Origin of the sequence: Advenella incenata, assembly GCF_004217095.1 — a bacterium.
In the GTDB taxonomy this organism is placed as follows: Bacteria; Pseudomonadota; Gammaproteobacteria; order Burkholderiales; family Burkholderiaceae_B; genus Advenella; species Advenella incenata.
The window spans coordinates 1,380,196-1,436,536 of the sequence record NZ_SHKO01000001.1 but is presented as its reverse complement, the minus strand read 5'-3'; the positions used below and the strand labels follow the sequence as shown (position 1 = coordinate 1,436,536).

At 56.1% G+C, this 56,341-nt stretch carries 56 protein-coding genes, 2 tRNA genes and 1 pseudogene; 28 read left to right on the top strand and 31 right to left on the bottom strand.

Going from position 1 to position 56,341, the window contains the following annotated elements; all coding sequences use genetic code 11:
- The 6 genes from EV681_RS06540 to kdgD form a co-directional block, all read right to left on the bottom strand.
- A tRNA-Glu gene (locus tag EV681_RS06540) sits at positions 1 to 76 on the bottom strand.
- A 139-nt stretch (positions 77 to 215) separates the two neighbouring features.
- Positions 216 to 291: transfer RNA gene (locus EV681_RS06535), tRNA-Ala, on the bottom strand.
- 143 nt (positions 292 to 434) lie between these two features.
- Entirely contained in the window at positions 435 to 1,283 is an 849-nt protein-coding gene (locus EV681_RS06530) for an NAD(P)H-hydrate dehydratase (protein WP_130303557.1), read from the bottom strand.
- Positions 1,284 to 1,501: 218 nt separating this feature from the next.
- The gene (locus EV681_RS06525) at positions 1,502 to 2,230 is read right to left on the bottom strand and encodes a FadR/GntR family transcriptional regulator (RefSeq protein WP_128395268.1); all 729 of its coding nucleotides are present in this window, start codon (positions 2,228 to 2,230) and stop codon (positions 1,502 to 1,504) included.
- Positions 2,231 to 2,388: 158 nt separating this feature from the next.
- Entirely contained in the window at positions 2,389 to 3,939 is a 1,551-nt protein-coding gene (gene garD, locus EV681_RS06520) for a galactarate dehydratase (protein ID WP_130303556.1), read from the bottom strand.
- Between the two features lie 126 nt (positions 3,940 to 4,065).
- Entirely contained in the window at positions 4,066 to 4,977 is a 912-nt protein-coding gene (gene kdgD, locus EV681_RS06515) for a 5-dehydro-4-deoxyglucarate dehydratase (RefSeq protein WP_130303555.1), read from the bottom strand.
- A 367-nt stretch (positions 4,978 to 5,344) separates the two neighbouring features.
- On the opposite strand from kdgD, the gene EV681_RS06510 reads away from it, so the two are divergent.
- From EV681_RS06510 to EV681_RS06500, 3 genes are all read left to right on the top strand, one after another.
- Positions 5,345 to 5,992, top strand: a complete 648-nt coding sequence (locus EV681_RS06510) for a methylated-DNA--[protein]-cysteine S-methyltransferase (RefSeq protein ID WP_130303554.1) — start codon at positions 5,345 to 5,347, stop codon at positions 5,990 to 5,992.
- Between the two features lie 145 nt (positions 5,993 to 6,137).
- A complete protein-coding gene (locus tag EV681_RS06505) occupies positions 6,138 to 7,670 on the top strand; it encodes a phospholipase D-like domain-containing protein (RefSeq protein ID WP_128395264.1) in 1,533 nt (510 codons plus the stop codon).
- Between the two features lie 159 nt (positions 7,671 to 7,829).
- Entirely contained in the window at positions 7,830 to 8,414 is a 585-nt protein-coding gene (locus EV681_RS06500; RefSeq protein ID WP_130303553.1) for an NUDIX hydrolase, read from the top strand.
- Positions 8,415 to 8,485: 71 nt separating this feature from the next.
- On the opposite strand, the gene EV681_RS06495 is transcribed toward EV681_RS06500, so the two are convergent.
- From EV681_RS06495 to EV681_RS22500, 4 genes are read right to left on the bottom strand one after another with little or no spacing between them, the layout of a single operon-like run.
- Complete coding sequence (locus tag EV681_RS06495; protein WP_128395262.1) at positions 8,486 to 9,619, bottom strand: succinylglutamate desuccinylase/aspartoacylase family protein; 1,134 nt, start codon at positions 9,617 to 9,619, stop codon at positions 8,486 to 8,488.
- Positions 9,619 to 10,335, bottom strand: coding sequence for an ABC transporter permease (locus EV681_RS06490; protein ID WP_128395261.1), 717 nt, complete (start codon positions 10,333 to 10,335; stop codon positions 9,619 to 9,621). Before EV681_RS06490 ends, EV681_RS06495 begins: the two co-directional genes overlap by 1 nt.
- Entirely contained in the window at positions 10,328 to 11,035 is a 708-nt protein-coding gene (locus tag EV681_RS06485) for an ABC transporter permease (protein ID WP_128395260.1), read from the bottom strand. Before EV681_RS06485 ends, EV681_RS06490 begins: the two co-directional genes overlap by 8 nt.
- Positions 11,036 to 11,073: 38 nt before the next feature.
- Positions 11,074 to 11,211, bottom strand: a complete 138-nt coding sequence (locus tag EV681_RS22500; protein ID WP_165392963.1) for a hypothetical protein — start codon at positions 11,209 to 11,211, stop codon at positions 11,074 to 11,076.
- A gap of 272 nt (positions 11,212 to 11,483) precedes the next feature.
- On the opposite strand from EV681_RS22500, the gene EV681_RS06480 reads away from it, so the two are divergent.
- From EV681_RS06480 to EV681_RS06470, 3 genes are all read left to right on the top strand, one after another.
- Positions 11,484 to 12,272 carry a lysine/arginine/ornithine ABC transporter substrate-binding protein gene (locus EV681_RS06480; RefSeq protein WP_128395259.1) on the top strand — a complete coding sequence of 263 codons (789 nt, stop codon included), beginning with the start codon at positions 11,484 to 11,486 and terminating at the stop codon, positions 12,270 to 12,272.
- A 314-nt stretch (positions 12,273 to 12,586) separates the two neighbouring features.
- Entirely contained in the window at positions 12,587 to 13,645 is a 1,059-nt protein-coding gene (gene bioB / locus EV681_RS06475) for a biotin synthase BioB (protein ID WP_128395258.1), read from the top strand.
- Between the two features lie 60 nt (positions 13,646 to 13,705).
- The gene (locus tag EV681_RS06470) at positions 13,706 to 14,569 is read left to right on the top strand and encodes an EamA/RhaT family transporter (protein ID WP_130303552.1); all 864 of its coding nucleotides are present in this window, start codon (positions 13,706 to 13,708) and stop codon (positions 14,567 to 14,569) included.
- A gap of 257 nt (positions 14,570 to 14,826) precedes the next feature.
- On the opposite strand, the gene EV681_RS06465 is transcribed toward EV681_RS06470, so the two are convergent.
- The 4 genes from EV681_RS06465 to EV681_RS06450 all read right to left on the bottom strand — a co-directional run bounded on the left by EV681_RS06465 (position 14,827) and on the right by EV681_RS06450 (position 19,728).
- Positions 14,827 to 16,233 carry an FAD-binding oxidoreductase gene (locus tag EV681_RS06465; protein ID WP_130303551.1) on the bottom strand — a complete coding sequence of 469 codons (1,407 nt, stop codon included), beginning with the start codon at positions 16,231 to 16,233 and terminating at the stop codon, positions 14,827 to 14,829.
- 92 nt (positions 16,234 to 16,325) lie between these two features.
- A complete protein-coding gene (locus EV681_RS06460) occupies positions 16,326 to 17,096 on the bottom strand; it encodes a FadR/GntR family transcriptional regulator (protein WP_128395255.1) in 771 nt (256 codons plus the stop codon).
- Positions 17,097 to 17,547: 451 nt separating this feature from the next.
- Positions 17,548 to 19,059 carry an MFS transporter gene (locus tag EV681_RS06455; RefSeq protein WP_130303550.1) on the bottom strand — a complete coding sequence of 504 codons (1,512 nt, stop codon included), beginning with the start codon at positions 19,057 to 19,059 and terminating at the stop codon, positions 17,548 to 17,550.
- A 168-nt stretch (positions 19,060 to 19,227) separates the two neighbouring features.
- Positions 19,228 to 19,728, bottom strand: a complete 501-nt coding sequence (locus tag EV681_RS06450) for a peroxiredoxin (protein WP_128395253.1) — start codon at positions 19,726 to 19,728, stop codon at positions 19,228 to 19,230.
- Positions 19,729 to 19,997: 269 nt separating this feature from the next.
- Between EV681_RS06450 and moaC the strand changes: the two genes are divergently transcribed.
- From moaC to EV681_RS06425, 5 genes are all read left to right on the top strand, one after another.
- Entirely contained in the window at positions 19,998 to 20,525 is a 528-nt protein-coding gene (moaC, locus tag EV681_RS06445) for a cyclic pyranopterin monophosphate synthase MoaC (RefSeq protein WP_128395252.1), read from the top strand.
- A complete protein-coding gene (gene moaD, locus EV681_RS06440) occupies positions 20,518 to 20,757 on the top strand; it encodes a molybdopterin converting factor subunit 1 (RefSeq protein ID WP_128395251.1) in 240 nt (79 codons plus the stop codon). The genes moaC and moaD overlap by 8 nt, the downstream gene beginning before the upstream one ends.
- Before the next feature lies 1 nt (position 20,758).
- Positions 20,759 to 21,265, top strand: a complete 507-nt coding sequence (locus EV681_RS06435; RefSeq protein ID WP_128395250.1) for a molybdenum cofactor biosynthesis protein MoaE — start codon at positions 20,759 to 20,761, stop codon at positions 21,263 to 21,265.
- Positions 21,262 to 21,786, top strand: a complete 525-nt coding sequence (locus tag EV681_RS06430; RefSeq protein ID WP_128395249.1) for a molybdenum cofactor synthesis domain-containing protein — start codon at positions 21,262 to 21,264, stop codon at positions 21,784 to 21,786. Before EV681_RS06435 ends, EV681_RS06430 begins: the two co-directional genes overlap by 4 nt.
- A 278-nt stretch (positions 21,787 to 22,064) precedes the next feature.
- Complete coding sequence (locus tag EV681_RS06425) at positions 22,065 to 23,273, top strand: molybdopterin molybdotransferase MoeA (protein WP_130303549.1); 1,209 nt, start codon at positions 22,065 to 22,067, stop codon at positions 23,271 to 23,273.
- Positions 23,274 to 23,320: 47 nt separating this feature from the next.
- Here the strand turns inward: EV681_RS06425 and mobA are convergent, their stop codons facing one another.
- Genes mobA through EV681_RS06410 form a run of 3 tightly spaced genes read right to left on the bottom strand, consistent with a single transcriptional unit; the run spans position 23,321 to position 26,116 of the window.
- On the bottom strand, positions 23,321 to 23,947 hold the full coding sequence (gene mobA / locus EV681_RS06420) for a molybdenum cofactor guanylyltransferase MobA (protein WP_130303548.1): 627 nt from the start codon (positions 23,945 to 23,947) through the stop codon (positions 23,321 to 23,323).
- 2 nt (positions 23,948 to 23,949) lie between these two features.
- A complete protein-coding gene (gene moaA, locus EV681_RS06415) occupies positions 23,950 to 25,047 on the bottom strand; it encodes a GTP 3',8-cyclase MoaA (protein ID WP_130303547.1) in 1,098 nt (365 codons plus the stop codon).
- A complete protein-coding gene (locus tag EV681_RS06410) occupies positions 25,040 to 26,116 on the bottom strand; it encodes a substrate-binding domain-containing protein (RefSeq protein ID WP_128395245.1) in 1,077 nt (358 codons plus the stop codon). The genes moaA and EV681_RS06410 overlap by 8 nt, the downstream gene beginning before the upstream one ends.
- 203 nt (positions 26,117 to 26,319) lie before the next feature.
- Between EV681_RS06410 and EV681_RS06405 the strand changes: the two genes are divergently transcribed.
- The 9 genes from EV681_RS06405 (at position 26,320) to EV681_RS06365 (ending at position 36,393) form a co-directional block, all read left to right on the top strand.
- Positions 26,320 to 26,871, top strand: a complete 552-nt coding sequence (locus EV681_RS06405) for a formate dehydrogenase subunit gamma (protein ID WP_130303546.1) — start codon at positions 26,320 to 26,322, stop codon at positions 26,869 to 26,871.
- The gene (locus EV681_RS06400) at positions 26,868 to 28,427 is read left to right on the top strand and encodes a formate dehydrogenase beta subunit (RefSeq protein ID WP_130303545.1); all 1,560 of its coding nucleotides are present in this window, start codon (positions 26,868 to 26,870) and stop codon (positions 28,425 to 28,427) included. Before EV681_RS06405 ends, EV681_RS06400 begins: the two co-directional genes overlap by 4 nt.
- 43 nt (positions 28,428 to 28,470) lie before the next feature.
- Positions 28,471 to 31,344 (top strand): formate dehydrogenase subunit alpha, encoded by a 2,874-nt coding sequence (fdhF, locus tag EV681_RS06395; RefSeq protein ID WP_130303544.1) that lies wholly within the window; start codon positions 28,471 to 28,473, stop codon positions 31,342 to 31,344.
- 146 nt (positions 31,345 to 31,490) lie between these two features.
- The gene (locus EV681_RS06390; protein WP_242612219.1) at positions 31,491 to 32,339 is read left to right on the top strand and encodes a formate dehydrogenase accessory sulfurtransferase FdhD; all 849 of its coding nucleotides are present in this window, start codon (positions 31,491 to 31,493) and stop codon (positions 32,337 to 32,339) included.
- Positions 32,336 to 32,629, top strand: a complete 294-nt coding sequence (locus tag EV681_RS06385; RefSeq protein ID WP_128395241.1) for a formate dehydrogenase subunit delta — start codon at positions 32,336 to 32,338, stop codon at positions 32,627 to 32,629. The genes EV681_RS06390 and EV681_RS06385 overlap by 4 nt, the downstream gene beginning before the upstream one ends.
- Before the next feature lie 42 nt (positions 32,630 to 32,671).
- Entirely contained in the window at positions 32,672 to 34,072 is a 1,401-nt protein-coding gene (locus EV681_RS06380; RefSeq protein WP_130303543.1) for an L-lactate MFS transporter, read from the top strand.
- Positions 34,073 to 34,086: 14 nt separating this feature from the next.
- Complete coding sequence (locus EV681_RS06375; RefSeq protein ID WP_128395239.1) at positions 34,087 to 34,212, top strand: MFS transporter small subunit; 126 nt, start codon at positions 34,087 to 34,089, stop codon at positions 34,210 to 34,212.
- Between the two features lie 166 nt (positions 34,213 to 34,378).
- A complete protein-coding gene (locus tag EV681_RS06370; RefSeq protein WP_130303542.1) occupies positions 34,379 to 35,074 on the top strand; it encodes a response regulator transcription factor in 696 nt (231 codons plus the stop codon).
- Positions 35,071 to 36,393, top strand: coding sequence for a HAMP domain-containing sensor histidine kinase (locus EV681_RS06365; RefSeq protein WP_130303541.1), 1,323 nt, complete (start codon positions 35,071 to 35,073; stop codon positions 36,391 to 36,393). The genes EV681_RS06370 and EV681_RS06365 overlap by 4 nt, the downstream gene beginning before the upstream one ends.
- Positions 36,394 to 36,489: 96 nt before the next feature.
- Here EV681_RS06365 and EV681_RS06360 read toward each other — a convergent pair whose 3' ends face one another.
- Positions 36,490 to 36,957, bottom strand: a complete 468-nt coding sequence (locus EV681_RS06360; protein ID WP_128395236.1) for a universal stress protein — start codon at positions 36,955 to 36,957, stop codon at positions 36,490 to 36,492.
- Positions 36,958 to 36,968: 11 nt separating this feature from the next.
- Positions 36,969 to 37,322 carry a protein tyrosine phosphatase family protein gene (locus EV681_RS06355; protein ID WP_128395235.1) on the bottom strand — a complete coding sequence of 118 codons (354 nt, stop codon included), beginning with the start codon at positions 37,320 to 37,322 and terminating at the stop codon, positions 36,969 to 36,971.
- Positions 37,323 to 37,596: 274 nt separating this feature from the next.
- Between EV681_RS06355 and EV681_RS06350 the strand changes: the two genes are divergently transcribed.
- On the top strand, positions 37,597 to 38,160 hold the full coding sequence (locus tag EV681_RS06350) for a GNAT family N-acetyltransferase (RefSeq protein WP_128395234.1): 564 nt from the start codon (positions 37,597 to 37,599) through the stop codon (positions 38,158 to 38,160).
- Positions 38,161 to 38,341: 181 nt separating this feature from the next.
- Here EV681_RS06350 and EV681_RS06345 read toward each other — a convergent pair whose 3' ends face one another.
- The 6 genes from EV681_RS06345 to gloB all read right to left on the bottom strand — a co-directional run bounded on the left by EV681_RS06345 (position 38,342) and on the right by gloB (position 44,777).
- Positions 38,342 to 39,154, bottom strand: coding sequence for a ChbG/HpnK family deacetylase (locus EV681_RS06345; RefSeq protein ID WP_128395233.1), 813 nt, complete (start codon positions 39,152 to 39,154; stop codon positions 38,342 to 38,344).
- Positions 39,155 to 39,227: 73 nt separating this feature from the next.
- On the bottom strand, positions 39,228 to 40,364 hold the full coding sequence (locus tag EV681_RS06340) for a glycosyltransferase family 2 protein (protein WP_242612156.1): 1,137 nt from the start codon (positions 40,362 to 40,364) through the stop codon (positions 39,228 to 39,230).
- A 254-nt stretch (positions 40,365 to 40,618) separates the two neighbouring features.
- Positions 40,619 to 41,341, bottom strand: a complete 723-nt coding sequence (dnaQ, locus tag EV681_RS06335; protein ID WP_128395232.1) for a DNA polymerase III subunit epsilon — start codon at positions 41,339 to 41,341, stop codon at positions 40,619 to 40,621.
- A gap of 11 nt (positions 41,342 to 41,352) precedes the next feature.
- Complete coding sequence (gene fabI, locus EV681_RS06330) at positions 41,353 to 42,135, bottom strand: enoyl-ACP reductase FabI (protein WP_128395231.1); 783 nt, start codon at positions 42,133 to 42,135, stop codon at positions 41,353 to 41,355.
- Between the two features lie 106 nt (positions 42,136 to 42,241).
- The gene (locus tag EV681_RS06325; RefSeq protein WP_242612155.1) at positions 42,242 to 43,990 is read right to left on the bottom strand and encodes a lytic transglycosylase; all 1,749 of its coding nucleotides are present in this window, start codon (positions 43,988 to 43,990) and stop codon (positions 42,242 to 42,244) included.
- 10 nt (positions 43,991 to 44,000) lie between these two features.
- Positions 44,001 to 44,777, bottom strand: coding sequence for a hydroxyacylglutathione hydrolase (gene gloB, locus EV681_RS06320; RefSeq protein WP_130303540.1), 777 nt, complete (start codon positions 44,775 to 44,777; stop codon positions 44,001 to 44,003).
- A gap of 46 nt (positions 44,778 to 44,823) precedes the next feature.
- Here gloB and EV681_RS06315 point away from each other — a divergent pair, with 46 nt between their 5' ends.
- Both EV681_RS06315 and rnhA read left to right on the top strand, forming a co-directional pair.
- Positions 44,824 to 45,612, top strand: a complete 789-nt coding sequence (locus EV681_RS06315; RefSeq protein ID WP_130303539.1) for a class I SAM-dependent methyltransferase — start codon at positions 44,824 to 44,826, stop codon at positions 45,610 to 45,612.
- Positions 45,605 to 46,069 carry a ribonuclease HI gene (rnhA, locus tag EV681_RS06310; RefSeq protein ID WP_014749877.1) on the top strand — a complete coding sequence of 155 codons (465 nt, stop codon included), beginning with the start codon at positions 45,605 to 45,607 and terminating at the stop codon, positions 46,067 to 46,069. The genes EV681_RS06315 and rnhA overlap by 8 nt, the downstream gene beginning before the upstream one ends.
- Here rnhA and EV681_RS06305 read toward each other — a convergent pair.
- The 4 genes from EV681_RS06305 to EV681_RS06290 form a co-directional block, all read right to left on the bottom strand.
- Entirely contained in the window at positions 46,066 to 46,425 is a 360-nt protein-coding gene (locus EV681_RS06305) for a VOC family protein (protein ID WP_128395228.1), read from the bottom strand. The genes rnhA and EV681_RS06305 overlap by 4 nt on opposite strands.
- Positions 46,426 to 46,517: 92 nt before the next feature.
- On the bottom strand, positions 46,518 to 46,745 hold the full coding sequence (locus tag EV681_RS06300; protein WP_128395227.1) for a hypothetical protein: 228 nt from the start codon (positions 46,743 to 46,745) through the stop codon (positions 46,518 to 46,520).
- A gap of 14 nt (positions 46,746 to 46,759) precedes the next feature.
- Positions 46,760 to 47,044, bottom strand: a complete 285-nt coding sequence (locus EV681_RS06295; RefSeq protein WP_128395226.1) for a hypothetical protein — start codon at positions 47,042 to 47,044, stop codon at positions 46,760 to 46,762.
- A 273-nt stretch (positions 47,045 to 47,317) separates the two neighbouring features.
- Positions 47,318 to 47,671 carry a DUF1428 domain-containing protein gene (locus tag EV681_RS06290; RefSeq protein WP_128395225.1) on the bottom strand — a complete coding sequence of 118 codons (354 nt, stop codon included), beginning with the start codon at positions 47,669 to 47,671 and terminating at the stop codon, positions 47,318 to 47,320.
- A 332-nt stretch (positions 47,672 to 48,003) separates the two neighbouring features.
- Here EV681_RS06290 and EV681_RS06285 point away from each other — a divergent pair, with 332 nt between their 5' ends.
- From EV681_RS06285 to EV681_RS22685, 5 genes and pseudogenes are all read left to right on the top strand, one after another.
- A complete protein-coding gene (locus EV681_RS06285; protein WP_130303538.1) occupies positions 48,004 to 48,561 on the top strand; it encodes a hypothetical protein in 558 nt (185 codons plus the stop codon).
- Positions 48,562 to 48,640: 79 nt separating this feature from the next.
- Entirely contained in the window at positions 48,641 to 49,291 is a 651-nt protein-coding gene (locus tag EV681_RS06280; RefSeq protein WP_128395223.1) for a DUF3540 domain-containing protein, read from the top strand.
- 29 nt (positions 49,292 to 49,320) lie between these two features.
- A complete protein-coding gene (locus EV681_RS06275) occupies positions 49,321 to 52,080 on the top strand; it encodes a DUF2169 family type VI secretion system accessory protein (protein ID WP_130303537.1) in 2,760 nt (919 codons plus the stop codon).
- A pseudogene (locus tag EV681_RS22815) lies at positions 52,077 to 52,643 on the top strand (pentapeptide repeat-containing protein); the annotation flags it as partial. The gene EV681_RS06275 and the pseudogene EV681_RS22815, both read left to right, overlap by 4 nt.
- A gap of 45 nt (positions 52,644 to 52,688) precedes the next feature.
- Positions 52,689 to 53,147, top strand: a complete 459-nt coding sequence (locus tag EV681_RS22685) for a pentapeptide repeat-containing protein (protein ID WP_242612153.1) — start codon at positions 52,689 to 52,691, stop codon at positions 53,145 to 53,147.
- Positions 53,148 to 53,231: 84 nt separating this feature from the next.
- Here EV681_RS22685 and EV681_RS06265 read toward each other — a convergent pair whose 3' ends face one another.
- Complete coding sequence (locus tag EV681_RS06265; RefSeq protein WP_128395220.1) at positions 53,232 to 53,606, bottom strand: hypothetical protein; 375 nt, start codon at positions 53,604 to 53,606, stop codon at positions 53,232 to 53,234.
- Between the two features lie 14 nt (positions 53,607 to 53,620).
- A complete protein-coding gene (locus tag EV681_RS06260) occupies positions 53,621 to 56,041 on the bottom strand; it encodes a type VI secretion system Vgr family protein (protein ID WP_207227015.1) in 2,421 nt (806 codons plus the stop codon).
- Positions 56,042 to 56,341: the final 300 nt, after the last annotated feature.

Genomic DNA, 56,341 nt, shown 5'->3' with positions numbered 1-56,341 from the left:
TGGCGTCCCCTAGGGGATTCGAACCCCTGTACCCACCGTGAAAGGGTGGTGTCCTAGGCCTCTAGACGAAGGGGACAGGACTGTACTAACTTTTTCTCAAACCTGCATTTACGTTGGCATGTAAACGCTGCCTGAAACTACTTACCAGCCAATTTAAGAATCCGAGATTCTATCACACTTTCTGGTTTCCTGCCAACAACTTTGTTGAAATTTTTTGGTGGAGATAAGCGGGATCGAACCGCTGACCTCTTGCATGCCATGCAAGCGCTCTCCCAGCTGAGCTATACCCCCACACGTCTCAACTAATGTTGTTTAGCGAAGAAGCGGAATTATGACTTCTTTTGCGCTCTTGTGCAAGCTTTTTTGCCAATGCAATAAAAATACAACAATCAACCTGCCAATTGAAGCTTGGTCCAAACGCAATTGATCTGACATCACGCGTCTGTTATCACCATGGCATTGCGTACGCGACGCGCTGCCAGCAAGACATCTGTGGCCGTCAGGCCGATGGGACCTGTGCCCTCTTTGACCAATAGATCTGCCGCAGCGCCATGCATCCACACTGCTCCGGATATGGCCTGGGCCACTTCAATGCCTTGCGCCAGACATGCTCCCAGCATCCCTGCCAGAACGTCGCCGGTGCCGCCCGAGGCAAGCCCGGGATTGCCGGTATTGTTCACATGGGTGTCGCCCTGTGGCGAGCAGATAACCGTTTTATGGCCTTTGAGCACTGTCCATGCTTCATATTTCTTGCTGATTGCCACGGCAGCACGTGCTCGCCCCTGTTGCACTTCTGCCGCATCGCAATCGAGCAACCGTGCCGCTTCCTGAGGATGCGGCGTCAGCACCAGTACACGATTGCGCGCGCCAGCGCCAATTTTTCCCTGCGCCAGCAAAGTCAGGCCGTCAGCATCCAGCACCAACGGCACATCAAGGGTGGCCCGAAATACCTGGTACAGCAGGCCCAGTGATTTTTCATCCAGCCCCATGCCTACACCGGCCACACACACCGTCATCTGGCCAGAACGCAGCAACTGGTCGGCACGCCCCAGCATGAGTTCGGGATGCGAGGGATCAACAACAAAAGGCAAATCATCAACAAACCCGACCTTCACTTTACCTGCCCCCTGCATCAAGGCTGCCCGGGCTGCCAGCAAGGCTGCTCCCGTCATGCCAGGCGCCCCGCCAATGACACCCACGGTACCGAAGCTGCCCTTGTGACTGTCAGCGAGACGGGGGCGACACAGCGCGGGAAAATGTTGTCTTGCGTATTCGACTGTCATAGTGCTCCTTTGTCATTGCAGGGACCAGGCCAACCGCCCTTGCGGCAAAACGACAGACTTCTCGCTGATGCCATTGCGGCTTTGGCTTTTTATCTTTCAGCTCAATGACAGCACAGTCGCACGGGTCCGTCAAGGACTGCGACGCGTTCGGCCGGCACAAAGACCGGCACAGGCAATTGCGCCCAGAAGAACTCACGCCCAAGGGCGTGGCAACACTTTTATTTGCTCGCCGATCTCATGCGCTGACGGCTATTGATAATGTGCATGCGCATGGCGGCACGCGCAGCATCGGCATCCTGCGCCGCGATGGCGCTGAATATTGCCTCGTGTTCCATATTCAGGCGCTGCTGATACATGGCTTTTTCCTGATCGAAAATCGCCAGCCGGCTACGCGGTATGGCGTGCTTGCCCAACTGGCGCAGCAGATCCAGAAAATGCGAGTTGTGCGTGCACTTGGCGATCTGTTCGTGGAACTGGAAATCCACATCCACCGAAATATCGCGGGAAATGTCTTCCTTGACCAGGGCACGCAGAATACGGTCAAGTTCTGCCAGTTGTTCGTCGGTGCGTCGCTGGGCCGCCAGGCCTGCCGCCTCGGACTCCAGACATGCCCGCACCTCCAGCACGGCAGCCAGCTCTTGGGCCGTGCCCGGTGACATGGTGCTGCGATCGAAAATCACATCTTTGACAGAAGGTTCGCGCACGAAAGTGCCGACCCCGTGACGCGTTTCGACCAGGCCACGCGCCTGCAATTGTGAAATGGCTTCGCGGATTACACTTCTGCTCACGCCAAAGGCTTCGACAAATTCGGATTCTGTCGGGAGCTTTTTCCCCACTTCCAGACTGCCCGACTGGATTTTTTCGGTCAGTTGCTCGACCACTTCATCCGAGAGCGTTCTGCCTCTTTTTTTAATTGGGCCAGCGTTAATCAATAGGCGGGTTGGCATAGGTACTGTGGTCACCGTAAGAATAGTTTGGTTACAGGTAGGAAAAGTATGATTTTAAAACGTTTTTTCCTAAAAACGGCCAGAACGCCTCCGGCTCCGGGATTGTTCTGCGACATTTGAAAATGACAGGCCGGTTAGCACCGATCAGAACACCATCATCAGGTTACCGGCGCCGGGTTAAACAGTACCAGTGAATTGTGCAATTTTAGCTTTTCGGCACAGGATTGCTGTCGGCCACTGGCAATGGATATCATCAGATCAAACAGTTCCTGACCTACCTGCTCAATGGTGGCCTGGCCTGTGGCAATCTGCCCAGCATTCAGATCCATCAGATCAAACCAGCGTCGCGCCAGGCTGTCTCTGGTCGCCACCTTGATCACAGGCACCGCCGCCAGGCCATAGGGCGTCCCTCTGCCCGTGGTAAAGACATGCAGGTTCATGCCAGCAGCCAATTGCAAGGTGCCACAAATAAAATCGCTGGCAGGTGTGGCCAGAAAATTGAGTCCCTTGCTGGCCACTCTTTCACCGGGCGCAACCACACCCTTGATCGCCGTCGTACCCGATTTGACAATCGAGCCCATCGCTTTTTCCACAATATTGGACAAGCCGCCGCGTTTGTTGCCCGGGCTGGTATTGGCGCTGCGATCCGCTCCGCCATGCTTCAGATAATTGTCATACCACTGCATTTCACGCAGCAGCGCCTGGCCGACTTCCGGGGTTGCGGCGCGGGCGGTCAACTGGGCAATGCCATCACGAACCTCGGTGACCTCGGAGAACATGACCGTCGCACCGGCCCGCACCAGCAGATCGGTCGCATACCCAACAGCTGGATTGGCGGTAACGCCTGAAAAGGCATCACTGCCGCCACACTGCACCCCCACCACCAGCCCCGACAACGGACAGGGTTCACGCTTGCGGGCGTTTAACTGGACAAGTCGTCTTTCGGCTTTTGTCATGATTGCGTCGATCATGCTCGCGAAGCCGACATTCTCTTCGTCCTGAAGCGTAATCAGGTATGGATCATCCTGCGCTATTGGAATGCTGCCGGCGGGAAACATCCTTGTCGCCTGCAGTTTTTCGCAGCCCAGACTCACCAGCAGAATCTGACCGCCAAAATTGGGGTTCAGGCTCAGGTTGCGCAAGGTGCGGATCGGGATTTCGGCATTGGGTGCATCTATCGCCACACCGCAACCATAACCATGCTCCAGGTAGACCACATCGTCTACATTCGGATAACGCGGCAATAATTCTTCGCGAATTTTGCGCACGGCAAATTCCACCACACCTGTCACGCACTGCACGGTCGCACTGATGGCAAGGATATTGCGGGTGCCGACCGTACCATCGGCATTGCGATACCCGTCAAAGGTCAGGCCGGTCAACGGCGCTACCTCGTCTGGCTGGTGCGTCGCCATCGGCAGCGCATCCAGCGACGGCGCCTGCGGCATGCGCAACATGGCTTCATTGACCCAGGCGCCCGCGGCAACGTCACACAGCGCATAGCCGATGACCACGCCATAACGGATGACCGGCGCGTCACTGGCAATCTCCTGCAGCGCGACCTTGTGACCCTGCGGCACCGCAGTCTGCAATGTCAGGCCACAGGCAAAGACGGTGCCCGCCGGCAACCCGCCATCATTGACAACAATAGCGACATTGTCCTGGTCACTGATTCGAATATATAAAGGCTTAAGTGTCTCTTGCAACATGTAATCTCACCGTAAACGGGCAAGCCCCGCCTGCCATAATACCTGCGTTGACCAACGGCGCTGCACGATAGTCAACATAGCCGCAAGGTGTCCTGGTTTCAGGGCCACGGGCTTGCTCAAGACCTATTATTGAGCGCCCAGCTTATGAATCAGGGCAGCCAGCGCCTCACTCTCTTGACCGGTCAGATTGGTCAGGGGTGCCCGCACACCGCCGGCATCATGTCCGACAATTCTGGCGCCTTCCTTGACGATGCTAACCGCATAGCCCTTGCAACGATTGCGGATGGCTGAATAGGGAATGAAAAAATCCGTTATCAGCCGGTCAACCGTTGCCTGGTCTCCTGCTACGATAGCACGATAAAAATCCATGGCTGTTTTCGGAATGAAATTGAATACTGCCGACGAATACACCGGCACCCCCAGCGCCCGATAGGCAGCAGCGTAGAACTCAGCTGTGGGCAGCCCGCCCAGATAGGACAGACGCTCACCCAGACGACGGCGGATCGTAACCATCAGCTCGATATCGCCTATGCCGTCCTTGTAGCCCACCAGGTTCGGACAACGTTCGGCCAGCCGCTCAAGCTGATCGGCATTGAGCCGGCAAAGCGATCGGTTATAAACAATAACGCCCAGACCCACTGATTTGCATACCTGCTCCACATGCAGCGCAACACCGTCCTGGTCTGCTTCAGTCAGGTAATGAGGCATCAATAGCAACCCCTGAGCACCGGCCTTTTCTGCTTGCTGCGCATAGCGGATCGCCAGCCGCGTGCCGCCACCGGCTCCAGCAATAATCGGTACTTTGCCTGCGCAGGTTTGCACCGCAGTGCGTATCACATTTGAATACTCTTCCGGCTCAAGCGAAAAGAACTCACCTGTTCCCCCAGCGGCAAACAATGCACTGGCGCCATAGGGTGCCAGCCACTCAAGTCGGCGCGCATAGCTCTCGGCATTGAAATTGCCCTGCTCATCAAAATCGGTAACGGGGAAGGACAGCAGTCCCTCACTGACGGTCTGTTTCAATTCCTGTGGATTCATGAATACCCTGTCGTTGAAAAAATAGAAACGCAGCGCAAGTGCCGCAAGATATGACAATCTTGTTATCATCTTTATGTTGTATGACATCTTATTTCATTTGCCCATGTCAGACAAGTGGTTTGGCGCGGAATTCTGAAAAATGACCGACCCCGCCCTGCTCCTTGCGGCGCTATCACTACTTGTAGCGCCGCCCAGGCTGGCCCCTGAGGTCACGTGCCCGCACACGCTATCCTTGCCCGCAACAAGCACTGTTGTGAATATGAAATGATCACGTAAAATTGCACCATTGACTTCTGTTCACAGTAAGATAGGTGTGTGTCGGCTCCCCTACCCATCGCGACCGTTACCGTATCTCCTTGTCAAGGCCATGCTCAATAACGAATTATTCCCGCACCCCGCTTTCACTCTGGCCCCAGAAACACTGGCGCGCCTGCAAAACGGTGTTCACGCGCTTTGCGATAATCCGGCGTCGCGCGGCGGTGGCAAGCCGTTGTATTACCGGTTTCTGGACTCGCCTGTCGGCCCCATGATTGCCATGGCGTCAGATAATGGTGTGGTACTGCTGGAGTTTTTGGATACGATCGAGACGATCACCAAGGAAATCAACGATCTGCGTACCCGTTACGGGTTTGCCTTGAGCCGGCAGGACCACCCCTGCCTGGATACGGTACAACAACAGATGGATGCCTATTTCGCCGGCCAGAGGCAAACATTCGAGCTTGCGCTGGATGCGCCCGGGACCGCTTTTGACGAAACCGTATGGGCGCATTTGCAGCGCATTCCCTATGGCAGAACCTGCAGTTACGGCGACCTGGCCAAGGACATCGGCAATGGCGCACATGCCCGCATTGTCGGCACTGCCAATCATCGCAACCGCATCAGCATTGTGATTCCCTGCCACCGGGTGATTGGCGCCGATGGCTCGCTCACCGGTTACGGTGGCGGACTGCCGCGCAAGCGCTGGCTGCTGGAGTTCGAAAGCGTGCACGCGTGCAGCACCCCTTTGGCAGGATGACATTCATGAAGCGCGACCAAGGCCTGCCATACCCAACCTGGATGCCGGCCCGTGTTTCGGTCGTCATCATCGCCCTGGGGCATCGTTGCTGCCGACAGCGCAGCAACGATGCCCCGACACAACATAACAGGCGGGCGGTTCACTGATGAGCACGGCGTGGCTGACCAGCGACTGGCTCTGGAATGTGCTCTGGGCTCTTTATATCATCGTGATCGGACTCTGGGTGGTGCTGCAAAAGCGCCCGCCCGTCTCCACGCTTACATGGATTCTGTTTCTAAGCTTTGTACCGGTCGTCGGTTTTGTCATTTATTACTTTTTCGGCCCGAAAAAAATCACCCGCAACAAGATCAATCGGAGCATCAGCAGGCACCTGATTGAGCGCGACGATACGTTATGGAATGTGCGCATCCAGCCTTCGGACCTGACCGAGCAACAACGCCCCATCCATGACCTGGCCCTGCAGATTACCCACTACCCGCTGAGCTACGCCACCAGTTATCAACTATTATCGGGTGGCGAAAAAACCTATGACCGTATTTTCGAAGCGGTACGCCAGGCGCAGCATTACATTTTTCTTGAGTATTACATTTTCGAACAGGACCAGACCGGCACCACCCTGCGCGACCTGCTGACCGAGCGAGCGAGCCAGGGCGTCAAAATCTACCTGATTGCAGATGCCATTGGTTCGCTGCGCCTGAACCGCCGTTTCATGCGTCCATTGCTGGACGCCGGCGCCAGGCTCACCTTCTTTCACGACATCAGCCTGAAGCATTTGCTCTCGTTCATGAACTTGCGAAACCACCGAAAAATTGTCATCTGTGATGGCACGGTGGCCTTCACCGGCGGCATCAATATCAGCGACCAGCAGGACCGGCGCCGCAATAAACGGGCATTTCATGACGTTCATCTGGAACTGACCGGGCCGGTCGTCTCCTGGCTGGAAACCATTTTTGTCGAAGACTGGCACTATTCCACGCACGACCTGTCGGTGCGCCACATGCTGCGCGAACTCTATCGTGATCGTCTTGAACGCATGCAGGAACAGACCGAAGAAGATGCCGACAAGGCGCCTGCTGCGCGACGCCTGGCCAATGATGAGCAAAGTCCCAATAGCCATGTCGTTCAGAAAACGCCGCGCTGGATACGCACCCAGATCATCCCGTCAGGGCCGGATTTTGATTACGCCTCCATTTTGCGCGTAACGGTTGATGCCATACAGCGCGCACGCCATCGCATCTATCTGACCACGCCGTACTTCGTACCGGACGCAACCTCGGCCCAGGCGCTGACCTCTGCCTCCCTGCGCGGCGTTGACGTACGCATTCTGCTGCCCAAGCGGACCGATAATTATGTGGTGACCAAAGCAGCCCAATCCTGGTTCGACGATCTGGTTGCTGCAGGCATCCGCGTCTTCGAGTATGGCCCACGCATGCTGCATACCAAAAGCATGATCGTGGACGACGACATTTCCTTCATCGGCTCGGCCAATTTCGACAACCGCAGCTTTTACCTCAATTTTGAAGTAAGCGTGCTGTGCTACGAACGCGAAGCAAACCAGGCATTGCTGGAAGAATTCAATGCCTCCATGAAATACGCACAGGAAGTGCAACTGACGCATCAACCATTCTTTTCCAGGCTGAGCAAAGCGGTCGCTCGGCTGTTCTCACCTTTGCTTTGAACAGCCAGGCATAAAGCGTGAACTGACCCGTCGGACAACCACGACACCCACTGGCTCGGGTCGGACAGCAACGCCACCGAAACCTGTAAGCCAGGCGTCACCATGGTAACCTATACTCATTCTTTCATCCGCATGATATTTCGATTGAGATCGCCCATTATGTCTACTTACTCATCCAGCACTTCAATCACAGACGATACGCCTGACGCGGCGTTGACTGAAACGCTGCAGGACAGCACCTTTATTTTTGAAGGCAAGATCATCAAAGTGACGGTCGACACCGTTGTCCTGCCCAATGGCAAAACGGCCACCCGCGAGGTAGTGCGACACTGCGGCGCAGTCGCCGTGCTGGCCGTCACGCCCGAAGACAAAGCCGTTCTGGTCAGGCAATTTCGCCACCCTACCGGCGGCCCGCTGCTGGAAATACCAGCAGGCAAGCTGGATGTCGATAACGAACCGCCCGAACAATGCGCCTATCGCGAACTGGCCGAAGAAACGCCCTATACGGCGGGCGGCATGACACTGATACACACTTTTTATACGGCGCCCGGCTTTTGCGACGAGTTGATGTATGTTTTCCGTGCCGAAGGCGTACGACAGGACAGCACTCTGAACGCCGATGATGATGAGTTTGTACAAACGGTATTGATGAGCCGCGAAGAAGTTCGCCAGGCCATTGAGAAGCAACAGATTCGCGACGCCAAAACATTAGTGGCGTTGCAATCGTGGTTACTGGAAAAATAATCAACGCGCCACGGCGGCGTGCATGATGCCGCTTTCCCGCATCACGCATGTCGCGGTACAGGTGCCGTACGTCAGGGCGAGAGACCGACGCTGCCGATATCGTCTGGGCTGGACAGGCTAAGCAACTTGGTTTCAGTCTGCGCCAGGCGTACCCCTGCCGTGGCGAATATAAAGCCGCCGACCGGTGCATTGACCGGCGTCACCGTCAGCGCGACCGGATCCACGATTTCAGCCAGCAGCTGATCTCGTTGCACCCACTGCCCTGCAGCAACGTGATACACCACAATACCGGCGCAAGGCGTGACCACATAGGCCAGTCCACCCAGCGGGTGCGGCTCGCAGCGCAATGGCGGCATTGGCGCCACCTGGGCGGCGGGCAACTGTATATAACCCTGCTGATTCAGGTATTGGATCAGCGCAAGCGCATCATGCTCGGCATATTCATGTGTCAGATCGCGGTCACCGCGCAATTCAACAGTTGCAGCAAAGCAGGCCAGTGGAATGTTCGCCTGTGGATATACGCTTTGCAATTTCAGCCAGGGAGTGGACACCATTTCGTCAAACGAACACGACAGGGAATCTTCGGCCAGCAACTGGCATTCGCTTTGCAGATAGCGGGCCAACGGTTCACAGCGGTCCCACACCTGAGGCAGGGAATACACATGCATGACCGCACGGTTATCGCAATGCAGATCCAGCACGACATCGGCATCACACGCCATTTTCAACAGCGTGATATGCAGTTCGTCAATCAGTCGGGCGGGCGCCAGCGCATCCAGCACATCCCGCATTTTTCCGCGGATCAGCGCCAGATTGGCCTGGGCGTCTGCACCGGGCTTTTCACGGCTACGTTCCAACGCAGTGACCAGGTTCTCGTATAGCGGGACACCGGTAAGACGGTTGAAGTTCTGTCCGGTCGGCAACTGGAAACGGCCAATATGTTCATAGAACACGGTTTGCGACAGCCCGATCGGATTGCAAAACGGGACCAGGATAATTTCACAATTGAGCGCGCCCTGCTTTTCCAGTTCCTGCAAACGGCGGTTCAGGTGAAAGGCCGCCAGCGAACCAGGTAATTCGTCCGCATGCAGGCTGGCCTGCATATACACCTTGCGGCCGGTATCGGTCGGCCCGAAATGAAAGGCATTGATTTCAAATGAAGCACCGGGGGCGCTCAGTGATAAAACATGTTTTTTTTGCTGCATTATGCTTGTGCCAGATGTCGGGAATTCAGATGAACCAGATAGCGCTGTTCGATTTTGCGAAAGATAAAGACCAGCACGAAATTGAGCACCAGGTAAATACACGCTGCTGCCGAATAGGCAATGAATGGCTGATAGGTATTGGTCACGAACAGGCTGGCCGCACCGGTGATTTCCATCATGGCCACCGTAGAGGCCAGCGCTGTCGAATGCATGGTCATGATGACTTCATTGCTGTAAGCCGGTAATGCACGACGCAGGCTGGAGGGCAGAATGATGCGGCGCATTGCATTGCGACGATTCATGCCATAGGCCCGGGCTGCCTCGATTTCTCCGCGATCGGTATTTTTGATGGCGCCGGAAAAAATCACCGTGGAATAGGCGGCCGTGTTCAAGGTCAGGGCAACCAGCACCCAGATAAAACCTTCCTTGAGAAAACCGAAACCGGGTTGCGACATAAGCTGCCCGATGAAGTTAAAGCTGGGAATGCCGTAATAAATAATATAAATTTGCACCAGCAGCGGCGTGCCGGTAAAGAAGTAGGTAAAGGCATGCACCAGACGTGCAGAAAGCGTATGCTGGCGCTGATGAATTACCGAAAGAGGAATGGCCATGCACAGGCCCACCGCCACCGACAAGGCCGTGAGTGTGAGCGTTAGCGGCGCTGCCCGCAAACAGGTTACCAGCGCATCAAGAAACAGGGAAAGCGTTTCAGACATGCGCGTCCTCTCTGGCAAAACCGCGCTGATAATGCTTGTCCAGATAACGAAACACATACAGCGAAACGGTAGTGAGCAGCAGGAACAGCAATGCCGAGACGGTGTTGAAGACAAAAGGCAAATGAGTGGCATTGCCGGCCTGCTGTGCAACGCGCGTCATGTCGTCCAGGCCGATAATGGATACCAGCGCCGTGGCCTTGGTCAGGACCAGCCAGTTATTGCGCACGCTGGGTAGCGCAAAGCGCATCATCAGCGGAAAGGTAATGCGTCGCAGCACCTGCATGCCGCGCATGCCGTAGGCGTGACCGGCTTCAATCTGTCCGTATGGGATGGCCATGATGGCGCCACGGAAGGTTTCAGTGAAATATGCGCCAAAAATGAATGACAGGGTCAGTACACCTGCAGCAAAAGGGCTGATTTCGAAATAATCCAATTCCCAGGCTTCGGTGATGGCATTCAGGCCGATTTGTGCACTGTAATACACCATCAGCATCCAGATCAGGTCGGGCACCCCGCGCACGACGCTGGAATAGAGCCAGCCAAGACGAGAAAGCAGGCGATTGCGCGACAGCCGCATATTGGCACCCGCCAACCCGATAACGACAGAAATGACCAGCGAAAGCACGGCAATTTCGAGGGTCAGCACCGCACCCTGCAAAATGCGGGGCAGATACTGACCAATCAGATTTAATTCTTCCATCCTGTTTCCCATTACATGGCGCTGCGCATACTTTTTGACTATACACAACCCATTCGTTGCAGTGCCTGACGGGCAAAGAACAATACCATTGGCCACAGCCAGAGCGCAATACCTGCGCCCGGCGCATGCCCCGGTTCGGTAAAACCGGTGCCATGGCGCCCAATTTTATCCGCCATCCCGGCGCCCGCGGCCATTATATCGCCCCGGACGCTGAAATAAACCGCCGGTTTTCCCTTAGCCCTCTATGCCGCCTGAGGGAAACTCCCTGTACATTTTCCGGCTGATGCTGTCATAATCTTCAATCCGGACCACCGCCCGCGGTGGTGCTACAACGCTGCAAACGAAAACAGAGCGGGCAATGGCCCCCATGCAAACTAGGCATGCATCCGGCGCCGGCCGGGTGACTGATTTTTTGCTGCAGCACTGCTTACGTCATTTAGGAATATCCATGAACCTGAAAAAACACGTTTTCGGAATCGGTCTGTGCGCAATCGCGCTGGCTGTTTCCACCTCAGCTGTCGCGGCTGACAAAACCATCCGCTTCGGTACGGACGCAACATACGCGCCTTTTGAGTCCACCAGTCCATCCGGCGAAATCGTCGGTTTTGATATCGACCTGGCCAAGGCCATGTGCGAAAAAATGCAGGCCAAATGCACTTTCCAGAATCAGGGCTGGGACGGCATTATTCCCGCATTGCGCGCCAAGAAATTTGACGTCATTTCCTCTTCCATGAGCATTACGCCCGAGCGCGAAAAAGCGGTACTGTTCACGCAGAAGATCTGGAGTACACCGAATATGTTTGTTGCCAAAAAAGGCGCAACCTATCAGTCAACCGCCGAAGGCCTCAAGGGCCTGGACCTGGGCGTGCAGCAAGGCACCATCCAGGACAAATACGCGACCAAGTACTTCAAGGACACCAATATCAAGCGCTATAAAACGCTGGAAGATGCTTATAACGATCTGACGACGGGCCGCGTCAATGTTGTGTTTGCCGATGGCGGCGTCACGACCGAGTTTGTCAACAGCCCGGGCGGCAAAGACTTCCAGCTTGTGGGCGACCCAATCCCCTCTTCTGCCGATCCCGAAATTTTCGGCAAGGGCACCGGTTTTGCCGTGCGCAAGAACGATACCGAACTGAAGGATGCATTGGACAAGGCATTTGATGAAATCCGCAAGGATGGCACCTATCAGAAAATTGCCGATAAGTATTTCAAATACGATATTTACGGCGGCTGATCCGATTTGCGAAGCGGCGGGCAAGCAGCCTTGCCGCCGTTGCGCCTGGCGAACCAGCGCCCCCCCGCCCAAGGAGTGTTTGTCTTCCACCAAACGCCCGACACTCGCCACGGCCTACAATTGCACTCACCCCCGCCAAAATAAAAATAAGTTCCTTCAATTTACAGCAAAACACAACAACACGCAGTCATTGTGCAATTAATTTAAATTGCATCAATTACACCGCGTGCGTAGCATACGTTTACATCGTCACCCTCCCTTGCCCTGCACCGCCCGTGCGGCAAGACATTATCTAAACGACAAGGAACGTAAGCATGGATACCCTTTCAGTGCACAAAACCCGTGAGTCCGGCGCCGCATGGACTGTCCAGGCCATACTGGACCTATACCAGTTGCCTTTCATGGATCTGCTTTTCCGCGCCCAGCAGGTGCATCGCGAACATCACGAACCCAACGCGGTGCAGCTTTCCAGCCTGCTTTCCATCAAGACGGGCGGCTGCCCTGAAGACTGTTCCTATTGCCCGCAGTCTTCCCGCTACGACACCGCCGTGGAGCGTGAAAAACTCATGCCGCTGGACCAGGTAATACAAGCGGCGCAGCAGGCCAAAGCCGCCGGCGCGCAGCGCTTCTGCATGGGCGCCGCCTGGCGCAATCCCAAGCCGCATCAGGTCGACGCAGTCGCCGACATGATCCGGGCCGTCAAGGGGCTGGGCCTTGAAACCTGTGTCACGCTGGGCATGTTGCGTGACGGCCAGGCAGCACAACTGAAGCAAGCCGGGCTGGACTATTACAATCACAATCTGGATACCTCGCCTGAGTTTTACGGGCAAATCATTACTACCCGTACCTATCAGGACCGACTGGACACGCTGGAGCGTGTACGCGATGCCGGCATTCACGTATGCTGCGGCGGTATTGTCGGCCTGGGTGAGTCGCGCCGCGAGCGGGCCGGACTGATTGCCCAACTGGCCAACATGAATCCTTATCCGGAATCGGTGCCGATCAACAATCTGGTCAAAGTGCAAGGTACACCCCTGGCCGACAACGAAGAGATCGACCCGTTCGAGTTCGTCCGTACGATCGCGGTTGCCCGCATTACCATGCCCGGCACCTTTGTACGCCTGTCAGCCGGACGCGAAGCCATGCCCGACAGCCTGCAGGCCCTATGCTTCATGGCCGGGGCCAATTCCATGTTCTACGGAGAAAAACTGCTCACCACCGGTAACCCGCAGTTGCAGGCAGACCAGGCATTGTTCCAGCGACTCGATCTCAAACCGATAGGTCAGTACCGCAGCGATGATCCAGCAACACCAGCAGCGGACACAGCTGCGCAACCATGCGCCTGCACCAGCAGTGAGCTGGCTGCGCCCTGACCAACCCGACCGCGGCATCACCGTAACCTGATATCACCCTTTCTCATTCACAATTGAAATATGACCTATCTCATTCTAAGCATTCTTTGCAGTGTGGCCGTCTCGGTGCTGCTCAAGGTCGCCCGCCGCCAGGGGATTGATATCCGCCAGGCCATCGCCTTCAATTATGTGATGGCCAGCGCACTGACCTGGTTCCTGCTTGCGCCTTCTCTTGAACCCAAAGCCGGCCACCACTTTCCATGGCTGCTTTTCGCCATACTGGGCATCATACTGCCGGTGCTGTTCATGATCATGTCGCGAGGGGTGGAATATGCCGGCATTGTGCGCTCTGATGCCGCACAGCGGTTGTCCCTGTTTCTGACCGTGCTGGCTTCGTTCGTCCTGTTTGGCGAAGCACTCTCGGTCAATCGCGGCCTGAGCCTGGCGCTGGCATTCGCCGCGTTGTTCTGCCTATTATGGAAGCCGGCAGATACCACGCCAAGGACCAGCGTGCGCCAGGGTGCGCTTTATCTCTTTCTGATCTGGCTTGGCTATGGTGTGGTCGATATGCTGTTCAAGCAGATCGCCAAAACAGGCACTGCATTTTCCAGCGGTTTGTTTTTATCTTTTGTGCTTGCCGGGGTCATTATGTTTGGGTATCTGCTGGTCCGCCGCACGCAATGGAATGGCCGCAGCGTCCTGGGAGGGCTGCTGCTGGGCCTGCTCAATTTCTGCAATATTCTTTTTTATATTCGCGCCCACCAGACCTTCCATGAAAATCCGACACTGGTGTTTACGGTCATGAATATCGGCGTAATCAGTCTGGGCACGATTGTAGGGGCCGTCCTGTTTCGCGAAAAAATCAGCCGCATCAATCTACTGGGCATTGCACTTGCGATTATCGCGGTCCTCACGCTGTACTACTGGACCGTGGTCAGCGGATGACGCCAACACAATGCGTTTGTGCAGGCTGAGTCTCCGGCCAATCGCAGCCTGTACCCTGGCGCAAAACACCTCACACCATATGCGCTGCGGGCTGCGCTGGCAGAACGCCTGCGGTAACCTGCGGTAAAAAAACGGCACCGCCAAAAAATTGGACTAAGAAACCAATCTTTGGCGGTGCCGTTGGGCTTGCTGCCCGTTTTTATATCAGACAGAAAGTCAGCCAGAACGCATGCACGGCTGGTCAGTGTTGTTGCCGGCTACAGCACTTTGCCTGGATTCATGATGCCATGAGGGTCAAATACCTGCTTTATCTGGCGCATTAATTTCAATTGCAATGGATCCTTATGATGCAAAAAGGCATGACGCTTCAATTGCCCTATACCGTGTTCTGCACTAATGCTGCCACCATACGCCATAACTTCGTCGAACACGGCGTCTGCGATCCGGGTCTCCCATTCGGCCGCCCAAGTCTTGTCCGCCCCTTGCGGACGCGACACGTTATAGTGCAAATTACCATCGCCGAAATGACCGAAAATAAACAGCCTGCAATCGGGGCTGACCTTGCGCAGCTGCGCTTGCGCGGTGTTGACAAACTCCGGAATGCGCTCAATGGGCAATGAGATATCGTGCTTCAGATGCGGGCCGTCGGCGCGCTGCGCTTCGGAAATTTCTTCACGCAAGCGCCATAGCGCCTGCAGTTGCGCCAGTGAGGCAGATACCGCCGCATCCGCACACAGTTCCTGTTCCAGCGCCTGGCCGATGACCTCTTCCAGCAATTGGCTCAGCGCCTGCTCATTGGCCGTATCGGCCAGCTCGATAAGCACATAGGCAGGATGCCGGTCGCCAAAAGGCAATTGCACCCCTTCGACGTGTGTCAGCACCAAATCCAGGCAGGCGTCGGTGAAGAACTCAAAGGCCTGCAGCCGCGGCCCGCAGGCGCCAAACACCAGGCGAAACAATTCCAGCGCCTGCTGCTCGGACTCGACTGCTGCCAGCACCACACTACGGACATGCGTTGGCGCATGCAGCCGGAGTGCAACCGCGGTAATCACGCCCAGCGTGCCCTCGGAACCGATAAGCAACTGCTTCAGGTCATAGCCGGTATTATCCTTGCGCAAAGTCTGCAGGCCATTGAAAATCTCTCCATCCGGCAGCACGGCTTCGATGCCCAATACCAGCTCGCGCGCCATACCGTAACGCACCACGTTGACGCCACCGGCATTGGTTGCCACATTGCCGCCAATGTGTGATGAGTCTTCTGCCGCCAGACTGAGCGGCAACAGGCGATCCTGCTCCTGGGCAGCGCGTCGCAGATTGCCCAGAATGCAGCCGGCATCGGCCACCAACGTATTGGCAATGGTGTCAATGGCGCGGATGTTGTTCATGCGGTCCAGAGACAGAATAATGTTGTCGGGACCCGCATCGGGCGTGGCGGCCCCGCAAAGCCCGGTATTGCCGCCGCGCGTCACGACCGGCACTTTGTACTGACTGCACAGACGCATACACTGTGCAACCTGTTCAGTAGAAACCGGGCGCACCACCGCCTGGGCATTGCCTTTATACACACCGCGCCAGTCGCTCAGCCATGGTTCGATGATGGCTGCCTCGGTCTGCACCACGTCTGGCCCCAGCGCAGCCTGCAATTTTTCAAGAAACTCCTGCATTGTCTTTCCTAATATGGTTGAAGCCAACTGCGACAGTTGCATGTGTTGCAGTCAGTGTGATTACGAAAATAATAAATTCCTGGTTCTGTGCCTTAGCTGCCGGTCTTGCGCGAGAGCGCACTGGTATCCAGCCCCAACCGTTCACTGGCCTTGCGCAGATGGGTCTGGGCACGGCTGCGGGCCAGTTCCGGATCGCGCTGACGCATGGCCTCCAGCACCTGCTCATGCTCGGCATGCACCTGTCTGGACAATGGGCTATGGGCCGGCTCTCGCTTGTCCGGGTGCGAGGCCTGCTGCGTCTGTAATGCCTGCTCCGTCTTCAGTGTATGGACCCTGGCTGCGTGTACACTCTGTCGCCACTGCCTTGCCAGGTAAGCCAGCAAGTCACGATAATGCGGGTTATGCGTTGCCTCGGCAATCGCCCGGTGAAACCCCACATCCCACTCCAGCGCTTCTTCAGGCTGGTGCAGGCTTTTTTCCAGCGATCGCAAAATATGCTGCATATTGCGCAAATCTTCGGTGGTCGCCCTGACGGCAGCCAATGCCGCCGCAGCGCCTTCGATTTCAAAACGCAATTCATAAATATGGCGCAAGGCATCGCGATCCACCATTTCCGGCACCGGCAATTGAAAACCTTCATTGACATCGCGGCTGAGCACCATGCAACCGGCGCCCTGCCGGGTACGCACCAGCCCCTTGGTCCGTAAACGTTCGGTCGCCTCGCGGATAACCGCGGCGCTGACGGAAAACTCTGCCGCCAGCAACTTGCCCGACGGCAGTTTAGTCCCCACAGGGTATTCGCCATCGGCAATGCGCTGCATCAGCGCCTGGGCTACGCGGTCGGTCAGCGTTGAAGTTGTCATTTGCATGGCATAAATATATCAGGTTATCTGATAACTTTTTTGGATTTTCGGCCTGCTGGGAAAATTTTCTCTAGGCGAGTGCCTGGCCCTGGGGACAAGTCAAAGTATGGTTTGCAACAGATGTCATGAGACCGGACGAGACCTGCCGCTATTGCCCTTTGCGCCGGGCCCTGACAGGCCAGGCCCGACGGCGACGTTCTGGCCGCCGTGGTTGTAATATTACATTTGTAGTTTGCAGAGAAACATAGGGATGGCCAGACCGGTTGCAGGACCGGGCGCGTTACGCCACGCACCGCAGGCATATCATATCGATGAAGCGCTTCGTTCGTGGCAATGATCGCCCGCGCCTGAAGACCAACGATCCAGAGGGCGCGATGTGTTTCCCCGCGCTGCAGATGTCATTATTGAACGCAGCATCGTGCGACATGTTGCCCGACGCGCCGGACAAAAACTACGATTTTTTAACCGGCGGCTCTGTCGGATGCGCACCATCAGATGCCCTTTCGTCCGCCCCTTCGTCTGCCACACCTTCGTCTGCGGCACCTTGGTCTGTTGCTTCTTTGCCCTCGGCCTCTTGCTCTGACACGTCTTCTCCGGCCATGGACAGATCTTCGTCTGCCACAGAGTGATCCGTATCGGCGCGCTGCGGCAGGTTCAGTTCAGTAATCGGGTCGCCAGCCTGGATAATATCCAGTACTTTTTCCATCGCTTGTGCGTCAGATGAAATATCAATCGATTCATCAACACGCGGATCCAGCGCAGTTGCCATGGGAGAGGCCGGAACGTTAACCGACATGGGCACAAAGGGCTCGGGATCCACCTTGTAGGTGCCCTTGACTTTCTCCTTGCGTACAAAGATCACCAGCGAAAAGGCCGCCAGCGACGTATAGATATAGAACATGGGCGCGCCGCCTATGTCCATCAGCTTACCAACCAGCAGCGGGCCAAGGCTGGCGCCAACGCCATAGGTCATCAGCAACACGCCGCTTAAGCCGACACGCAGCGACGGATCGACGTGTTCATTGGCAAAAGCGGTCGCCAGCGGATAAATCGTAAACTGCAGGACGCCAAAGATCGCCACCATCACCAGCATCAACGGATACGGCAGATGCCAGTAGCCGTAAAGCGGGATGGTCAGCAGCCCCAGCAAAAGGGCATTGACGCGAATCATGTTCAGGCGATAAATGCGATCGGACAACCAGCCCATCGGCCACTGCGACAGCAAGCCCGCCATGACTGAGACCGACAGAAACACCGCAACCTGGTCGGTATCCATGCCCTCTTTACTGGCATACACCGGCCCCAGGCCGTAAAAGGAACCGGTAATACTGCCCGCCACAAAGAGCACGAACATGGACATCGGCACCAGTCGAATAAACACTTTGAGTTTGATCGGCGCATGCACCTGCAAGGCCGGGTGGCTGCGCCGCGTAATGGCCACCGGAATCAGACACAGCGCCATGGACATGGCAACCACATTGAGCGTGGTCAGATCTTCCGGCGAGAAAAACGACACGGTCATCTGGCCAAACACCAGACCCAGGCCGGACATGACCATATAAAAGGCGAAAACGCTGCCGCGCTGTTTCTGGTCGGCCTGATCATTAAGCCAGCTCTCCAGCACCATATATTGCGTGACCATGGTCGCGCCGGTCAGGAAACGCAAAAATACCCAGACTGGCAACAGGGGAGTAATTGTCTGGGCCAGCACCAGCACCGTCACCATCGCCGCTGAAATCGCATAGGCACGGATATGCCCCACGCGCTGCACCAGCTTGTGCCCGAAACGCGCGCCCAGTACCTGGCCGGTGTAAAAAGCGGCAATCAGCAAACCGATCCAGACCTGGCTGACCCCCTCTGCTGTCAGGTGCAACGCGATGAATGTGTTGTACAGACCCGTGCCGAGCGACATGAGCAATGTCGCAAGATACAGAGAGAAAAAAGACAGAAAAAGGCTGATCATTCTGACCCGACGAAAAAGACGGACGATAAAAAAACAACAAAGGTAATAAAAATGAAACTGCCTGCAGCCGGCCCGTTCAAGTGCGGCCGGCGGTCCTGCGATAACCACTGCAATAAAGGCTACGTCTTTGACGGCCGACGCAACCCGCAGCGCCGGCCCGATGATGCTTTATAGCTGGGAGAGGATCGTCTGGGTGCCACTGATTTTGTATTCACCACCCTCTTCGACGTTCAACTGCTTGACCACGCCATCTTCCAGGATGGCCGAATAACGACGTGAACGCACGCCCAGGCCACGCGCAATAAGATCCAGCTCCAGGCCCAACTCTGTTGTCCAGGTGGCAGCGCCATCGGCCAGCAAACGGATAATACCGGTTGCGCCGGTATCGCGCCCCCAGGCGCCCATCACGAAAGCATCGTTAACGGCCACACACCAGATTTCATCCACGCCTTTGGCCTTGATCTGCTCTGCATCACGAATAAAATCAACCACATGCTTGGTCGTGCAGGTCGGCGTGAAGGCGCCAGGTACGGCAAAAAGCACTATTTTCTTGCCTTTGACCAGTTCAGACACCTTGAAGGCCTGCGGGCCACTCTGGCCATTATCTGTGCTTTCGATGAACTCTGTAAGTGTACCTTCGGGTACCCGATCTCCAATGCTGATTGTCATATTGACTCCTGTCTGATTTAAGCAAATGCGTGTGCAGTTAGTGTAACACCTGGCTTCGCAGCAAAGGGTAAATCCCCCATGAGCCCTGCGTCCATACCCTAACATTTTCCTGTGACACAAATACCTACACCGGTAGGGGCGTTTTTCACAACGAGCACAAATACAGGTATAGTTATTGGATACCGCGTTCGCACCATGAAACTGCCATCACGACAGTACGGTTGCACGGTTCCATTTTTATTTTTGCGGTCCCGGACCGCTTATTGCGCATGAAAAAAACATCTGTCGTTTCCGATACTCCGGCCAAGGCCGATTCCGCCGCATCGGCACTTAGCCATCTGGACGAAGCCGGTCAGGTCCGCATGGTTGACGTACTGGGCAAGACTGCCACCGCGCGCACTGCAGTGGCACGCAGCGTTGTACGCATGACGCCCCGCTCCTATGCTGCGCTCAATGCAGCGGAAAACAGCAAGGGCGAAGTGCTCAATACGGCCCGCGTTGCCGGTGTGCTGGCCGCCAAGCGCTGCGCCGAACTGATCCCCATGTGTCATAGCCTGCCGCTGACGTTCGCAGGGATCGACTTTGCCCTGGACGATCAGACGCAGTGCGTCACCATCCGCGCGACCTGTCGCAGCGACTATAAAACCGGCGTCGAAATGGAAGCGCTCACCGCCTGTTCGATTGCCGCGCTCACCATTTATGACATGTGCAAGGCCGCTGACAAAGGCATTATTATTGAAGACACCCGACTTGAATATAAATCGGGTGGCAAGAGTGGAGAATGGCGTTGTGATTAATATTCTGTATTTCGCCCGCATTGCCGAGCTCACCGGCAAGCGTACTGAACAACTGGCTTTGCCCGCCCCGGTTGCCGTCAACACATGGCTGGCGCAACTGCATGAGACATACCCGGCGCTCAAGGATATCGGCGTACTCAAAGTAGCGGTCAATAAAAAACATGCTCAGGCCGACACCCTTATTCATGATCGCGATGAAGTAGCGATCTTCGAGCCCGTGACCGGAGGTTGACATGATCGCAGTACAGCACGCCGATTTCGATGCCGGACAACTGATTCGCGAACTGCACGAACGCAGTCAGGGTCAGGCCGGCGCCGTGGCCTCCTTCGTGGGCTATGTGCGCGATTACTCGGCATCGCAGCCGACGCAGGAACTTTTTCTTGAACATTACCCGGGCATGTGCGAGCAGGAACTGGCCGATATTGCACAACAAGCCATGCAGCGCTGGGATATTGTCCAAAGTACCATCGTGCACCGGGTAGGCGCCCTGTCACGCCAGCAACAGATCGTTTTCGTTGGCATTGCCAGCGCCCATCGCGGCGATGCCTTTGCCGCCTGCGAGTACATCATGGATGCGCTCAAAACCCGCGCGCCTTTCTGGAAGCGGGAAACGCTGGCCGATGGCAAGGCATTCTGGGTGCAGGCGCGCAGCGCCGACCAGCAGCGCCTGGAGAAATGGACCGAGCCGCAAGACAACACAGCGCAAGCAAGAACACCTGAGCAGGACGGACATAAATGAAGTCGCTTACAGAAAACGACAACAAAGTGGCATTGCATATTGCGATTCTGACCATCCACGACACTCGTACCCAGGAAAACGACAGCTCGGGCCGCTATCTGGCCCAAGCCGTTGCCGACAGCGGACACAAAGTAGCAGGACAGGCCATTTGCCCGGATAACCGATACGCCATCCGCAAGCATTTATCCGACTGGATCCTGGATGAAAATATTCACGCCATTATTACCAATGGCGGCACGGGCATGCGCGACAGGAACGCCACGCTGGCGGCCGTCACCCCCTTGCTCGATACGCAAATTGCCGGTTTTGGCGAGTTGTTCCGCGCCTATTCATTTGCCGACATTGGCTCGTCGGGCCTGCAATCGAACGCCCTGGGCGGCAAGGCCAACAACACCCTGATCTTCTGCCTGCCAGGCTCGAGCGGCGCCTGTCGCCTGGGCTGGGAAAAAATTCTGCGCGAGCAATTCGACAGCCACCACCAGCCCTGCAATTTCGCATCAGCTTATGCCAAGCGTGATTAAAACGTGATCGACATCAGGCCATAATGGCAATTGCGATAAAAGGCTCGAAACCTACGGGCAAGCGGCTGCGGTCAGCCCACGACACAGCATGCAAGGGAAGCAGCGCCGCGCTGCGCGGACCGTTTTTTTACCGCGTTGCGGTTATGTCGTCAACAGCCCGGTTGCATATGACGACCAGGACCGGCACAATTGCGCTGGCCATCAGTCCCGCCATTGCCATCACTTATGCCCTATTCCGTACATTACATATTTGAGAAATGACCACAGGAAACGCCACCATGCTCGATTTTGATACTGCCCAGCAGCGGCTGCTGGATCTGCCCATCGCCGACATCCCAGTGGAAACCATCAGCCTGCAACAGGCGCAGGGACGCGTGCTCGCACAGGATGTCGTGGCTACACTGGACATGCCCTCTGCCGACAACAGCTCAATGGATGGTTACGCATTGCGCCTGCAGGACTATGTTCCCGGCTCGAGCCTGCCCGTGCAACAGCGTGTATTTGCCGGACAGGCGCCGCAACCGCAGGAGCCCGGGAAAATCTCCCGCATTTTTACCGGCAGCCTGATTCCCGAGGGTGCCGATACGGTCGTCATACAAGAGGTGTGCAGCGAAGAAGACGGACAGGTCACGATCACGCAAGCTCCCGTTAAAAACCAGAATATTCGCCGCCAGGGTGAAGATACCCGCTCCGGCAGCGTATTGCTGGAGCAAGGCACGGTACTGGGCGCCGCCGAGATCGGCCTTATTGCCACCCAGGGCATTGCCACGCTGACGGTCTATCGCCGGCTCAAGGTAGGTATTCTGACGACCGGCGATGAGCTGGTACCCGTGGGGCAATCACGGCAATCGTCACAGATTTTCAATTCCAATGCGCCCATGCTGACCGCGCTGTTTCATACCCTGGGTGCACAGGTTGAACATGTCCTGCATGCCATGGACGATATGGATGCAACACGCGAAGCATTAAATACCCTGTTTGCCGACTGCGATCTGGTTATCAGTGTCGGCGGCGTATCGGTGGGTGAAAAGGATCTGGTCAAGCCTGCGCTGGAAGCGCTGGGTGCCAGCCTGGATTTCTGGAAGGTGCGCATGAAGCCGGGTAAACCGGTAGCCCTGTCCAGCGTCAATAACGTCCCTGTGATCTGCCTGCCGGGCAACCCGGTCTCCGCGTATACCGTGCTGGCCGTGCTGGTTTCGCCACTGATCCGCAAGCTGCAGGGACGCAGGCAATGCCTGCCATCGCGGATTCAGGCCACGCTGAAAACCGACAGGGTTTTTAACGAAACCCGCGATGAGTTTCTGCGCGTTCGCATCACCCAGGACGAACAAACCGGGCTGCTCATGGCTGAACCCTATGAACGGCAGGGATCCGGCATGAGCTCGTCGCTGCCCTGGGCTAACGCCTTTGCTCGCGTGCCCGCAGTACAGAAATATACCGGGGGCGATCGCGTATGGGTCTACCCCAAGGAAGACTGGATTCGTTAAAAATGGGACCCATCATGGTGGCCATGGGCCACCTATTCATGCGGGCGCTAGTCGATTGCCGTCACGCTGGCCTGGGCAAGCGCCAATTCCTCTGGCGTATTGACATTCAAAAAAGCCTGGGCATGATCAAACACCACCCGCACCGCGTGCTGTGATTCCAGCCAGGGAAGCACAGCGCGGCGACCACCTTGCAGGTATTCCCGCACTGTGGCCAGCATGCTTGCATGCAACAGCAGACAGATGGAATGGTCGCGGGCGCCGGCGTGCGCAAAGGCAATCTGCCCCCCCTGGGCCATCAGCCCAGCATACAGCTGCGCCACATAATCATCCGGCAGCGCCGGCATATCGCATCCGGCCACAACCAGCCACGGCGTGTTTATATGAGGTGCCGCCGCAAGCAAACCGGCCAGCGGACCCTGGCTACCATCGAACTCAGCCGGGTCCTGTACGACCTGCCCGTATTTTCGGTACTGCTCCTGATTCTGGTTGGCGCTGATCAGCACGCTGGCCGCTTGTGGCCGCAGCGCCCGCAACACATATTCGATCAGGGGACGCGCATGCAGCCGGACCAGACCTTTGTCCACCCCGCCCAACCGCCGACCCTGGCCCCCGGCCAGTATCAGTGCCGTCACGTCCTGCGGCCGAAGTGGTGCCGGCTGTGGTATGGCGGTCATGTTCAGCCCCCGATATAACTCATTTCTATTTTTTCCCGCTTACCGCTTAGCTGGTCACGCAATTCGGAGTACCGATCGGCCCTGCCCGTCCAGATACCTGCCAGCGCACCTGCAATAGCGTGGTCTGTTGCGTCTGAGCGCAATAACGCGCGCAAGTCAAAGCCCTGGTCTGCGAACAGACAGGTAAACAACTTGCCTTCCGGCGACATGCGCAGACGGGTGCAGTCCCCACAGAATGCATGCGTCACACTTGTGATAAGACCCACCTCGCCGCCACCATCTTTGTAGCGCCAGCGCTTTGCGACTTCGCCCGGGTAGTTGGCATGCACCGGTTCCAGCTCGAATTTGGCCTGCAACTGTTGCAGGATTTCCCGGCCGCTGACCACATCTGTCATATCCCAGTGGTTGGTCACGCCAACATCCATAAATTCGATGAATCGCAGAATATGGCCGCTATGGCGAAAATACTCCGCCATCGGCGCAATCTGGTGTTCATTCACACCCTTTTTCACAACCATATTGATTTTGATCGGTGTAATGCCTGCCTGCTGCGCGGCGTCGATACCGGCCAGCACCTGGTCTACATGGATTTTGGTATCGCTCATCTGCCGGAACAGATCAGGATCAAGCGCATCCAGGCTAACGGTAATCCGTTCCAGCCCGGCGTCCCGCAACGGCACGGCCAGACGCTGCAGCAGCGTGCCGTTGGTGGTAAGTGCAATATCCAGCGGCTTATCTTCCAGATCCCTGATCTGGGCCAGCATGGCAATCAGGCGGGTCATTTCCTTGCGCAGCAGTGGTTCGCCACCTGTGATGCGCAACTTGTTTACACCTAACTGGGCAAAAAGGCGCGCCATGCGGGTAATTTCTTCAAACGACAGAATCTGGCTGTGCGGCAAAAACACATGATCGCTGCCAAACTGGTCACGCGGCATACAGTACGAGCAACGGAAATTGCATTTGTCGGTGATCGAGATGCGCAAGTCACGCAAGGCACGGCCCAGCTGGTCCACAACGGGGCGGCCGGGTATGTACTCCGCCTGCGGCAGGGGCCGCTGAGCTACCTTGCGGATATCGGAAATGGGAATAATGTTAGTCATTGAAGGCTTCGTCTAATGTCTGGATTTTGCCTGCCTCAGTTGCATCATACCCTACCAACTGCCCGAGAAATTGCAGATAATCCTGACTGCGCATGAAATGAATGAATTTTTCCACATTGATCTGCTGCAGACTATTGCGGTTCAGGGCGAAAAAATAGCGCTCGCGCACCAGCGGGATAAAGTCCAGACCGAAACGATGGGCCGCAGTCTGCACGCCAATGCCCACATCGGCCATGCCACTTGCAATATGGGCTGCGATGGCCATGTGCGTAAACTCGCTGTCTTCGAAACCACTGACTGATGAGGTCGGGATATTTTCTTCCTGCAACATCAGCCCCACCAGAAAACGTGTACTTGAACCCGGCTGACGATTCACAAACCGCACATCATCACGCGCCAGATCCCGGACCGACTGGATATTCTTCGGATTGCCCGGCTTGACGAACAGCCCGGTGTTCCGAATGGCCAGGTGAACCAGCAAATGCGTCTCGCCATTGAGCCAGGGCGAGTAACGGGCCAGGATCGGTTTTTCGAACTTGCCGATAGGCACCTGGAACCCGGCCAGCTCACACTCGTTCTGTTCCAGCGCCGCCAGCGCCTCTATGGCCGTGCGGTAGCGCAGCTCCAGAATAGGCAGCGGTGAATTCATGCGTTGCGTGAGCCCCTCCACCGCAAAGCCATGGCTGGCATGCAAGCGCACATTGGGCGTATGCTCCGGGATCAGCTTTTCCAGCTCTTCTTGTGATTCGGAGGCCAGGCTTTCCAGGGTCGGCGACAGTCGCGCCTGGATGCGCCGGTTGGCCCACACCAGCCGCTTGGCAAATTCGGACAGCTCTGTCCCCTTGCGCCGCTTGGTAATGAGCAGCGGCACCCCAAAAATCTCCTCAAACTGCCGCAACACGCCCCAGGCGTGACGATAGGAATGCCCACAAGTCTCGCTGGCCGCCACGATATTGCCGCTGATATCGATTTCAGCCAGCAAACCCAGCAGCATGGATAGCGACAGGGTTTTACCTTCCTGGGTATCGATGGTCCACTCAGGGTTTATCCTGATCGAAAACGGGTACATAGTGCAATCTCCCTTGGCAGTTTCACCACCATTATATGTGTTATTAATTTCATATTGAAAATATATCTGAAGTGGCTACTATTGAGGCTATAAGCACATTTGTCAAATGGGAATTTAACATCCCTGCACTTTGCGGTGCTGCAGCATTTTATTATGATGCCAATTACATATTAAACAGGCTCAAACACGTATCGGAGACAGCCATGTCCAAATCGGGCATTTCCTCGCCTTTCATTCAGTCGGTCGATAACAAGATCAGAAAGATGATTCCACTGACACCAGAGACGCCCAATTCGCGCGCCGTGTCGGCCAGCCTGGTCAAACTGGGCAATATGCCGGGCGCACTGTTGCCGGTGTTGCATGATATCCAGGATACACTGGGCTATATCCCGCCTGAGTGCGTCGACCAGATTGGACAGGCTTTGAATTTATCGCGCGCCGAAGTGCATGGTGTCATCACCTTCTACCCCCATTTTCACACCACGCCCAAGGGCGCAGTGCATATCGAAGTCTGTCGGGCCGAATCCTGTCAGGCCATGGGCTCAGCAAAGCTTGAAGCCCACATACGCGAGGCCACCGGCTGTGACATGAACAGCACCCGCGCCGATGGCCAGGTGTCTGTCGATGCAGTCTATTGCCTGGGACTGTGCGCACAGTCGCCCAATATCATGATCAACGGCGAACCCTGTGCGCATGTCACGCCGCAAGCGTTCGATGAACTGTATCGCGAACACACGGAGGCCGTCTCTGTATGACTATTCGAATCTTCATCCCCGCTGATGCTGCGGCCATTGCCGCTGGCGCCGAACGTGTGGTGGCAGCCATCAGCAAAGAGGCGGCGCAGCGCAATCAGGACATTACCGTGGTGCGCAACGGCTCGCGCGGGCTACTGTGGCTTGAACCCTTGATCGAAGTACAGACCGAAAATGGCCGCGTGGCCTATGGCCCGGTCAAGGCCAGCGATGTGCCGTCCCTGTTCAACGCCAATTTCCTGCAAGGCGGCCAGCATGCATTGGCCCACGGCCTCACCGAAGACATTCCTTTTCTGAAAAAACAGGAACGCCTGACCTTTGCGCGCGTAGGCATTACCGACCCTCTCTCCATCACAGACTACATGGCGCACGGTGGTTTTGCAGGCCTGAAAAAAGCCCTGACCATGGCGCCGGCCGATATCGTGCAGGAAGTAACCGATTCCGGCCTGCGTGGACGAGGCGGCGCTGCGTTTCCTACCGGCATCAAATGGAAAACCGTCCTGGGAACACCGGGACAGCAGAAATATGTCGTTTGCAATGCAGACGAAGGCGACTCGGGTACTTTCTCCGATCGCATGCTGATGGAAGGCGACCCGTTGTGCCTGATTGAAGGCATGACCATCGCCGGACTGGCAACCGATGCAACCTACGGCTACATCTATGTGCGCTCCGAATATCCGCACGCGATTGCAGCGTTGAACCGCGCCATCGCCGTGGCGACCGAAGCCAACTGGCTGGGACAAGACATCCAGGGCAGTGGCAAATCCTTTTCACTTGAAGTGCGCAAAGGCGCCGGCGCCTATATTTGCGGGGAAGAAACCTCGCTGCTGGACTCGCTCGAAGGCAAGCGCGGACTGGTCCGGGCCAAGCCGCCGCTGCCGGCCATCAAGGGCCTTTTCGGCAAACCCACGGTCATCAATAATGTGATATCGCTGGCGTCGGTTCCCTACATTCTTGCCGAAGGCGGCCAGGCTTATGCCAACTACGGGATGGGGCGTTCCAAAGGGACTCTGCCCTTTCAACTGGCGGGCAATATCCGCCAGGGCGGGCTGGTGGAAAAGGCCTTTGGTCTGACCTTGCGCGAACTGCTTTTTGATTACGGCGGCGGCAGCGCCAGTGGCCGGCCCATCAAAGCTGTACAGGTAGGCGGCCCGCTGGGCGCATACCTGCCGGAATCGCAATGGGATGTGCCCATGGATTACGAAGCCTATATGAAGGTGTCAGCCATGATCGGCCACGGCGGTATTGTCGCGTTCGACGACACCGCCAAAATGAACGATCTGGCGCGCTATGCCATGGAGTTCTGTGCCGTCGAGTCCTGTGGCAAATGCACCCCCTGTCGTATCGGTTCCACGCGCGGCACGGAAGTGATCGACCGGATTACCGCCAACGAAAATCGCGCAGAAAATGTCGAACTGCTGCGCGATCTGTGCGATACCATGCTGGGCGGCTCGCTGTGCGCCCTGGGTGGCATGACGCCCTATCCTGTATTGTCCGCCCTGCAGCACTTCCCTGCCGATTTTGGCATCGAAGCGAGCACAGAAACCGAACATTCATGAACCAAGAAATTTATCCGCTGCCGCAACAGGCAAGGAGCTTCCAATGTTAGAAACCGTCGTCAAACGTGATACCGATCTGGGTACACCCGAAGTCACCTCCGACACGCTGATTACCGTCACGATTGACGGTTACGACATATCGGTGCCCGAAGGCACATCGGTCATGCGCGCGGCTGCGCTCAACGGCGTCAACATTCCCAAACTGTGCGCCACCGACAGCATTGAAGCCTTCGGCTCATGCCGTTTGTGCCTGGTGGAAATTGAAGGCCGACGCGGTTACCCGGCCTCCTGTACCACGCCGGTAGAGCAAGGCATGGTCATCCGCACCGAAACACCCAAGCTGCATCAACTGCGGCGCGGCGTCATGGAATTGTATATTTCCGACCACCCGCTCGATTGCCTGACCTGCCCGTCCAATGGCGATTGTGAATTGCAGGATATGGCAGGTGTGGTCGGATTGCGCAACGTGCGCTACGGCTACGAAGGCGCCAATCACCTGCAGGACCAGAAGGACGAGTCCAACCCTTATTTCACTTATGATCCCAGCAAGTGCATTGTCTGCAACCGCTGCGTTCGCGCCTGCGAGGAAACCCAAGGCACTTTTGCCCTGACCATTTCCGGTAAAGGATTTGCCTCGCGCGTATCGGCCGGCCAGGACCAGCCGTTCATGGACAGCGAATGTGTGTCCTGCGGCGCCTGCGTACAGGCCTGCCCGACCGCAACACTGGAAGACAAAAGCATTATCGAACTGGGCCAGGCCGATCATTCGGTCATCACGACCTGCGCCTATTGTGGTGTGGGCTGCGCCTTCAAGGCTGAAATGAAAGGCGAGACTGTGGTGCGCATGACGCCATGGAAAGATGGCAAGGCCAACCGCGGTCACTCCTGCGTCAAGGGACGTTTTGCCTGGGGCTACACCACCCACAAAGAACGCATTACCAAACCCATGATCCGCAAAAGCATCTCCGACCCATGGACCGAAGTATCATGGGACGAAGCCATTGGCTACGCAGCCAGCGAATTCAAACGTCTGCAAGGCAAATACGGACGTGATTCCGTGGGCGGCATCACCTCGTCCCGCTGCACCAACGAAGAAACCTGGCTGGTGCAAAAACTGGTGCGCGCCGCCTTCAATACCAATAATGTGGACACCTGCGCCCGCGTCTGCCATTCGCCCACCGGCTATGGCCTGAAGTCTACGCTGGGTGAATCGGCCGGTACGCAGACCTTCGATTCCGTAATGTTCACCGATGTGGTTATCGTCATGGGCGCCAACCCAAGCGCCGCACACCCTGTCTTTGCGTCGCGCCTGAAAAAGCGGCTGCGCCAGGGCGCGCGCCTGATTGTCATCGATCCGCGCCAGACCGAGCTGGTCAGCTCCCCGCACGTTCGCGCCGATTACCATTTGCAGGTGCGCCCGGGCACCAACGTCGCGCTGCTGTCGGCCATGTCACATGTGATTGCCACGGAAAACCTGGTCAATCTGGACTTTGTCCGCGAGCGCTGCGAAGAAAAAGCATTCAAAGAATGGCTTGATTTTGTCAGCCTGCCGGAAAACTCTCCTGAAGCGATGCAAGCTGAAACTGGCGTTCCGGCCGAGCAGATCCGCGGTGCAGCCAGGCTTTTTGCCACCGGCGGCAACGGCTCCATATACTACGGGCTGGGCGTGACCGAACACAGCCAGGGTTCCACCACAGTGATGGCCATCGCCAACCTGGCCATGGCCACCGGCAATATCGGACGCGAAGGCGTGGGCGTCAATCCACTGCGCGGCCAGAACAACGTGCAGGGTTCCTGCGACATGGGTTCGTTCCCGCACGAGCTGCCCGGCTATCGCCATATTTCCGATGATGTAACCCGTCACGACTTTGAAAAAGCCTGGAACGTCACCCTGCAGCCAGAACCCGGCCTGCGCATTCCGAATATGTTTGATGCCGCGCTGGAAGGCACCTTCAAGGGGCTGTACTGCCAGGGTGAAGACATTGTGCAATCGGATCCGAATACCCAACACGTGGCCGCATCGCTGTCGGCCATGGAGTGCGTGGTGATCCAGGATATTTTCCTGAACGAAACCGCCAAGTACGCCCATGTATTCCTGCCCGGCTCAACCTTCCTGGAAAAAGACGGCACCTTTACCAACGCGGAACGTCGTATTTCACGGGTACGCAAGGTTATGGAACCGGCCAGCGGCATGGCAGACTGGGAGATTACCTGCGCCTTGTCCAATGCCCTGGGCTACCCCATGGACTACAACCATCCGTCGGAAATCATGGACGAAATCGCGGCGCTAACGCCAACGTTCACCGGCGTCTCATTCGATCTCATCACAAAAATGGGCAGCGTGCAGTGGCCGTGCAACGATCTGGCGCCCGAAGGCACGCCGATCATGCATATTGACGAGTTCGTACGCGGCAAAGGCAAGTTCATGATTACAAAATACATCCCGACGGACGAAAGAAGCACGCGCAAATTTCCACTACTCTTTACCACTGGCCGGATTCTGTCGCAGTACAACGTGGGTGCGCAAACGCGCAGAACCCCGAATGTGGCGTGGCATTCGGAAGACGTGTTGGAAATTCATCCGGTTGACGCCGAAGATCGCGGCATCAGCCAGGGCGACTGGGTGGGCATCCAGAGCCGCGCCGGCGAAACGGTATTGCGGGCCGATGTCACCACGCGGGTTCAGCCAGGCGTCGTCTACACCACCTTCCACTTCCCTGAATCAGGCGCGAACGTGGTCACCACCGACAACTCGGACTGGGCCACCAATTGCCCCGAGTACAAGGTAACCGCCGTGCAAGTAACACGTGTCACGCAACCGTCGGCCTGGCAACACAAGTGGTCCGAAATCAATCGTGAACAGCGTGCACTTCTGAAAAATCGCGTCACGATGGACGAAACACCGGTAACCGGTTAACGACAGGATTTTTCTTGATGGACAAGGTCGTCACCTCAGTTTCAACGGCCGCACTCAAGGGCAGCGATCCGACCGATACGGTCGCGCTGCCCGCAGCACCGGCGCGCAGTCTGCGCTTGCAGGTCACCCGCGTGCACGACGGCCTCATGCATTCGCAAGCCGAAAGCGATGCGATTGCCGTCGAAACACCGGTAGCCGTTGAACTCAATGGCATCAACCATGCGGTCATGCTTGCCACACCGGATAATCTGGAAGATTTCGCCTGGGGCTTTTGCCTGACAGAAGGCATTGTGCGCTCTCCTGATGACATTCGTGATATCGAGCAGGAGCGCACGGACCTGGGCATCATTCTGCATGTGCAGATCAGCCCGGCCTGCATGCAATTTCTCAAGGAGCGCCGCCGGCAAATGGCCGGACGCACGGCCTGTGGCCTGTGCGGAGTTGAAACCCTGGAAGCGGTGCGCCGGCTGCCGCCCGTAGCGCCGCCCAGTCACGCGGTCAGCCCCGCTACATCGGCCCTGGCCCCCTCCTCTGTACAACAACATAACCTGCACGCCGTGCCGGCGGGCTTGACACTGGCGCAACTGCTCAAGGCCATGGGCGCCCTGCGTGAACAACAGCCATTGCACCAGGACACCGGCGCCACCCATGCCGCTGCCTGGGTGGCCGCCAACGGCCACACCCCCACCTTCATCCGGGAAGACGTGGGTCGGCATAACGCACTGGACAAAACCATCGGCGCCCTGTTACGGGATACCCAACCCATCGGTCACGGCGCGCTGCTGGTATCGAGCCGCGCCAGCTTTGAAATGGTACAGAAAGCCGCAATGGCTGGCTGCCCTGTACTTGCAGCGGTCTCGGCGCCAACATCGGCGGCGATCGCGCTGGCCGAAGAAACCGGCATCACGCTGCTGGGCTTTACGCGCGCCCAGCAGGCTACAATCTACGCCCATTCACAACGCTTTCAATTATCGGACAAAGGCAAGGCATTATGACGACTCCACATGTGTTCAACACGACCGCAATGCTCATCAAGATGGCAAACCAGATTGCCGGCTTTTTCGAAGCACTGCCCGATAGGGAAGAAGGTCTGCGCAGCGTCTACGAGCATATCCGCAAGTTCTGGGAGCCACGTATGCGCATTGCCCTGCTCGAATTTCTGGAACAGCATCCTGACGGGCAGGATGGAGAAATAGGGCTGTCAGCATTCGCACTGGAAGCCATCAATAACCACAAGGCGGAACTCAAACCCGCTGCACAAACTGCCATACCCGCTACACCATAAGGCCGTCAGGCCATGCATAATCCATAATCCAAGGAGACATCTATGAATCAAGCCGTTACCCGTGGCGGATTCTTCAGCAAGGAGCGGATCACAGCCGGTCCGGGTTTTAACAGGTGGATGGTTCCGCCTGCTGCGTTAGCCATTCACCTATGTATTGGACAGGCCTATGCCTTTTCGGTATTCAATAAACCAATGACCCAGTTGCTGGGCATTTCCGAATCCGCCCCCGGTGACTGGACCATTCCGGAACTGGGCTGGATCTTCAGTATCGCCATTGTTTTTCTCGGCCTGTCAGCGGCCTTTGCTGGAAAGTGGCTGGAAGAAGTGGGACCACGCAAGGCCATGTTCGCTGCCGCATGCTGCTTTGGCGGCGGCTTTCTGGTTGCAGCGCTGGGCCTGCAACTGCATCAGTTGTGGTTGGTGTATTTCGGCTACGGCGTATTGGGCGGCATCGGCCTGGGCATTGGCTATGTCTCGCCGGTCTCCACCCTCATCAAATGGTTTCCCGACAGGCGCGGCATGGCCACAGGCATGGCCATCATGGGTTTTGGCGGCGGCGCCATGATCGCCTCGCCACTGTCTCTGAAACTGATGAACACGTTTAAATCTGAGACATCGATGGGTGTGACCGAGACCTTCGTGGTGCTGGGTGTCGTGTACTTCATCTATATGTGCATTGGCGCACTGTCGGTGCGCATTCCGGCGCCCGACTGGAAGCCTGAAGGCTGGACACCGCCGGTGCAGCAAAACGCCATGATCTCCCGCAACCACGTGCATATAGACCGGGCCATCAAAACCCCGCAATTCTGGCTGCTGTGGTGGGCCCTGTGCCTGAACGTGACTGCCGGTATCGGTGTGCTTGGCCAGGCCTCGCTGATGATTCAGGAAAGCTTTCAGGGCATGATTACCGCCGCAGCCGCAGCCGGTTTCGTCGGCCTGCTGTCGCTAGCCAACATGAGCGGGCGCTTCCTGTGGTCAACCGTCTCGGACTATATCGGACGCAAGCTGACTTACAGCACCTTCTTTGTGCTGGGCACCGTGCTGTATTTGCTGGTTCCGGGAATGGGCACCGGCGGTCACGTGGCCCTGTTCGTGCTGTTCTATCTGGTGATTCTGTCCATGTATGGTGGCGGTTTCTCCACGGTCCCGGCCTATCTGGCCGATCTTTTCGGCACCCGCTATGTGGGCGGGATACACGGACGTCTGCTGACGGCATGGTCTGCAGCCGGTGTGTTCGGCCCGGTCCTGGTCAATTACATTCGTGATTACCAGCTGCAGATGGGCATTCCACCGTCTGACGTCTACATCTACACCATGTATGTGATGGCCGGGTTGCTGGTCATTGGGTTCATCTGCAATATGATGATCCGTCCAGTTGCCGCCGAACATCATATGCCGGCAGACAGCGTTGCGGGCGAGCCGATTGCGGCCGGCGCCAAATAACACGGAGAGAGAAAATGCAAGATACTGCTCAAAGAAAAACCCCAGTGGGACTGATCGTGGCCTTCTGGCTTCTGGTTGGTATCCCGCTGATTTGGGGTGTGGCCAATACCATCATCACCGCTGCAGCCCTGTTCAAGTAACCAGCCTTGGCCATAGCAGGACCCGGGCTACGCTCTAATCGGACCATCCCGGGAGGCCCCTGCCAATTGGTCGACAACGCCGCAAAAAGCACTGCTTGATGCGGCGTTTTTCTATAATGGAGCACATCTGGGACGTATCGCCCCAGCACCTGTTCCAGGAACTATCATGAGCACCCACAAGCGCGTCCTTCTGGTCGAAGACGAAATCAGTATTGCGGCCAACGTCTGCAGCTATCTGGAAATAAAAGGCTATATGGTGGATGTTGCCTATGAAGGCCATGCCGCCCTTACCCTGCTTGACCAGTATGCCTTTGATACTGTTGTTCTGGACCTCGGGCTGCCGGGCAAAAGCGGATTTGACGTACTGCAATACATCCGTGATCAGGCTAAGCTGAGCACCCCGGTGGTGATTCTCACTGCACGCGATGCCTTGCAGGACAAGCTCACCGGTTTTTCCCTGGGCACCGATGATTACCTGACCAAACCGTTCTCACTGAGTGAACTTGAAGCGCGGATCAACGCACTCATCAAGCGCGCCTCCGGCAATGTGGCCGACCCGGTCAGACGTTGGGGCCCGATCGAGATCAACACGCGCTCACATATTGTCGCCATCAAGGGGGTGCCGGTACACCTGACGCGCAAGTCCTACGATATCCTGAGCACCTTCCTGCAACACCCCGGTGAAGTCATTACCAAAGAGCGCTTCGAGAGCCTGTTGTGGGCGGACGACCCGAAATCATCGGATGCCCTGCGCAGCCAGATTCATTTGCTGCGCAAAGCCCTGGCCGAACACGATTGTGATGTCATTGAAACCGTGCATGGCACCGGGTGGCGCCTTGGCAAACCGGAAGCGCAGTCATGAAAAACCGCGGTTCGCTATCGCTGACGCAACGGATGTCGCTGGCGCTGACCGGCGCCGTCACGCTTTTTGTCGTGGCGCTGTGCGTGCTCTCGCTCTGGGCATTTGACAGCATGGAAGACAATCTGGTGGATTCGACCTTGCTGGCTGAAAAGGACCGGATTGTTGCACTGGATGCCCATCTGGCCAGCCGGCCCGACAACGGAGCGCAGGAGAGCCAGAACCAGCCCATCAGGCGCTGGGATATTGCCAGTGCCGCTGACGAAAGCCAGCTGCCGTCCCTGTTGCGCAATCTGAACGACGGTGCATACTTTATGCAGCCGGGCGACGATACCTGGCATGTACTGGTGTTTTCCCGTGACCAGGGCAAGACAGTCCTGCTTTACGACGCAACACTCAATGAGCAACGGGTGCATGACTTTGCTCTCATCGTGATCATGGCCGGCATGCTGTGCATCGGTTTATCGTACTTCCTGGCGCGCGGCGTGTCCAGGCGCATTACCGACCCGGTGCAAAGCCTGACCCAGACCCTGTCAACCTGGGCGCCGGGTGCGTCGAATCTGTCTCCCAGTCGAAATGACGAAGTGGGACGCCTGATCGAAGCCTTCAACCGGATGCAGAGTCAGGTTGAAAAATCCATTGCGCAGGAAAAGGAATTTTCCGCAAACCTGAATCATGAAATCCGCACCCCGCTGACCACGATTCGCACCGATGCTGAACTTGCGCTGGAAGATACCCTGCTGCTTGACGAAACCCGCATGAGGCTCAAACGTACGCTCAGCAATGTCGATCTGATCACCGATACGCTGGAGAGTACGGTCCATCTGAAAACACAGGCACGGCAAAACCCCGAGCCGGTCAACCTGCGCGATTGCCTGGAAAATGCGTGGAGCACCAGCACGGGTGATAATGAAGATATAAAGTTGCAGCTGATCAACCAATTGCTGCCGGGCGAGGTGCTGACCGTTAATCGCTACGCGATGCAGATGATCATGCGCAACCTGATTCGCAACACCCTGGAGCATGCTGCCGCGACGACCCTGACCGTCTATTTATCGGGCACGCGCCTGTATTTCGAAGACAACGGCAAGGGCATTGCCCAGGCCGATCTGCCCAGAATTTTTGAACGTTATTATAGTGGACACACACGCGACACGCAGATGGCCGAGAACAGCAGTGCCATTGCGGCCGCGCCGAAGCGGCGCGGACTGGGCCTTGCCATTGTGCAGCACATTTGTGAACTTGAACACTGGACTATTCGGGTCGAATCCTCGACCCAGCCAGGTGCATCCATGACGCGATTTATATTGCAGGTGGCATAGGTAGTCGATCGCCTGATCAACCATGCCTGTGCTGCGCACACTTGCGGATTCGCCGCAGGCATTCCTGCCGGCGAATCGCAATACCAAAAACAGGAACTAACTGTTGCTTTGGTCTTTCAAGCGATACACGAGCACCGATGTGTGGGCCAGTGACAGCACTTTGGTTGTCACGCTACCCAGCAGCAACCGGGACAGCCCGCTGCGACCGTGGCTGGCGATGTAAATAAGATCGCAGCCATTTTCCTTGGCGGCCTCGACAATTCCGTCAGCTACGCTGTAGTTGGAAATGATGAGTGACGTAGCTTTCACATTTGCAGTCTGGGCGCGATCCAGCACCGGTTTCAGATAGGACTCGGCCTCCTTGCGCGCAGCCTCTTCATAGTCGCCGTCGGAAATGGCGTAGGATGCCGCCATGCCGTCAAAGCCGATCAATGTTGAAAACGGCTGCGTCACGTTGATCGCGATAACTTCGGCACTGTTCTGCCGTGCGAAGCAAATGCCTGAATTGGCTGCCCGTGCAGAAATGTCCGAACCGTCGATAGGAAGAAGAATTTTATTGAACATGGTGGGACTCCTTAAGACTGCGATGTTTCCTGTTTGGCCGCATTGTATAGATGCGTGCAACGCGTACCCGAGCGGCAGTATGCCAGCACTGGCGCGGGTAAGGTGTCGAGGTATTGACGAAAAGCCTTGACGTCCTCGGGAGTAATGGCGCCGCTGACGACAGGCTGGTACACCACCGTCAGACCAGCCTGCTCACCAGCCTTGATGACATCGGCAGAGGCAGGCTGCGATTCGCCGCCTTCATAATCGGGACGATTGATAATGACGCTGCGGTATCCCGCCGCCTTGACAGCGGCCATGTCTTCGGCGCCCAGTTGGGGCGCCACCGCCAGCGAGTCACTTAACGGGGTAATGGGTGTTGACATATGTCCTCACAGAGTGTCGGGCAGCAACGCAGCCAAATAGACAGCGAACAGGAACCCGCTCCGACAGTTTGATGCCTGGGGCACCGTGATTGAAGATTGCCTGAACTGTCATCTGTCGCCCTATCACAGTTGTAATACCGTGGAACGGCGAGGCAGACCGGACAGCGGCCCGAAATTATTTTATGCCAGTTTAACGCAGCATCTGATACAAATTTACCCTAATCTCTATAAAATAGCATCAGTAATTTCACCACGATCTGATTTAAAACAGTAAATGACCGATTTCTGCCGCGTTCGTCCTGCAACCGCTCAGGACATTACAGCTATTGCGCAAATTTATGCCTGGCACGTGCTGCACGGCATCGCCACTTTCGAGGAAATCGTACCTGATCGAGAGCAGATGCTTGAACGATTTGTCCATATCACCACACAGGGTTATCCCTATATTGTGGCGGAAAAGGACGGCGAAATTATCGGTTATGCCTATGCCTCATCTTTTCGTCCACGCGTGGCGTATCGTTACACCGTGGAAAACGCCATCTACCTGCGCCATGATCTGGGGCGCATGGGTGCAGGGTCCCAGTTGCTGGCCGAATTGATCCGACTGTGCGAGGCCGGTCCCTGGCGCCAGATGATCGCCGTGATTGGCAACAGCGCCAATGCCGCCTCCATCGCCGTGCATCGCAAGGCCGGCTTCGAAATGATCGGCACCCTTGCCGCTACCGGCTTCAAACACGGCCAATGGGTCGATACCGTACTGATGCAGCGCGCCCTGTCGGGCGGCGCTCAGACCCTGCCCGATACTGCGGACACAGCGACCTCCTCACCTGCCGCATAGTACCCGGCTGACTGCTGCATCGCGGTTACCCGCATCCGGAAAAGTCAAGCCAGGCCATCGGATATGTGACTGACATGCCGCGTCCGTGATCGCCCGTTACCGCAACACCTTGCCATGCCCATTGCCCGCGGACAGGACCCCGGCTCAGGCCACAGCCTGTATGCCACCGCCCCTGCTGTGCTCAGGTTGGATGACGCACCAGCCGACTGGCATGCGTGGCGAGCATATGAGCAAAGGCATCGCTTTTGAGAAATGCAAATTCCGCTGTACGTTGGGCGCCAATGGCATCGGCCGGGTCAACGCCATCGGCCGGATGACACATGATGACAATGCGCTCTGCAGCCCCGGCCAGCCAGGCCTGCATATGCCGCTCGAAACGGGCGCTGCCGCCGGTCAATGCATATACGCCGGCAAAATCCTCGTTATAGGGAAAATCGATCCGTTGCAGGCGTCGGCGCAGCGCACCGCTGCCCAGCAGGGCGATCAACCGCGCCTTCCATTGCAAGCCGCGGGCCAGTGAAGCATTGCGCATCGCCGTCGAGCGTACCCAGAAATCATCGCAATCGTAACGTCGAATCAGCACATCCATTAGCGCGTCACGAATCTGCGGAAACTGGTGCACATGCTGATGACCATCAAAAAAATCCGGCGTGCGTTTCATATGCTGCTCAAAAAGATCGCACTGGCGCTCAATTGAGCGCACCAGGATAGCGGGATCCAGCTGGCGCAGCCATGCGTTCACAATAAGCCGAGACAGAGGCCGATGAAAATCATTGTCCGGCCCCAGCTTCTCAGTCAAATTGATATGCAACCCGATATCGATGTCCAAGCTGCGCAGCCGTTGTGCGCCCATTGCCCACGCACCAGCCTGGGTCAGGCAACTGGTCGCGCTGATCCGTTGTTCTGCTGCCAGCTGAAAGACTGCGCGATTGATGTTCTCGTTTAAACCGAAATCATCAGCGCAGAGTACAACCTGTTTTTTCTTGCGTGCCATATGGCTTCCTGTCCCGGCTTATTGTGTCAGATGATCGATTGCCGATATCCCATCCTATCAGACAATACGAATGTCATAAACCACCAGACAGCGTCCCTGCCCTGGCATTTGCCTCTGCGGCCTGCAGGCTGGCGTCAAACGCTTGCGGGGAACCCTGGGCCAGCCCTCGCCCCACTTGCCGACTCACAATAAAAAGCGGCCGGCGTTTTACTTCTTCGTAGATATGCGCGACATATTCGCCCACCATGCCCACCGAGATCAGGATGATGCCCGCAAAAAAACTCTCTGCCACAATCAGCGTGGAATAGCCGCGCACCGGATTGCCGACCATCACATATTCAAATATGACGTACAGGCCATACAGCAGGGCCAGGCCGGCCAGCAGCATGCCGCCGAACATGGCCATGCGCAATGGCCAGGTCGTAAACGCCGTCAGCCCCTGCAGGCCATGGCCGACAAGACGAAACAGACTGAAGCGGGATGCGCCAAAGCGTCGTTCATCCGGCTGGTAATAGACCGCTTGCGTGCGAAAGCCTACCCAGGCGTATAGTCCCTTCATAAAGCGCGTGCGCTCGGGCAACTGGCACAAGGCCTGCACCACCTTGCGGTCCATCAGGCGAAAATCACAGGCATCGGGCTCGATCCGAACCTTGCCGGTGCCTTTCATCAGAAAATAGAATAACCGCGTGCCAATACGCTTGAGCAGCCGCTCATCGGCGCGCGCCTCGCGTACTGCATAGACCATATCGGCCCCCTGCTCCCAGTGCGCAACCATACGGGCAATCAGCGCGGGCGGATGCTGCAGGTCTGCATCCAGCGTGACAACGACCTGGCCCAGGGCCAGCTCCAGGCCGGCGCTCAACGCCGCCTCCTTGCCGAAATTGCGTGACAGCTGCAGATAGCGCACCCGACTGTCGCGCTGGCAGAAGTCGTTCATAAAATCCGGCGTATCATCAGAGCTGCCATCATCAACAACGATAATTTCCCAGCAGGCAAAGGCATCGCGCAGCAACACGATGAGCATGGGCAGCAAAATGCGCAGACTGCGCGCCTCATTCAATGCTGGAATCACACAGCTGACCGAGGCGTCTGCCGCCCTGCGTACTTTTTCTATAGTGACCTGCACAACAGGCAAGCCGCCGGCCAGCGCTCGCTTATCGCCACGGCGCTCTTGCGGACAATGCCGCATATCTTGGTATCTGGTGTACACGGTCATCCCGATGGTAAAAGCACAGAAAACCAGACTATATGACCGTGGACGTTAAATTTCCGTGAAATTGGCGACAGTTGCTATCGCTGCCTGCTATGGACACAGGCAAGGCGCAAAAAGCAGGCACCCAAAGAAAGAAGAGACGAGTGACAGGAAACGAGCGGCAACCGGCAGTGCGCAACCCTGACCCTGGCCAGCGCCGAGCGTGGCGCCGCCGTATCCATGTACAGCAAGGACGCGACAAGGACCGGCAATCAGGCAGCCGGAGCAGGCTCAGTCAGCTTGCGCCACAAACTGAGACCCCCTGCAGCCTGGTCCAGCCCATCCAGATAAGCAGTATGCTCGGCCAGCTCAGCTTCCGTGGCCACTTCGACCCGCAAGATGGTCGCATCAAATTGCGCCACCACCGGCTGACCTTCCTGCTGGCGCGGCTGATCGCTGTGCTCCATGACCAGGCCAAACTGGCCTCGGGTCATGGCCAGCCATACCTCGGCCAGCAGTTCAGCATCCAGTAACGCACCGTGTAAAGTACGATGCGCGTTGGAAATACCCAGTCGCTCGCACAGCATATCCAGACTGTTGCGCTTGCCCGGGTACTGCTCACGCGCCATGGCCAGCGTATCGTGGATCGCGGCGGCAGTCTTGTCGATAGGCGGCATGCCTACCCGTGCAAATTCCGCATTCAGGAACTTGACGTCAAATGAGGCATTATGGATATAGATTTCGGTCCCTTGCAGGTACTCTAAAATCCGTGCCGCTTCGTCTTCAAATCGATTGAACTGCGATAGAAATTCGGTGGTCAACCCGTGCACCTCGAGTGCGCCGGGTGAACTGTCCCTGTCGGGATTGAAATAAATATGCAGATTATTCCCGGTGAACTGACGATCAATCAGTTCCACGCACCCGAGCTCGACGATCCGATCGCCTTCGGCCGGGTCAAAGCCGGTTGTCTCTGTATCGAGAATAATTTGTCGCATTGCCTGTACCCTTAAGACATGCCTGGTACGACGGTAGAGAATCCGGCGTCCACATGCACAATTTCACCCGTGATACCTGCAGCCAGGTCCGACAGCAGGAACGCAGCCGTATTGCCCACATCTTCAATGGTGACATTGCGCTTGAGCGGCGCATGAGCCGATACAAAATTGAGGATGGAGGAAAAGTCCTTGATGCCACTGGCAGCCAGCGTTTTGATCGGACCGGCGGAGATCCCGTTGGCGCGCAGGCCGTCTGCCCCCAGCGCGGTGGCCAGATAGCGGACACTGGCTTCAAGCGAAGCCTTTGCCAGACCCATGGTGTTGTAATTGGGAACAACCTTCTCCGCTCCCAGATAGGTCAGTGTCAGCACGGACCCCTGGCGCGCCTTGAGCAATGGCAACGCTGCCTTGGTCATGGCAGGAAAGCTGTACGCCGAAATATCATGGGCAATACGAAAGCCTTCGCGGGAAAGCCCGTCCAGAAAATTGCCGGCGATCGCTTCGCGAGGGGCAAAACCGATAGAGTGCACCAGCCCATCGAGCCCGTCCCAGTGCTGCGCCAACTGCTCAAAAGCAGCGTCAATCTGCGCATCTTCAGCCACATCACAGGGGATCACAATGGCGCTGCCGAAATCGGCGGCAAATTCGGTTACCCGGTCTTTGAAACGGTCGCCGACATAGGTGAAAGCCAGTTCAGCTCCCTGCGCTTTGCATGCCTTCGCAATGCCGTAGGCGATTGAACGGTTCGAAATGACGCCCGTGACCAGTATTCGTTTATTTGCAAGAAAGCCCATTTGCTGTCCTAATTGTTTTTCAATGATGGTCATTATAAAAAAAATGCGCAATGCAAAGGCATTGCGCAGTGATTCGGCAATATTTAGTAGCGCCGGGCCACGGCGATTAACCGCGGATTGCCGTTCCTGGCAGACGCAGGCGCAAACCCGCTTTGAGCCCTTCGCTACCAATATTATTGAGTGCCTTCAGATCGTCAACCGTTGTGCCATAGCGTTTAGCCAGCGAGTACAAGGTTTCGCCCTGTGTGACAAAATGCTCGGGAGTACGCGCTGTCGTTGCAGCACGAGGACTGTAGGCCGCCGCGCGAACTGCCGGTGCAGCCTGTTGGGCCAGCACAGGAGCGCGCACTGTTGCAGTGGCCGGGCGTACAGCACCCTGATAGCCGGCTGGCGCCGCCTGGGCGACATAACGCACCGATTCACGATTGACAGAAGGGGTGCCGGCCCCGTTCTGGGCAACCAGCGCGGCCAGCGGATCGTCCGTCGCTGCAGGTGCGTTACGCGGCGCTGGCTGATTGCCGCCCGTGTCCCACACAACTGGCGTCGCCCCGGAGGTACTACGCGTATTGCTTGCTACCTGACGTACGCCAGCCGAGGCGCCGGCGGTCTGACGCAGCGTTGGCGTTGGCGCATTGCCCGCATAAGCGCGAGGTTCCACCACAGGAGTGGGCGCGGCAGGCGATACTGGTGGAGGTGTATTGTCTGCCAGCATGCTGTCAGAATCGCGTCGGTTGCCATCAGGCGCAGTTGGCGGCAGGCCACGTGGGACAATGGAGTCGGTATCGAAATCGCGCTGTACCGGCACCATCAGCGCACGCGAGGACAGTGCTACGCTTTGACGTGACGAATAACCGTTAAGCGACTTGAGCTTGCTCAGAGAAATGCCATGCGCCTGGGCAATGGCGGCCAGCGACTCGCCAGGTGCCGGCTGGTATCCTTTATAGGTGGCCAGCGGCCCCGTGTAATTGGCCAGGTTTTTCTTGTAGGTGCTTACTGCTGAAACGGGCAGTAAAATATTGGGGTCATGCGAGGCCAACAGTGTCGGACGATTGAACGATGGATTCAGTTCCTTGAAGTCGGTCACGGAAATGCCTGCCAGTCGCGCCATGACGGCGACGTCAATATCCTTGGTGCGCCGCACTTTTTCGAAATACGGTTTGTCCGGAATGGAAGGCAGCGTGATGCCATACTTGGCCGGATTGGCCACAATATTGCGGATGGCCATCAGCTTGGGTACGTAATTACGGGTTTCGGAAGGCATCCTCAGATCCAGATAGCCACCGCCACCTGCCCGGTTTCTGGCGCGCTTGACGGCGCCTTCACCCCAGTTGTAGGACGCCAGCGCCAGGTGCCAGTCGTTGCCCTGGAAGGTATAAAGATAGGACAGATAGTCGAGCGCAGCGCGCGTCGATTCCACCGGATCGCGGCGGTCGTCTTTCCACCAGTCCTGCTTCAGATTGTAATGCGTGCCGGTGCTGGGAATAAACTGCCATAGGCCAGCCGCCCGGGAACGGGACAAGGCCGTGGCGTTGTAAGCGCTCTCCACAAACGGCAACAAGGCCAGTTCGGTGGGCATATTGCGCCTTTCGAGCTCTTTGGTAATGTGATAGATATATTTGCCGGAACGGGCGGCCATGGTCTGGACCGAGCCCGGACGGGCTGAATAGTAATTGGTCCAGTAAGCGACTTTTTCATCCTGCAGGGTAGGCATATCGAACCCCTTGCGCACGCGGTCCCAAACATCGCGATTGGGGCCGTGGTAGTTGACCGTATCGCTGTATTTGCCACCGCCGGAAGAAGCGCAGCCGGTCAGCGCGACGACACAACCCACCAGAAAAAATCGTACTAAGTTCATATAGGCTTTCTCAGAATTGGTTTTTCCACTCACGTAATACTTCAAGCACATTCTCGGGGTGGTCCAAAGAATGACCAACATGCTGTTCGGCTGCTGTTATGACAACCGGTTCATCCGTTCGCATGAAAGGATTGGTTTTGAGTTCGTGTTCCAGCGATGTTGGAACGGTAGCCTGATTGTTGTTGCGCAATGTTTCTGCTTCGCGCTGCCATTGCTCCAGATCAGGGTTGTGCGGATCGACGGTACGTGCCCAGCGGATGTTGCCCAAGGTGTATTCGTGAGCACAATAGACGGACGTATTGTGAGGCAATTTTCTAAATTTATCAAGGCTTTGTTGCATTTGTCTAGAATTTCCTTCAAATAGCCTGCCACAGCCTGTCGCGAACAGCGTGTCGCCGCAGAACAGCACATTTCGCTCATCGACCTGCCCGAAGTAGGCAATATGATCCAGCGTATGGCCCGGAACTTCCAAAACGGTAAATTGCCCAAATATGCCCAGATTGACGTTATCGCCTTGCCTGAGCTCGACATCGCGACAGGGGATTGTCGGGCCAGGTGGCCCATAGACCCTGGCGCCGGTGTATTGGACAAGCTCGGCCACGCCGCCGACGTGATCAGCATGATGATGGGTAAGGAGAATATTGGTAAGGGTTAACCCTTGATCGCGCAGGTAAGCCAGCACCGGGGCAGCGTCACCGGGATCAACGACAACCGCCTGATCACCCTGTACAATTGCCCAGATATAATTGTCGCTGAACGCGCTGATCGGCCAGATTTTTATAGTCATCAGATAGTCTCTTTACTTAAGGCGCCGCATTTATACCGAGGAATAAGTGAAACAAATCCATTCGCGAATCATCAATCTGGCAGATTGGTTCAATACAGACCCGGGCCAGCGCGTCATACAATGGGAATCATCAAAATTTGATCAGATTGTGGCCGACTCTTTCGGGTTCAACGCGGTTCAGGTCGGCCTGCCTGACTGGAATTTTTTGCATCATAACAGAATGCGCACCAAAATCATTCTGACCGATGACAGCTTTAACAATTGCACCCACTACCCCAATACCCGATTTGTCCAGGCGCAGCTGGACGCCCTTCCGCTGGCCTCCAATTCCATCGATTTGCTGATCCTGCCCCATATTCTGGAATGCGCCGATAACCCGCACCTGGTCCTGCGCGAAGCCGAAAGGGTTTTGGTTCACGAAGGCCGCCTGATTATCTCGGGGTTCAACCCCTGGAGCCTGTGGGGCTTGCGCTCGCGCATGCCCTTGCGCAAGCCCTGGATGCCGGTGGCCGCCTCGCGCCAGGTATCGGTCACACGCCTGAAAGATTGGATGAAACTGCTGTCATTCGAGGTAGACCGAGGCTACTTTGGCTGTTACACTCCCGCCTGCCATACGGATCGGTGGCTGAACCGGTGGAATTTCATGAACCAGGCAGGCGATCGATGGTGGCCCGTCGCAGGCGCCGTATACTTGCTGGCCGCAGTCAAGCGGGCCCATGGCATGACACTGATCGGCCCCTCCTGGAAAGGCAAGAAGAAGAAAAAATTCGCCCGCGGCGAAGCCGCCATATCCCGCCGCGATGTACGTCAGCTTTTTAAAGAACCTCATGGATAAACCACAAGTCAATATCTGGACAGACGGCGCCTGCAAGGGCAACCCCGGCCCCGGCGGCTGGGGCGTACTGCTGCGCCAGGGCCCGCACGAAAAAACCCTTTTCGGCGGCGAGGCGCAAACCACCAACAATCGCATGGAAATGATGGCCGTCGTCGAAGCGTTGCGGGCACTCAAACGCAGCTGCAACGTTACCCTGCATGTCGACTCGCAATACGTGCAAAAGGGAATCTGCGAATGGATGGCCGGCTGGCAGGCGCGCAACTGGAAGACCGCCGATAAAAAGCCGGTTAAAAATGTCGATTTGTGGCTGTTGCTCAATGAACAGGTTGCCAGGCACGATGTCACCTGGAAATGGGTCAAGGGTCATGCCGGCGACCCTGGCAACGAACGGGCCGATGCACTGGCCAACCAGGGTGTGGACCTGGTCAGGAAACAGAAACAGTCAGTACAGGCTTAATCCTGCTGGTCTGACCACACCGCAAGCTCATGGCCGTCCGGGTCGGCAAAGTGAAATCGCCGGCCACCGGGAAACGCGAAAATGGGTTTGACAATCCGGCCCCCCGCACGCTCAATACGCTGCTGCATGTGCGCCAGATTATCCGCATACAAAATGACCAGCGGGCCGCCTGGGCTAACCGGCTCGCCCTGCGCAAAGCCCCCGGTAAAGCGCCCGTCGGTAAATTCACAGTAATGCGGCCCATAGTCCTTGAAAGTCCAGCCAAAGGCACTGGCATAGAATTTGCATGTGCGAACAATGTCGCTGACCGTAAACTCGATATAGTCAAGTTTTCCGTTTTTGTCCTGTGGGTTCATGTCTGACGCTCCCGTTTGGCAAGGCATAACTGGCCTGACACTGTGCTGTGGTGGCTGTTGCTGCCTCGGTTGTGACGATTCAGAGTCTGTAATTAGTCGCAACCCATGCGACGCGCTCTTTCCCGATGCGCATCGGCACGCTGGTCCGCACTATTGCGAGACAGGAAATTGTCCCCTGCTCCCGGTGCCGGCGCCATCATGATGCGTGAATTGATGCGCCCGCACTCTGCATTTTTTGAATGATCAGTGCCGGTTGAACATGCTGCAATCAGCCCCAGCGCCATGATGCAGATCACGCGCCCCGTCGTATTTTTAAACATGACTATCCTGTTTTTCAGCCGAACGTGCAAAGCTTTCTAACGCTTTGGGTTCGTAATTGCTGCAGGCGGAATTCCGCTGCAGAGATGGCGGCCTGCTTCTGGCTTTCGTCCGGTCCGAACAAGGCGTCATGACCGCGCAACTGATCGACCCGCAAGTTCAGCTTATCGGTTTCACGTCCGATCTGGCGGCAGTTCATCGATTGCAATTGTGATTCAGTCAACGGAGCAACAACCGGCGGAGCGGCGCATGCAGCCAGCAGCGAGCATGAGCCAGCTAGCAACAACAGGGTTTTTCTCATAATGCAATATCCAGACAGATTGCCTGATTGCGCTGCATGACCAACCAATAGCAGAGACGCAGACACCAGGCGGGATTAAGTATCTGGTATTTTATAGGCTCCCCGCCGCTATGTCACATACCGACAGCGATTGCGGGCAGAAAACCGACTCCGGCGCCATCGCACCGTGTCGGTCTCTGATGATATCGCGACTTGCCATGCCGCATTGCAGCATTAGTGGCGGCAACGGCGGGCAGGCAATTGCAGCGCCCCACGCCGACGCGCCTGGCAACGCTAAACGTTCAGAACCGGAACGAACCCGCCGAATATCATGCGTTTGCCGTCAAAAGGCATGGGGTTCACGTCAGGCTGCATCCGTGGGTCTTCCATCATTTTCTTCATGCCCTCGTCATGCACCTCTTTGGAAGGCCAGGTAATCCAGGCAAACACCACGGTTTCATCCGGTTTGCATTGCACCGCCATGGGAAAAGAGGTGAGTTTACCGTCAGGGACTTCATCGCCCCAGCACTCGACAACACTCAATGCACCCAGCTCCTTGAAAATCTCCGCGGCCTCAGAGGCATGTTTAATGTACGTTTCGCGGTTGGCGGTTGGCACCGCAGCAACAAAACCATCGACATATTTCATGTGTATTCTCCGTTAGTTTTTGTGAGCGACAAACAATGTCGTCTACAGCCATAGTATGCGCATAAAGCGACGAACCGAACATAGGCTGATACGACAACTTCAGGGGAGGAATACGTCATAACGTCCGGCATCCTGTGGCACGCGAGTTCACCAAGCGCCTCGGATCGGGCACGGACACATCGTCCCCTGGTCCGCCCGAACCCTAAAATTTTGCAAAATGTAAAAAATAAGTATTGTCTTCACGATGTCATTTTAGTGGGTTATTTCTAGTCTAGAAAAACAGCTCCGCTACTCGCGCGAGAAACCTCACCCGAGAATCAGCTGACCCACAAATGAACAAGACAGACGAAAAACCGCAAATCGAACGTTTACAGTATCGCGCCAGCAGGATGATCTGGCTGGGCATCGCAGCAATCCCGTTTTCCCTGCTAAGCATGTATCCGGTTCTCGTTCAACCGGGGGAATCCGTTTACGCGCCCATCCTGCTCCTGTGCGCGCCGCTTGTACTGGCAGCGCTTTTGTTTGTTCTGGGATTACGCGCATCGCACCGCGCTCTGCAGCTGAACAATACGCGCAACACCCGTGTACTGGAAAATAGCGAAATGCGCAGCTTGCTGCTGGTTAGCATACAGGACACGCATCATGTCATTAACAGCAAGCCGGTATTGCGCCTGATCTTGTCCGACCCGCAAGCGCAGCATCGACAATACAAAATCACCGAACCCGTTTCCACACTCCAGTTGCGTGACCTGCAGGAGGGCAAGGCGGTGCCGGTGCTATTTCTGGACGATGGACGCGAATTACGACTGGGACTGGATCCGCAGTCCTCGCAACAGGACTGGGGCTTTTTATCTCGATTCATTCGTGAAGAACAACAACAAGCATGGTGAAATCAAACTGTCATATCGGTGTCGCAATGCTTTGCGACAATAGACGAGATTATCCATTTACCCGAACAGGAATCAATTGATGCTGGTGACCCGTCCCCAACTACCGGCCTACGACCCGATACAGCTCGTGGGCCGCGTCCTCAGTATTGATAATGGCATTTGTACCGTGCAGTGCGATGGCGCCAACTGGCACTGCGCCCGGGCGCTCAGTTGTCTGGTCGAACCGCAAATCGGGGATGAAGTCCTGGTCAGCGGCCCGGATCGCGATCGCGTTTTTCTGCTCGCCATCATCGCGCGCCCTGAAAACACGACGGTCACACTCTCGGTAACAGGAGATATGACGATCCGCAGCGAAGCGGGTACCGTGAAAGTGCATTCAGCCATGCTGACACATATCCACAGCGATCAGGTGGTAAAGCTGACTTCCCCAAACCATGAGCAGGAAAACGATTCGGCAATCATGAAGATAGGCCAAATGAACTATCTTGGAAAGAAACTCGACGCTGTCCTCGGTAGCACTGACTTGTTTTCGAATGTGATCGGACTGATGTCGGACAGCTTCAAAAGCGTGGCACGCCTTTGTTTCCGACATGTCAAGGAAGTCGATCACGTAAGGGCGCAGACCATCGACTACGAAGCAGAGAAACTGACCCGAGTACATGGTGGCTATACCACACTGACCGCGCAGGAAGTCATGAAAATCAACGGCGATCAAATTCACATGAGTTGATCCCCACGTACGTGGTTCGATAAGCAACAATGAAAACAGTCAAACCTCTGCGACTGGGTGTCTTGACCCGCCCATTCGGGTTACATGAAAAAAGCCATCTAGGTATCGTTGTTTATGCGCTGGTGGATTTCAACGGCGAATCCCCGAAACTCGTGCCCGATGCCGAACTGACCACCCACCTTTTGCAGGATATGGATTGCGAAGGTATTCTGGATCTCGTCCTGCCGAAACCGGTACCGGAGTTTCTTGTCAGCGGCAAGGCCTACACCGCGCATCAGCAGGATAAAACGCGCTGCGCGGTACGGGCGCACGTAGGCAAGCTGGAAAAAAGCTTGCTGGTTTCCGGCGAACGCTACTGGCTGGACGGTACCATGACGTCACCCCAGGCATTCGATGAAATGCCTGTCAGCTGGAACCATGCATACGGGGGTGCGGATTTTGCCGAAAACCCGGGCGGCAAGGGGCGCGATCGGGAGTGGATCAATGGCAGTTGGGTGCGGCGCTTACCCAACGTGGAAGCGCCCACCAGCACCATGCAGCGACAGGATCAGGTCATACTTCCTGCCTCTTTCGGCCCGGTCCTTTTGACACGCCCACGCCGTTACTCGCAGGTAGGTACGTTCAGCCAGGAATGGTTGCAAAACGACATGAACGCATTCTTCCCCGATATGGATCCTCGGCTGTTCAACGCAGCCGAACCCGATCAACGCTGGCCAGATCGCGATCGCTTGCCTTTAGGCTCATCGTTTCACATATGGAATATGCATCCCGAACAGCATTGCTGGAGCGGTACCCTGCCAGACTGGAAGGCAAGATGCTTCGTATTGCAGCAAATCTCCAGCTCCGGGGAACCTGAACACGAGGCGTTCCTGGAGGTAGACCTGAGGCCGACCACAGTATGGTTCTTGCCAAATATCCGGCACGCCATTTTGATGTATCATGGCGCTTTGCCCGTTGCACAGTCCTACGCGGAAGACGCGTTGGCCATACTGCCGGCCATGGAGCTGCCGGACCAGCCAAAAACCAAGTCCTATTACCGCAAGATTTTTGACCAGCGCAATGACATGGAAACGGGCGCCCTATATACCTTGCGTGATCGCGACCTGGTTCCCAAGTCCATCATGGGAGACTGGCTGGATACAAAGCCCCAGTTGCAAAGCCCTTTCCTGGACAATGCTCATAAACTCGAGCAGCGCAAGAGAGCGCAGATCCGAGCATTTCTGGATAAACATGGCACGCACTTACCGGACAGCGAACGCAATGAGCTCAATGCGCTGGTCCCTGAGTTTGTAGGCCCGCCATTTCCCGCGGATCCGGAGCATATGCCCGAATTGCACGAACGGATGCAAAAACTCAAGGCCGATGCGATGGAGCAATTGGAAGCGCAAAAACAAAGCGCGCGCCAACAATTGTCGGAACTGAATGCCGTCGACCCGCAAGGCTCTGGATCGAAGGACACCGAAGCCGCCGTTCCCGCACTGGAAGCTGCGCAGATTGAAGAAATCAGCAGGCATATTGATTCGCCCGCTCCGGCAGATCGTCAAAAAATGCAGGATGCCTTCGCAGAATTGACGAAACAGCAGGAAAAGCTCGAAGCCGACTGGGAAAAATGGTCGCAGAAGCACGGTGATCCAGATAACACGACGGCAAAACTGAAAGACATGAAGCAGCAGCGTGAGCAGGCACGCAAGCAACTGGGGAAAATCAATCTATATTCGGCGCACCTGATCGGCGGAAAAATCATTGTCGACAGCCACGTTGCACACAAAAAACGTACCAAAGCCCAACAACGTTATGCTGACGGACAGTCCATTCAGGACATGGATCTTGCTGGCGCAGATCTGTCCAGCCTGGAATTTGTCGATGCGGACATCTCGGGTTCGGACTTATCCGGCGCCAATCTGAACGGTGCTGTCTTTCGCCGTTGCAATCTTACAGACGTCATCCTCAGCAGAGCCTCTATCCAGGATGCAAGCTTTACAGATTGCGAATTGAACGGCACTAACCTGGGGGAAACCCAAGTTGAAAGAAGCAATTTTTCCGGCTCCAGACTGAAAAAAGTCATTCTGCACAAAACGGAATTTTCCCGTTGCGATTTCCGGCAAACCCAGTGGCAGGATGTGTTGAACAACATGCATGCACGATTCTCGACATGTCGCTTTGATGCCTCCAGCGCCGACAAAACCATTTTCGTGCAGTGCCACTTTGAAAATAGCAGCTTTTACCAGGCAACATTCTCGCAAACCATCTTCCAGCAAACGACCCTGGTCAATGTGAATTTCGAACAATCTCAACAAAAAAGCGCCGGTTTTGTCGCCTGCGATATGGACACCATTAACTTTTCGCAAGCGCGGCTTGATGGCGTTTCGTTCATATACAAGCTGAAAATTCGCCACTGTGCATTTCAGGAAACCACGCTAAAGGGGTGCAGCTTCAAGGGCACCGTCCTGCACGGCATCCAGGCCCAGAAGGCCAGGCTCCAGTATTGCGACCTGACACTGGCCGATCTGCGCAACGCCGACTTTACTGGCGCCGATATGCATCACTGCGTGCTCAAATCCGCCGATCTGCGCGATAGTCTTTTTAATCAGGTCGACTTCACCTCCGCTATTTTGACCAAGGCAGATTTGCGCGGCGCGGATCTGCGTCATGCGAACTTTTGCACAGCCGACATTTCCGAAGTACGCATGGATAACACAACCTTGATCCAAAATATTTACACCGAGCATACCAAGCGCTACCCCTTGTACCGAGATTCATACGCTCAACAGGATGCTGTGCACCCATGATTTCGCCCTCAACCCGCCAACAGTTCTTTGACTGCCTCGATAGTTACGAACCGATACAAGAAAAAAATTTTGCCGGTCTCTCCCTTAGAAATACAGAGCTGTCGGGTCGTGTTTTCGACAAGGTAGATTTCAGCGGAACCGACTTTAGCGGATCGCGCCTGGATAACATCGTTTTTACTAACTGCCGCTTTCACAGCTCCGTTTTTGAACACGCAGACTTGCTGCGTTGCCTGTTTTCCGGCTGTGAGCTTAACGCAAGCAGCTTCCCTCATGCGTCGCTCAGGGAATGCTCCATTGTTGAATGCCAACTGGCAAAAGCGCTTTTTCCGCAGGCAACCGTCGATAGCTGCACATTTGGCCAGACGAACCTGAGTGCCGCCATTTTTTCGCAAACGGAATGCAAAAAAACGACCTTTTTCGAAACCAATCTGGCGCAGACCGATTTTGTCGGCAGTCATTTTGAAATCAGCGTATTTTTCCGCAACGACCTGAGGCAGACGCGGTTCGATGATTGCTATTTCGAAAAAACCGTTATGAACGAAACCTTGCTCTGCGGGCAACGTTTCACCGGACTTACGTTTCAGCAATGCCCTTTCGTCAAGAGTGATTTGAAGCAGGCCATTTTCCAGGACTGTTACCTTGCCGGATGCAATTTCCAGGAAAGCCGGCTGAATAATGCCAGCTTCAACGCATGCGATTGCACCAATGCCATATTCATCGAGTCCGACGCACTGTCAGTCCAGTTTTCGGAAACCCTGCTATCGCAAAGCATGTGGATACAGGCCGTGGCCACCGACGCACGCTTCACAGACTGTAATATGACAGAAAGCATCTTGCATGAGGCCGATTTAGAAAACGCCAGATGGAATCGCTCGGATCTGACCCGGGCCGATTTTTCCCGAGCCAATCTGCGCCATACTCAGTTTGAATCAGTCATACTGCATGACACGCTGTTTCATCGAGCCCTGGTTTCTGACGGCGCATTGCTGCGCCAACCCGGCGCTCTGCCGCACCGAGATTACCTGCATGAGGCCGAGCTATGGACGCAACAGGCAAGATCCCAGTGACAATAACGAGTAGATCGTCTGAGCGCCAGGAAGCAACGCCTCGCAACACGGCTCACGCAACAGATCCCGGGATGGGCTCTTTGTTCAGGAAAAAACAAAAATCCGGTTAGGCGACGGGATCAAATTGGTGGATAAAAGACCATTGATAATATTGCTCAAACCCATGGAAATCCAGCGACAAACCGGCAAGGCGCCGGAAAAAACCCGGAAGCTGACATTGATGAATTTGGTCGCAAAGCATTTGACCACTGGCACCAACACGCCCAATATCCCGGTTTCATTGGCCCAGGTTATCATCGTAGGCATAGGGCAACATTCCAGATCCAACCCGGGCGTAAAGACCCGGGACAGCGGATTGGGGATCATGGTGACTTTAGGACCAAAATTGGGGCGAGGCCCCAGTATCATCACATCGATCAGCGTCACACTGGATCCGATTCGGCCTTGTAAAATTGGCATTTGTAGCTTCTCCGTCAAGCAAATAGTTTCAAACCGGCAAGGGTAACGCCCAGGGCCTGCAATTTGGTTTGCGCGCCGCGGGTCTGCAGATCGATTCCATCGGCTTTCCAACTCGCCCCGCTAACATCGACCTTAACCGCCTGATTGCTGAACTTCAGCGCCGCTGCGGCCAGGTTCAAGCCATCCACCTGCATGGCGACACCCCGGAGCGCGAGCCGAACCGGCTGTATTTGATACGCAAGGGTCGAATACGAAAAATTCACCGCCCCGGTTATCGACATTTTGAGCGGCATCACGTCTATGCCAAGCACCGAAACCACTTTGGTATCGACGCCGGTCACGGTGGTGTCCCTGCCAGCCTTGTAGTTATTGATCGCGTGCGAGGTCACGTTCTTTATCTCGCCGCTGGACGCGGTAATCGAATACTTTTTACACAGGATCTCAAAGTCCTGGTCGGTTGCATCAAAAAGCACCTTTCCTCCATGATTGGAAGTAAATGTGCTTTCATAATTATGCGTGGCTGCGCCCGTTACCGTAACATCCTCGGTCTGCGCGACCGTGCGCGTGAGCTTGTTTTTATAGTGCAGCGTTGCCGCTTCCTTCACATCCTGGTGCAAGGTGCCGTCGATGGTATGCGTCTCATTCGACTTGACATAAACGGTGTTGGTGCCTGCTTCAACCCGGAAAACATTGTTTCCCGTCAGTATCTTTGTGGTTGCACCACCTTTGATATTATCGACCAGGCCGCCACTGGTGATTTCGCGATGAACACCCGCATCGAACGTTTCTTTTTCATGCCCGATAATGTGCGTGGTACGGGTCCCGGTCACATCACGCGTTTCCGTTTCGCCCACTGTCGTCTTCAGGTTTGAACCTATGTTCACCGTCATATTCTGCACGACAGTCAGCAGCATATCCAGTTGCGCCCGCATGTCCACCAGTTCCTGGCCCAGCTTGTCCTCAAAGATCATCTGGTTGCGCATGCTGGGGTCGCCAAAGACAGACTGGCTGCGAAAGCCGCTTTGCGTCGCGTTGGCCGGCAGTGACACCGGCGGCATATTCTGCGCGTTGTAAACCCGTCCCAGAATGACCGGTCGATCCGGATTGCCGCCGATAAAATCCACGACGACTTCGTCATTGATACGGGGCAATTGCAGCCCGCCAAAGCCGCCGCCGGCCCACGGACTGGACACGCGAATCCAGCAGGAGCTGTTTTCGTCCCCGGTCGCCTGGCGGTCCCAGTGAAACATGACCTTGATGCGGCCGTACTGATCAGTCCACAGCTCCTCGCCAGCCGGGCCTACGACGCGGGCCGTTTGCGGTCCGCTGGTTTTGGGCTGCGGCGTCACCCGAGGTGCGCGAAATTGAATATTGGATGGCAACGCGCGAAAGATCACTTCAAAATGATCCTCTTGCCCGGTACCGGAGGAATAACCAGCCACGCTCATATTGTAGGTGGCCGATACGCAAAGGTGTTCGCGGTTTTCAGCGCGGCGCGGGTGATTGCGCAGTTTGAAAAGGCGTCCCGGTTCAACGGCGCGGATATTGCAGATGCCAAGTACCTGCTCTCTTGCGCCCTGAATTTCCTGCAAGCGCAGGCGAGCATATTTCTCGCCGTGATCCACTTCCTGATACCCGCCCTGCCATTCGTAGATTTCCAACTTGTCTGTATTGGCTGCTTCGGCATTCTTGCTGGTGGAATCCAGGCGAGCGCCAGGCTTGCGAAAATCGTAGTCAACCGTTGCGTAGCCACCAGGCGTGATCTGAGCCTGCACATGCCAGTCCGAGACGAACTCTTCGTGCGCAAGCATGTGCATCTGGCCATCGTAGAAAGTATAGGTATCGTAGCCCGGGGCCGGCTCATGCGTTGAGACATCGTCTGTAAGCACCAGTGTGTGCTCACCGTTCTCATGGCGGAACCAGTAATAGATGCCCTCATGTTCCATCAGCCGGCTGACAAAGTCAAAATCCGACTCCTGATACTGCACGCAATATTCCCAGTCGCGGTAAGACTCGGTCAGGTTATATTCCACCGCAAAGCTGTAGGTGCCCAGCACTTGCTTGATGATATCCACTGCTGACTTATTCTGGAAAATGCGGTTGTCCCTGGACTGAGTCAGATACCACAGGCTAGGCCGCAGCGTAGCGCGGTAAACATAATACTCGGAATTGACCAATTCACGGCCAACCAGTTCGAACCGGACAATCTGGCCATTGAGGTAATGCGGTGCGCCACCGGCCGTTTCCACCTGCAACGTGAGCGGCTTGCCCAGCAGCGATCGAACATCCAGCATATAGGTCTTGGCAACCAGCTCAACATTGAACTCAAACAGTTCCGACAATCCGGCCTGCCCTTTCATGCTTTTGAAGTTCAGCACTCCGGGCATGGGTGTATGCGCAATGACGGGCCGGTTCTGTAACTGAGGGATATCCATGTTCATCTCTCGCGTTGGATGCGTTCGGGTCGATCGAAATAGGGAGCAAATTTGCGGGTATGAGCATTGCTCACTGGTGATCAGGGCTGCCAGTCAAATGGGCCACTGTCCGAAATGGTTAATATTCAGATAGTTCAGTTGCTTATTGATCAACCTGATCGGGATACGACAAATCATAGGCAGGCTTTATGTCAGGATAATTACCTGAATAAGTCGTCATGTCTGTCCCAGGCATGGATCTGGCGTCAAACGACCGTATATCGGGCCGGCAATAGTGCGGCATGTCGCATGCGGAACATA

Excerpts from the sequence above, each read along its gene's own strand:
- EV681_RS06275 (WP_130303537.1), top strand. The coding sequence starts at position 49,321 with ATGAAAACAGTCAAACCTCTGCGACTGGGTGTCTTGACCCGCCCATTC.
- EV681_RS06360 (WP_128395236.1), bottom strand. The coding sequence starts at position 36,957 with ATGTTCAATAAAATTCTTCTTCCTATCGACGGTTCGGACATTTCTGCA.
- rnhA (WP_014749877.1), top strand. The coding sequence starts at position 45,605 with ATGGATAAACCACAAGTCAATATCTGGACAGACGGCGCCTGCAAGGGC.
- EV681_RS06410 (WP_128395245.1), bottom strand. The coding sequence starts at position 26,116 with ATGTACCCGTTTTCGATCAGGATAAACCCTGAGTGGACCATCGATACC.
- mobA (WP_130303548.1), bottom strand. The coding sequence starts at position 23,947 with ATGACCGCCATACCACAGCCGGCACCACTTCGGCCGCAGGACGTGACG.
- EV681_RS06470 (WP_130303552.1), top strand. The coding sequence starts at position 13,706 with ATGACCTATCTCATTCTAAGCATTCTTTGCAGTGTGGCCGTCTCGGTG.
- EV681_RS06510 (WP_130303554.1), top strand. The coding sequence starts at position 5,345 with ATGCTCAATAACGAATTATTCCCGCACCCCGCTTTCACTCTGGCCCCA.
- EV681_RS06375 (WP_128395239.1), top strand. The coding sequence starts at position 34,087 with ATGCAAGATACTGCTCAAAGAAAAACCCCAGTGGGACTGATCGTGGCC.
- EV681_RS06495 (WP_128395262.1), bottom strand. The coding sequence starts at position 9,619 with ATGCAGCAAAAAAAACATGTTTTATCACTGAGCGCCCCCGGTGCTTCA.
- EV681_RS06525 (WP_128395268.1), bottom strand. The coding sequence starts at position 2,230 with ATGCCAACCCGCCTATTGATTAACGCTGGCCCAATTAAAAAAAGAGGC.
- gloB (WP_130303540.1), bottom strand. The coding sequence starts at position 44,777 with ATGACTATAAAAATCTGGCCGATCAGCGCGTTCAGCGACAATTATATC.
- EV681_RS06480 (WP_128395259.1), top strand. The coding sequence starts at position 11,484 with ATGAACCTGAAAAAACACGTTTTCGGAATCGGTCTGTGCGCAATCGCG.
- EV681_RS06430 (WP_128395249.1), top strand. The coding sequence starts at position 21,262 with ATGAAGTCGCTTACAGAAAACGACAACAAAGTGGCATTGCATATTGCG.
- EV681_RS06370 (WP_130303542.1), top strand. The coding sequence starts at position 34,379 with ATGAGCACCCACAAGCGCGTCCTTCTGGTCGAAGACGAAATCAGTATT.
- EV681_RS06460 (WP_128395255.1), bottom strand. The coding sequence starts at position 17,096 with ATGACAACTTCAACGCTGACCGACCGCGTAGCCCAGGCGCTGATGCAG.
- EV681_RS06505 (WP_128395264.1), top strand. The coding sequence starts at position 6,138 with ATGAGCACGGCGTGGCTGACCAGCGACTGGCTCTGGAATGTGCTCTGG.
- EV681_RS06300 (WP_128395227.1), bottom strand. The coding sequence starts at position 46,745 with ATGTTTAAAAATACGACGGGGCGCGTGATCTGCATCATGGCGCTGGGG.
- EV681_RS06365 (WP_130303541.1), top strand. The coding sequence starts at position 35,071 with ATGAAAAACCGCGGTTCGCTATCGCTGACGCAACGGATGTCGCTGGCG.
- EV681_RS06425 (WP_130303549.1), top strand. The coding sequence starts at position 22,065 with ATGCTCGATTTTGATACTGCCCAGCAGCGGCTGCTGGATCTGCCCATC.
- EV681_RS06530 (WP_130303557.1), bottom strand. The coding sequence starts at position 1,283 with ATGACAGTCGAATACGCAAGACAACATTTTCCCGCGCTGTGTCGCCCC.
- moaC (WP_128395252.1), top strand. The coding sequence starts at position 19,998 with ATGAAAAAAACATCTGTCGTTTCCGATACTCCGGCCAAGGCCGATTCC.
- EV681_RS06490 (WP_128395261.1), bottom strand. The coding sequence starts at position 10,335 with ATGTCTGAAACGCTTTCCCTGTTTCTTGATGCGCTGGTAACCTGTTTG.
- EV681_RS06380 (WP_130303543.1), top strand. The coding sequence starts at position 32,672 with ATGAATCAAGCCGTTACCCGTGGCGGATTCTTCAGCAAGGAGCGGATC.
- fdhF (WP_130303544.1), top strand. The coding sequence starts at position 28,471 with ATGTTAGAAACCGTCGTCAAACGTGATACCGATCTGGGTACACCCGAA.
- garD (WP_130303556.1), bottom strand. The coding sequence starts at position 3,939 with ATGTTGCAAGAGACACTTAAGCCTTTATATATTCGAATCAGTGACCAG.
- EV681_RS06385 (WP_128395241.1), top strand. The coding sequence starts at position 32,336 with ATGACGACTCCACATGTGTTCAACACGACCGCAATGCTCATCAAGATG.
- EV681_RS06485 (WP_128395260.1), bottom strand. The coding sequence starts at position 11,035 with ATGGAAGAATTAAATCTGATTGGTCAGTATCTGCCCCGCATTTTGCAG.
- EV681_RS06265 (WP_128395220.1), bottom strand. The coding sequence starts at position 53,606 with ATGCCAATTTTACAAGGCCGAATCGGATCCAGTGTGACGCTGATCGAT.
- EV681_RS06355 (WP_128395235.1), bottom strand. The coding sequence starts at position 37,322 with ATGTCAACACCCATTACCCCGTTAAGTGACTCGCTGGCGGTGGCGCCC.
- EV681_RS06435 (WP_128395250.1), top strand. The coding sequence starts at position 20,759 with ATGATCGCAGTACAGCACGCCGATTTCGATGCCGGACAACTGATTCGC.
- EV681_RS06450 (WP_128395253.1), bottom strand. The coding sequence starts at position 19,728 with ATGACAATCAGCATTGGAGATCGGGTACCCGAAGGTACACTTACAGAG.
- EV681_RS06295 (WP_128395226.1), bottom strand. The coding sequence starts at position 47,044 with ATGAGAAAAACCCTGTTGTTGCTAGCTGGCTCATGCTCGCTGCTGGCT.
- EV681_RS06350 (WP_128395234.1), top strand. The coding sequence starts at position 37,597 with ATGACCGATTTCTGCCGCGTTCGTCCTGCAACCGCTCAGGACATTACA.
- EV681_RS06465 (WP_130303551.1), bottom strand. The coding sequence starts at position 16,233 with ATGCAGGAGTTTCTTGAAAAATTGCAGGCTGCGCTGGGGCCAGACGTG.
- EV681_RS06390 (WP_242612219.1), top strand. The coding sequence starts at position 31,491 with ATGCATTCGCAAGCCGAAAGCGATGCGATTGCCGTCGAAACACCGGTA.
- dnaQ (WP_128395232.1), bottom strand. The coding sequence starts at position 41,341 with ATGCGACAAATTATTCTCGATACAGAGACAACCGGCTTTGACCCGGCC.
- moaA (WP_130303547.1), bottom strand. The coding sequence starts at position 25,047 with ATGACTAACATTATTCCCATTTCCGATATCCGCAAGGTAGCTCAGCGG.
- EV681_RS06455 (WP_130303550.1), bottom strand. The coding sequence starts at position 19,059 with ATGATCAGCCTTTTTCTGTCTTTTTTCTCTCTGTATCTTGCGACATTG.
- EV681_RS06260 (WP_207227015.1), bottom strand. The coding sequence starts at position 56,041 with ATGGATATCCCTCAGTTACAGAACCGGCCCGTCATTGCGCATACACCC.
- EV681_RS06305 (WP_128395228.1), bottom strand. The coding sequence starts at position 46,425 with ATGAACCCACAGGACAAAAACGGAAAACTTGACTATATCGAGTTTACG.
- EV681_RS06325 (WP_242612155.1), bottom strand. The coding sequence starts at position 43,990 with ATGAACTTAGTACGATTTTTTCTGGTGGGTTGTGTCGTCGCGCTGACC.
- EV681_RS06405 (WP_130303546.1), top strand. The coding sequence starts at position 26,320 with ATGTCCAAATCGGGCATTTCCTCGCCTTTCATTCAGTCGGTCGATAAC.
- EV681_RS22500 (WP_165392963.1), bottom strand. The coding sequence starts at position 11,211 with ATGGCGGATAAAATTGGGCGCCATGGCACCGGTTTTACCGAACCGGGG.
- EV681_RS06400 (WP_130303545.1), top strand. The coding sequence starts at position 26,868 with ATGACTATTCGAATCTTCATCCCCGCTGATGCTGCGGCCATTGCCGCT.
- EV681_RS06345 (WP_128395233.1), bottom strand. The coding sequence starts at position 39,154 with ATGGCACGCAAGAAAAAACAGGTTGTACTCTGCGCTGATGATTTCGGT.
- fabI (WP_128395231.1), bottom strand. The coding sequence starts at position 42,135 with ATGGGCTTTCTTGCAAATAAACGAATACTGGTCACGGGCGTCATTTCG.
- EV681_RS06285 (WP_130303538.1), top strand. The coding sequence starts at position 48,004 with ATGAACAAGACAGACGAAAAACCGCAAATCGAACGTTTACAGTATCGC.
- EV681_RS06280 (WP_128395223.1), top strand. The coding sequence starts at position 48,641 with ATGCTGGTGACCCGTCCCCAACTACCGGCCTACGACCCGATACAGCTC.
- bioB (WP_128395258.1), top strand. The coding sequence starts at position 12,587 with ATGGATACCCTTTCAGTGCACAAAACCCGTGAGTCCGGCGCCGCATGG.
- EV681_RS06290 (WP_128395225.1), bottom strand. The coding sequence starts at position 47,671 with ATGAAATATGTCGATGGTTTTGTTGCTGCGGTGCCAACCGCCAACCGC.
- kdgD (WP_130303555.1), bottom strand. The coding sequence starts at position 4,977 with ATGAATCCACAGGAATTGAAACAGACCGTCAGTGAGGGACTGCTGTCC.
- EV681_RS06500 (WP_130303553.1), top strand. The coding sequence starts at position 7,830 with ATGTCTACTTACTCATCCAGCACTTCAATCACAGACGATACGCCTGAC.